Here is a 55,671-nt window from a genome sequence, read left to right on the forward strand (position 1 = left end):
CGGGCCCCCAGCTCGGCCAAGCCAACGCCAGGCTTTCGGCCGTGGAGACGACCGTCGCCCTTGCCGGACCCGCCTTGTCGGCCGCCCTGCTGCTGCTGCCGGATCTCTCCGGCGGAATTCTGGCCACGGCTGTCCTGTATCTTCTCTGCCTCCTCCCCATTTCGCGGCTGCGGCTAAGCGAGGCCGGCGGCAGCAATTCCGGCGCAGGCTTCAAAGCGGAGCTCGCCGAAAGCTGGCGCTTTTTCTGGGAGCACAAGCCGCTCCGGACGTTTACGCTGTTCATCCTTTTCGCCAATTGCAGCATGACGGTAGCAGGAACCGCAATGATCTACTTCGCCAAGGATGAGCTTCAGCTTTCCTCTTCCTTGCTGGCTCTGATCCTTTCCTTGACAGGCGCCGGAGGATTGGCGGGAAGTTATGCTGCTCCCCGGCTGCGCCGGCTTTTGGGAACGGGCAAATGCTACGGCATCGTCATGCTGCTGTTCATGGCTTCCTATCTGCTCTTCGGCAGCGCCCAAGGCCCGATCTTGTTCGGAATGGCCGCATTCCTTTACGGCGTGGCTGCGGCGCTGAGCACAGTGACCGTCTACACTTACCGCCTGGAGCAGACTCCCGCGGCCTTCATGGGAAGAGTGCTTGGAATTACCGGAACGTTTTTCCGGCTCGGCATGCCGGCCGCCATGCTGCTGAGCGGCTTCGTCATGGACCGTTCCGGCTCGAGAATCATCTTCTGGGGCTGCATGGCCTGGAATTTGCTTCTGTTTCTGGGATGGTCGACGACTTCCTTATGGAAGGACCGGCCGCAACGGCTTGTTCCCGCAACAGTTTCCGTGGATTAGCCGCACCGTTGCCGCTTCCTCGGCCTGGGCTCGGCACGGAGGTGATTCGGAAAGGATGGCTCCGGGACAATTGAAAGAGAGCTGATCGACGATCAGCTCTCTTTGCATTCCATCCCGTCCATGTCAAGCTTCTTCGTTGATCAGCACTTTCCGTCCCTTCAGCTTCAGCACGAGCGGAATGGTCACCCACAGCAGCCCGATGAACAGGAACAGGAGCGATACTGGCTTTTCCAGGAAGATCATGAAATCCCCGTTGGAGATCGTCAGCGCCCGGCGCATGTTGTTCTCCATCATCGGCCCGAGAATCAGGCCGAGCACGAGCGGAGCCAGCGGATAATCGTTCTTGGCGAGGAAATATCCGACCAGGCCGCAGCCCATGACGAGCAGCAGGTCGAAGGTGGAGTATTGCACCGCGTAGACGCCGAATACGGAGAAGACAATGATCAGGGGAATCAGATACTTCGCCGGCGTCTGGATGACCTTGGCGAAGATGCGGACGAGCGGCAGATTGAGGATGAGCAGCATGAGATTGCCGACGAACATGCTCGCGATGACGCCCCAGGCGAGCTGCGGGTGATCCTGGAACAGCAAGGGACCCGGCTGGACATTGTACATGATGAAGGCGCCCATGAGAATCGCCGTCGTGCCGGAGGACGGGATGCCGAGGCTGAGCAGCGGGATCATCGCCCCGCCGGATGCGGCGTTGTTGGCCGATTCCGGCGCCGCGACGCCGGCGATCGCCCCTTTGCCGAACTGCTCGGGATTTTTGCTGATTTTCTTTTCCATGATATAGGCGAAGAAGGAAGCCAGAATCGCTCCCGCTCCCGGAAGCAGCCCGATGAAGAAGCCGAGCACGGAGCCGCGGGCGATCGGAGCGGCGCTGTCCTTCATGTCCTGCTTTGTCGGCAGGATGCGGTTGATCTTCGCCATTTCGCCTTCATTGCTGTCCTTCTCCAGTATCGTCTTGAACACCTCGCCGACAGCGAACAAGCCGACGGCAACGGTCAGGAATTCAAGGCCTTGATACAGCTCCGGCACGCCGAAGGTGAACCGCTCCACTCCCGACACGCTGTCGATGCCGATCGTCGCCAGAAGCAGGCCGAATGCGGTCATGATCAAGGATTTGAGCATCGACTTGCCGGCAAGGCCGCTGATGGCAAGCAAGCCGAGAATCATCAGCGAGAAGTATTCCGCCGGACCGAACTTGATCGCGACGGCAGACAGCGGGCGCGCCAGAAAAATGAGGCCGATCAAAGAGATGATTCCCGCCGCGAAGGATCCGATGGCCGCGATCGCGAGCGCCGCGCCCGCCCTGCCCTGCTTCGCCATCTGATAGCCGTCGAGCGTCGTGACGACCGACGACGATTCTCCCGGCGTGTTCAGCAGGATGGAAGTCGTCGAGCCTCCGTACATCGCGCCGTAGTAGACGCCCGCCAGCAGAATGATGGAGCTCGTCGCCGCCTCTTCGGGAGACAAACCCGATGTCATCGTCGCCGTGATCGGAATGAGCAGCGCCACGCCGCTCATCGGACCGATCCCGGGCAGCACTCCGACGACAGTGCCGATCAGCACGCCGAAGAAGACGAAGAGAAGATTATGCCACTGCATGGCCGTTGCAAGCCCGTGAAGCAAATAATCGATCGTGCTCATGTTGTTGCCGCCCCCTTAGGATAAGCCCAGCCATGCCGGGAAACCCGGAAGGGATCCGTCGAGCACATGGACATAGAGATAGTAGATGCCGAATGAAAAGCAGGCTGCAATCAGGATGGAAGCTGCCAGGCGACCCTTCTGCATCGTCTGGAACCCGGTCAGCAGGAACAGGAAGGTCGTGATGACGAATCCGACGCTTTCCAGCAGCAGGGCGTACAGGACCGCCGCGATGAAAATGATGCCGAACCGCTTGTAATCCAGCGGAGCTTTTGCCGATGAGGCACTCTCCTTGCGGAACGTGTCATAGATCAGCTTGGCGCTGAGCAGGAGGAGGCATCCTCCCAGGAAAAGCGGAAAGATGTTGGCTCCGATGCTGCTGCCGTAAGCGCTGGAAGAGATGGTGCTGCTGCCTGCCATGAAGAAAATGCCGATGGCGCCGAACACGATGCCTGCATATCGGTCAAAGCTGTGGTTCACCGTGATTCCTCCTTTCTCCGGGCGGATAGCCGCGGTTCAAAAAACCTTATTTTTGCATGCCGAGAGCCGCCAGCATATCGTGCAGCTGCTTGTTCTGGTCTTCGAGGAACGTCTTGAAGTCATCCGAGTTCCGGTAGTCCGTCTGCCAGTTGTTCGCCTTCACTTCGGCCGCCCACTCCGGCGAATCCTTCATTTTGGCAAGCGTTTCATCCCAGAAGGCCTTCGCCCCCTCGCTCATTTCCTTCGGCCCGAATATGCCGCGCCAGATCAGGAATTCGGCATCGATGCCCTGCTCCTTCATCGTCGGCACATCCTTCAGATTGTCCAGCCGCTCCGGCGCCGCGACCGCCAGCACTTTGATCTTGCCGGACTTCACATACTGGTCGAGGGAAGAGGCGTCGGTGCCGAGCACGTCCGCATTGCCGCCCAGCAAGGCGGTGAGCGCTTCCCCTCCTCCGTCGTAGGAGACATATTTGATCGTTTTGGGGTCGATTCCATATTTGTAGGCCGGAAGGATCGAGACCAGATGATCCATCGAGCCTGGCGCCGAGCCGCCCGCCACCGTGAATGCGGAAGGATCCTTCTTGATGTCGTCCAGCAGGGTTTTCAGATCGTCGTATTTGGAATCGGCCGCGACGGCGATGGCCCCGTAGTCTTTGGTCAGCTGCGCCAGCGGCGTCGTATCCGCGTATCCATAAGGTGAATTGCCTTCCTTCTTCAAGTTGTTGATCAGAATCGGAGGCGAGTTGACGAACAGCTTGTAATCGTCCTTCTTGTCTTTCGTCGCATATTCAGCCATGAACACGGCTCCGCCGCCGCCGGGCTTGTTCTCGACCGTTATCGCTTTCGTGACGGCCTTGCTCTCGGTCAGCACCTTGGAAATGGCGCGGGCGGTCATGTCCCAGCCTCCGCCGGCTCCCGACGGGGCGACCAGCGTAAGCGACCTGGATGGATAACTGGCGGAGCTTCCGCTCCCTCCATCGCCGCAAGCTGCAAGCCCTAAGCTCAGGACGAGCAGCGGAGTCAGGACAGCCGCTGTCTTCAGCAGTCTTTTATTCATTTCAAAAACCCCTTTGCATGTAGTATAGTTTAGCTGATCGATCCCATTTTCCAATCATATAAAGCGCTTTCATAATACCATCCGCCTGCATGCCCAACCATGTTAAGGACATAAAACGAATTGAATTCGTTTCGGGCGTTTTGTTCATTTTGTTCACGCCGCTCTCTCTTCCGCGGGAATGCCGGCCTGAGCCAACGGAGGCTCCTTCATCATGCGCTTGCAAACCAAATTGATCCTTATCATCTGCTCTCTCCTGACCCTGCTCATTCTGGCGCTTGGGGGAACATTCTATTATGTCGTGACCCGCGTCGTGGAGCAGCAGATCGGCGTGCGGGCACTGACCGTCGCAGAGTCGCTCGCAGTCATGCCCGAAATACGGCAGGCGCTGCTGACACCCGATCCGAGCCGCGTCATCCAGCCGATCGCGGAAAGCGTCCGCCTGAAAACAAAAGCCGAATACGTCGTCATCGGCGACCGCAACGGAATCCGCCTCTCCCATCCTATCGCGGACCGGATCGGCAAGCCGATGGTCGGAGGCGACAACGGACCGGTTCTGGAGGGAAAAGCGATCATTTCCAAAGCGACCGGCTCCATGGGGCTGTCGCTCCGCGGCAAGGCCCCTATCCTCGATAAGGACGGACAAGTCACCGGAATCGTCAGCGTCGGATTCCTCGCCTCGGAGATCGACCGGATCGACGATCCCTACCAGCATAAGGTTTATGCCGTATGCGCCATCGTGCTTATGCTCGGGGCAGCCGGCGCCGTCTTCATCGCGCGCAGCGTGCGCCGCTCCATCCATGGACTGGAGCCCAAGGAAATCGCCGCGCTTTACATGGAGAAAAAGGCGATTCTGGAATCGATCCGGGAAGGCGTCATCGCCGTCAACCGGGAAGGCCGGATTACGATGGCCAACCGCATCGCCATGGATATTCTTCAGGTGCCCGAGAACGAGGATCTGACCGGCAGGGCGATAGAGGAGGTTCTTCCGAATACGGGCCTGCTTGAAGTCGTGCGCAGCGGAGAAATCCAGCTGGACCGGGAAATGCAGATGCGCGGCAAGGATGTCGTCGCCAACCGCGTGCCGCTGCTGGACGGCAAGGGAGAAGTAGCCGGAGCGGTATCCAGCTTCAGGGACAAGTCGGAGCTGTACCGCCTTGCCCAGGAGCTGTCGAGGGTCAAGCTGTTCGCGGACTCCCTGCGCGCTCAGACGCATGAATTCTCCAACCGGCTGTATGTCATCTCCGGACTTATCCAGCTGGGCTCGTACCAGGAAGCGGTAGAGATGATCCACAGCGAAGCCGGCATGCAGCAGAATCTGGTGCAGTTCATCATGCGCGAGATTCCGGATCCGATCATCGGCGGATTCCTGATCGGCAAGTTCAATCATGCGAGAGAGCTCAAGGTCAGCTTCACTCTCGATGCCGAGAGCAGCTTCAGGGATGTGCCCGAGCCGCTGGACCGCAGCCTGCTCGTGACGATCATCGGCAACCTTGTGGACAACGCGATGGAGGCCGTGCTGGCACGCAGCGGCCTTTCGCCGCAAGAGCGGCGAATCAGCCTGCTGCTGACGGATCTCGGCAAGGATCTCATCATCGAATGCGAGGATAATGGCGCAGGCGTGGCGGAAGGGCTTGGCGAGACGATCTTTCATAAAGGCATCTCGACCAAAGAAGGCGAGGATCGGGGGATCGGCCTCTATCTTGTGCATCAGGCCGTTGCGAGGCTCGGGGGCATGGTGACTTACAGCCGCAAGCCTACCGGAGGAACGATCTTTATCGCGGCGGTGCCGAAGCATCCGGACTAACGGGAGGATGAAGTCATGGAACAGCAAAATAAGCTCCACATGCCTATCGAAGTGCTGATCATCGAAGACGATCTTCGCATCGCCGAGATCAACAGGCGGTTTCTGGAGCAGATTCCCGGCTTCCGGGTATGCGGAATCGCCACCGATGAAGCCCAGGCCAAGATCCAGCTTGAAATTCTGGAGCCGCAGCTCGTGCTGCTCGATATTTACTTGCCGCCGGCAAGCGGCCTGGACCTACTGCGGCATATTCGGCAGCTGCACCGAAGTACCGATGTCGTCATGATAACGGCCGCCCGCGAGATCGGACCGGTGCAGGAGGCGATCCGCTGCGGAGCCTTCGACTATTTGATGAAGCCGGTCGTATTCGACAGGCTCAAGGAAACGATGGAAAGATACGCCCATTACCATCGCGAGCTCTCGCGCCTGCACGAAGCCGACAGCATCGGGCAGCATGACGTGGACCGCCTGCTCACCCGGGCGGGAGAGCTCCCTGGAACGGCCGACTTGTCGTCGCTGCCCAAGGGGATCGACAAGCTGACGCTCGACAAGGTGTCCCAAGCGATCGCCGGCGACAAGAATGGCATGTCGGCCGAAAAAGTCGCCAAGCTGATCGGATTCAGCCGCTCTACCAGCCGCAGGTATTTGGAGTATCTGGTCGGGCTAGGCACGATCGACGCGGACCTGGCCTACGGAGTCGGGCGGCCGGAACGGGTATACCGCTGCCGCAAGGGACGCTCGTAGACCGTTCGGCAGCCCCTCATCCGTCCGATAACGTCCTTCGGTACACGATGTTCATGAAAAATGTTCCCGCCTCATGCATGCGGGTTACTCATCATTTCGGAGTTTTATAAAGAAATAGAAGCCGCCTTCGCAGGCGGCTTCTATTTCTTGCAGGCGCTCCGTCAACCGATCCGCTATCCGATCAGCGGCGCGTCCGCTCCGAGCCTGCCCTCGATCTCGAAGCCTTCGCGGCGCCAGTACTCGATGCCGCCGATCATTTCCTTCACTTGGAATCCAAGCGCGGCGAGCTTGGCGGCGGCCTTCGTTCCGGCGTTGCAGGCCGGGCTCCAGCAGTAGGCGACGATCGGCGTCTGCGGGTCCAGTCCCTGTACCGATTCGGCGTTGATCAGCCTGTGGTGAAGGCTGACCGCTCCGGGAATATGGCTGTCTTCATACGCTTCCGGCGAGCGGGCATCCAGCAGCACGAACGAGCCGACTCCATGCATCAGATCGTAGTGCACGTCGGATGGATCCGTCTCTACCGCCAGCTTGGCGGCAAAATGGCGGCCGGCCTCAAGCGGCGCTGCGAAGGGGGTTTCTTCAACGAGAGATGATGAGATAGAACGGGTCATGATCCTTTGAGCCTCCTGTCGGTCCTCGGGGAACCTTTGCTGAGGCCAGCTTACCATGATCCTGGCCAGTGCCGTTATCGGCCGTTTTCGATTCCAAGCATCATTGATTTCGATGGATAGCTGTCTCTTCCCCGAAAGAACCGCTCATGACATCGACAAAGGCTTCGAACGCCTGCGTGACCTTTCTCCGCTTGGCGTACAGGAGCTGGATGCAGAAGCGGAACCCAGGATGATCCACCCTCGCGGCATGGAGCTTGCCGCTTGCGATCTCCTCCTCGACGGCGATTCTCGGCAGAAGCGCGATGCCCAGCCCGCAGCCGACGCCCTGCTTGATCGCCTGCAGGCTGCCGAATTCATACGAGAGCCTGCATGGCACCGCTTCCTTGCGGAGCGATTGCAGCAGCAAGGCTCGGTACGTGCAGCCTTCCTCGGTGAGGATGACGGATTCGCCCTCCAGATCCCGCAGGGACAGCGTGTTCCGAGTGCCGAAGCGATGCTCCGGAGAAGTCACGATGAGCAGATCCTGCTCCTGGACCAAGCGCACATGAAGCTCGGGATCGGCATAGGGCGGATCGAGAATGAAGCCGGCGTCCAGACTGCCCTCCTTGACCATTTTGATGATCTGCGGTTCATTGCCCGGCACGAGAGCCACATTCATATCCGGATGGCCTTGGCCAAAGATCTTCAGCCGCTTGGGCAAGTAATAAGAGGCGACCGTCTCGATCGTCCCGATCGCGAGCGTGCCTTTGCCGCCGGAAGCGACAGCATCCCTCGATTCCGCATGCAGGCTGAGAATCTGCCGGGCGTAGCCCAGCAGCGTTTCCCCGGATTCAGTCATAGCCATCTTCCTCCCCCGGCGCTCCAGCAGGACGGCTCCGTAAGCCTCCTCGAGCTTCTGGATCTGGGCCGTTACGCTCGACTGGGCATAACCGAGCCGTTCGGCGGCTTCCGTGTAGCTGCCTCTGTCCGCGACCTCGACAAACGTGCGAAGATACGTAAGCTCCATATTCGTCTCCTCCTTCCCTGCTTCCAGGATGCAGCCTTCAAGATACGCTCTGGAAATGACGTGCGTGCAAATCCTGATACAGCCCTTGGACGGAAGAGAGCTGGTCATGATTGCCCTGCTGTACGATCCGGCCTCCATCAACGACCAGTATCGTGTCCGCGGCCCGGATCGTGCTGAGCCGATGGGCGATCACGAAGCTCGTCCTTCCTTCCATGAGAACCCCCATCGCCTGCTGGATGCGCAGCTCGGCCAGCGTATCGACGCTGCTCGTCGCTTCGTCCAGGATGAGGATATCGGGATCGGCCAGCAGCGTGCGGGCGATGGAGAGCAGCTGCCGCTGCCCTTGGCTGAGGCTGCCGCCGTCAGCCGACAGCTCCGTGTCGTAGCCGTCCGGCATTCGGATGATGAAATCGTGGGCGGATGCAGCCTTGGCCGCGCGTTCAATCTCCACGTCCGAAGCGTCGAGCCGCCCGTACCGGATATTGTCGCGGATGGTCCCCTTGAACAGGACGCTGTCCTGCAGGACGATGCCGATGCGGGAACGAAGCGTTCTCTTGTCCATCTTCCCTATTTCTTCGCCGCCGATCGATATGACGCCTGAGGTCGGCTCGTAGAAGCGTGCCAGCAGCGACATGATCGTCGTCTTGCCGGCTCCGGTCGGTCCTACGAGAGCGGTCATGCTGCCCGGCTCCGAGCGGAAGCTGATCTCCTCGAGGATGGAAGCCTCCGGCGAATAGGCGAATCCGACCCGGTCGAAGGCCACCGCGGAATTCCGCAGGGAAAGGCCGGAGCCCGGCAATGGCTCGGACGGCTCCGGCCCGTCATGCTCCGACGGGACATCCATCGTCTCGAACACCCTCTCCGCCCCGGCGATTCCGGCCTGGATGAGATTGTACTGGTTGGCCAGCTCGTTGATCGGGGAGCTGAACTGCTTGGAATAGGCCAGGAAGCTGACGATGACGCCGGCCGATGCATGGCCGCCGGCGGCCAGCCAGCCTCCGGCAGCGGCGATGAGCAGGTAGTTCAGATGGCCGAGCACATTCATGGACGGTCCCATGAGGCCCGAGATGATTTGGGCTTTGACGCCCGCCGTTCTCAGCCTGCCGTTCATCTCGCCGAACTCCTGCTCCGCACGCTCTTCCTGATTGAACAGCGTGACGATCCGCCTTCCGGAGACGGTCTCCTCCGTGTAGCCGTTGATGGCCCCCAGCTCCAGCTGCTGCAGCCGGAACTGCTTCTTCGTAGCGGCGGCTATGCGCCTGGATGCGAGGAATATCAGAGGAACAGTCGATATGGCGACTATAGTCAGCAGCGGCTGCAGCCAGATCATGACCGCGAAGCTGCCGACGATCGAGAGCACGCTCGACAGCAGCTGCACCAGGCTTTGGTTCAGCGTATTGGATACGTTCTCGATGTCGTTGGTCGCCCGGCTCATGAGGTCGCCTTGCTTTTTGCCGATAAAATAGCGCAGGGGCAGATTCTGGATATGGCCGAACAGGTCGCCTCTCATCCTCCAGACCGTTCTCTGTGACACCGAGGCGAGCAGGCGCGCCTGAATCCAGGCGACAAACGCGGATGCCGCATAGACGGAGGCCAACAGCAGGCAGGCTCGCGCAAGGCCCGCCCTTTCCTTCGGAATAATGAAGCCGTCGATGGCTCGCCCGAGCAGATAAGGACCGGCAAGCGTCAAGGCGGAAGCGGCGATCGTGAAAACGGCAATGAAGAACAGGGAACGATGTTGTCCCTTCAGATAGGAACCGACCCTCTTGAGAGGGGATTGGGGCTTGGACATGACGTCACGCTCCTTGCTGGGAGTCGGCCAGCTGCCGGTACAGGACGCTGCTGGCGAGAAGCTCCTCATGGCTGCCGACTGCGGTCAATTTTCCATTTTCGAGAACCGCGATGCGGTCCATTCCCGCCAGCGCCGAGATGCGCTGCGAGATGACGATCAGGGTCGTATCGTCCCTTCGTTCCAGCTTCTCTCTCAGCCTGGCGTCCGTCGAGGCGTCCAGCGCGCTCGAGCTGTCATCCAGAATGAGAATATCCGGCTGCAGGAGCAGCGTACGGGCGATAGCCACCCGCTGCTTCTGTCCGCCGCTCAGGTTCACGCCGCGCTGGCCGAGCATCGCCTCGTAGCGTTCAGGAATCGCATCGATGAAAGCCTTGGCCTGCGCATCGCCGGCAGCCGCTTCGATGGCATCCGCCGCTGCGCCTGGACGGCCGTAGGCGATATTGTCGCGGATGGAGCCGCTGAACAGATGAGCTTGCTGCAGGACGATTCCAACCCGCTTCCGAAGCTCTCCGCGATCCCACTGCTTCAATGGAAGTCCATCCAGCAGCACTTCGCCCTCGGTGGGCTCCAGCAAGCCGGCCATCAGCCCTGCAAGCGTGGACTTGCCCGCTCCGTTGATGCCGGCAATGCCGATCCGTTCTCCTTCGCGGACGGACAGATCGATTCCTGCCAGCGCAGCCGGCTGCGGACGTCCATCCCTATCCGGATACCGATACCCGGCGCCCCGAAGCTCCAAACATGACGCTCCTCTTCCGAGACTCGCCGGCATCACGGTCTCCTGGGCGGATGCCGGCTTGTTCGTTTCCGCCTCCAGCACCTCCCGGATTCTCCGCGCGGATGCCTGAGCCCGGCCGATCGTCATAAGATGATTGCCGAGGTTCATCGTGGCGAACAGAAGCTGGCTGATATAGGTCAGAAATGCGGCCATCTCCCCGGGCTGCAGGCCGCCGCTGCGGGTCAGCGCCCCGCCGTACCAGAGCGCCGCGACCGTGCTGAAATTCAGCACGATGGCGAGCAGCGGACCGTTGAGCGCGGCAAGCCGTGCGGCCCGCAGGCTGGCGTCCAGGAAGCGGTTGTTGGCGGCGCCGAACCGCTCCTGCTCGTGAGCGGCGCGCACGAACGCCTTGACGACCCGGATGCCGGATAGATTCTCTTCCAGAATCGTGTTGACCCGATCCATCGCTCTCTGCACCGATCCGAACAACGGAACCGAGCGGCGGGTCGTGAATGCCAGGAGCAGCGCGAGCAGCGGAATCATGACGATCAGCACGAGGGACAGCCTCGGGCTGATGACGATGCACATGACGATGCTGCCGGCAACGATGAACACGCTGCGGGCAAGCATCCGGAGCGCCACGAGGATGACCTGCTGCAGCTGGGCGATGTCTCCGGTGAGCCGGGTCATCAGGCTGCCCGTTCCGAAGCGATCGACGGTGTCCAATCCAAGCCGCTGCACCTTGCCGTACAAGCTGGCGCGAAGGTCATGCCCGGCATTCTGCGAAGCGAGCGTAGAATAGACCGTGCACAGCACTCCGCCTGCCAGGCCGACAAGGGCTGCGCCGAGCATGTAAGGAGCTGTCCGCAGCACCTGCGACGGATCCGACTTCATGATGCCCTGGTCGACGATCGCGGCCATGAATCTCGGCTGCAGCAAATCCATCGCGACCTCGAGCAGCATGAACAGCGGCGCTGCGACGGCCGCCCACCGATAAGGCGAGAGCTTCGCTGACAGGAGCTTGATCATTTGCCGGGAGCCTCGGCCTCGCCCGGCTGAACGTCATCTTCCTCGCCTTGCTCCAGTCCATCCAGCCAGGCTTTCAGAGCTGCATATGCGTCTGCCAGAGGCGAAGTCTTTCCTTTCTCCGTCTCCTCCGGCGCGGCAGATGCCGCAGCCATCAATTCAATCCCGTATTGGACCATGCTGTTCCAATCCAGCATGCTGAGATCGGGTCCCTTTTCGCCGCCGTATTCCTCCGCAGCTGCGAGGGAGCGCCGGTAAATCTCCTTCATCCGCTGCGCGTGGGACTTTCTCCAATCCTGCCAGGAAGGCTTGCCTGCATCCGCATCTTCTCCCAGTCTGCGGCGGTGCTCGGTTAGATCCTTCAGCCCTTCCTCCGTGATCCGGTAGGAACGGCGGCTGTCCGTGGCGGCTTCGGAAGAAATCAGCCCTTTATGCTCAAGCTTCTGAAGCACGGGATAGACGGAGCCCGCGCTTGGGATATAGCTGCCGCCGCTCTCCTCCTCCATCGTCTTCATGAGTTGATAGCCATGCATCGGCTCCCGGCTCAGCAGCTGCAGCACGGCATACTTCAAGTGCCCCCGATGGAACATCCGGCCTCCGCCATCGCCTCCGCCTCCCCGTCCTCCTCGGCCGCGTCCGCCTCCAGGATGGCGGCCGGGGCCGTTTCCGCGGCTTGGATGATGGCCATGTCCATGCTTATGCCGGATATCCGCATCTCCGCCTGCCATCCCATGCCGCTGGGCGCTCCGGAACCTCTGTCCGTCCCGGCTTCGGTTCATATCTCTCATCGCCGTTTAGCCTCCATTACGATATATCGTCAACTATCTTATTTCGAGATTACGATATATCGCATTGAGCGTCAAATCATTCTTTTCGATACATCGCGCCAAGCAGCAGTCAATTCCAATCTTCTCGCAAAAAAACCGTCAAGCTCCCAGGCGGGGAGCCGACGGTCTTTTTTTGCGATTCTATTCCTCATACTCCACGTTATGATACACCTGCTGCACGTCCTCGAGATCCTCCAGCGTATCGATGATCTTCTCGAACGGAGCCTCCGCCTCTTCCGGCAACGTCACGTAGTTCTGGGCGAGCATCGTCAGCTCGGCAACGGTGAATTCAGAGATGCCGGCTGCCTTGAGCGCTTCCTGCACGGCATGGAACTGATCCGGCTCGGCGTAGACGAGAATGTTCTCGTCTTCCTCGACGATATCGCGCACGTCCACGTCGGCTTCGAGCATGATCTCCATGATTTCGTCCAGGGATTTGTCCGCCACCCCGATGACGGCAGTCGCGTCGAACATGTAGGCGACGGAGCCGTTGACGCCCATGTTGCCGCCGTTTTTGCTGAATGCCGCGCGCACGGCCGAAGCCGTCCGGTTGACGTTGTTCGTCAGCGCGTCGACGATGACCATGGAGCCGTTCGGGCCGAAGCCCTCATAGCGGAGCTCCTCGTACACTTCGTCCGAGCTTCCCTTCGCCTTGTCGATGGCGCGGTCGATGATCGCCTTCGGCACATTGTACGTTTTGGCGCGCTCCAGCACGACGCGCAGGGCGCGGTTCGACTCTGGATCCGGCTCTCCCTTGCGGGCGGCTACATAGATTTCAAGGCCGAATTTGGCATAGATCCGACTGGTATTGGCGTCTTTCGAGGCTTTTTTTTCCTTGATATTATTCCATTTGCGACCCATTGTACTCCCGCTTTCCTGTGGATTGTCCCAATCATTATAACCGATTCAGGCCGTCAATGGACAGATGCCCGCATAGAGATGATCTCTATCTCTCGAAGCCACGGGCAGAAACAGGGACTTCGCTATTCTTTTCCGTATATAATTTTCGATGGGATTGGTATAATGTGGACCGAACAGGAGGGATTCCCATATCGGAACGAGGACATCGCTATTATGATGACGAGGACTTTCTGAAGGCTTACCAGAACCGCAGAAGTCTAGTGGACAATGCCAACGATACGCTCGAAAAACCTGTCATGCTGGAGCTGATCGGCGACCCGGAAGGCTTGCGCATTCTGGATCTGGGCTGCGGCGAAGCCTGCTTCGGCGCGGAGCTGCTGGAGCGCAACTGCGCCTCCTATACCGGCGTCGAAGGCAGCATGGCGATGTCGGAGCTGGCCCGGAGGACGCTTGCCGGTACAGCCGGCACGGTCATCCACTGCTCGATGGAAGACTGGAGCTATCCGCAAGCAAGCTACGATCTTGTGCTGTCGAGGCTGGCCCTCCACTATGTGTACGATCTGGAACCCGTGCTGGCACGGATTGTCCAATCGCTGAAGCCCGACGGCCGGCTGGTTTTCTCCGTCGAGCACCCGGTCATCACCTCCACTCTTCAGCCTTCGGGTACCCGGACCGACTGGACCGTCGACCGGTATTTCGACGAAGGTCTCAGGGAGCAGCAATGGTTGGGCTCGGCGGTAAGGAAGATGCATCGCACTCTCGAGCATTACTTTTCCGCCCTTCAAGCTGCCGGCTTGCTGATCGGGAGCCTGCGCGAGTCGAATCCCGTCCGGGAACGGTTCCATTCCGCGGATACCTACGAGAGGCGCCGGAGAATCCCGCTCTTCTTGTTCTTCTCCGCTTCTCGGCCACCTTTCTAAGCCGGTTGCTCTCCGGCATCGCCAGCGGCCTTCACCTTGCCGTATGTAATCCTCATATTGGAAGCATAGATCAGATAGCTGTCCTTGTTCAATGCTTGGGATAGGCGAAGCTCGTTCTCATACTGCGTCTCGGCTTCCTCCAGGCTGGCTCCCCGGTTGACAAGCCCGGCGATCCAGGCTGCCCTATCGGCGTCGGGGGCATCCGCGTAGCGTCCAGGAACAATCGAAAGAGACGCTCCCGGCTATCCTCAGCCAATCCGGGATGAAGGACATTGACCTTGTCCGTAACCCTGCACCCGACGTCTCGCAGTCCGGCACGGCTGAAATAAGCCGGCAATTGAATGCCGATGTTGCCGTCCTTGCCGCTGCTCGCGGCGTCCCTTTCGTACAGCTTCTGGAGCAATCCATGCTGAACGACGCTTGATTGCGGATACCCGTCCAGATGGAAGTTGGCCGAGTTCGCGATCCAATGAGGTTCGAATGCGATGACCATGCCGTTGTCCACGACGCTGTCGATCATCTTGCCGAGAATCTTCTCTGTATTCGGCATATGCAGAAGAAAGGCATGGCAAAGGGCTATATCGTATTTCCGCTCCGGCTCATATTCTTGAATGTCTCCGTACAGGAATTCGGCCTCATAAGGCAGAGAAGCGAATATTCTCTTTCCTTCTTCCAGCAGCTTGGAACCGAGATCCAAGCCGGTATAGGTCGAGCCTTCCGGAAGGAGCGGCAGCAGCTTGAGTCCGAGGTATCCGAAGCCGCAGCCGAAAAACAAAGATCCAAGATATGTCTTCCAATTCATCCCTGCCGATGATATGCTGGGAAGAAATTTTTTTGGAAGGCGGATTGTCATGAAGATCAATGACCGCGATGCCTTGCTGCTGCCGGTGCCCGAAAGCTTTGAAAGCGATCGCCTGCTGATCCGCGCCGCTCAATGGGGGGACGGGCTCCCTCTAAATGAAGCTATTGTGGATAGCATCGATGACCTCCGTCAATGGATGCCTTGGGCAAAGGAAATTCCATCCGCAGACGACTCGGAGGCCTATGTCCGGAGGTCGAGATTGAACTATCTGGAGCGCAAGGATTTGGCCTATCTGCTCTTCCACAAGCAAACCGGCCAGCTCGTCGGCTGCAGCGGTCTCCACCGGCTCGATTGGCAGGCGCGCAGCTTCGAGATCGGTTACTGGCTGCGTACTTCCTGCACCGGGCAAGGCTATATGACCGAAGCTGTTCACGCGATCACGGAGTTTGCCGTCCGCGAGCTTCAGGCAAGCCGGATTGAAATCCGCTGCGATTCCCGGAACGGGCGGAGCGCTGCCGTCGCTTCGCGCTGCGGCTTCATGCTGGAGGGAATTCTTCGCCGTCAAATGCTCGATACGAGCGGAAGCCCAAGGGATACGATGGTTTATTCCAAAGTGAAAGGGATCGAATTCTAACACCGGCTCCGGCTGATGTTCAACAAAACCGCGCAGAACCTCATGGTCCTGCGCGGTTTATTTTCCGAGGGGATTCCTATGAGAATAGCTCCGGATATTTCATTCGGGTTCACCATCGAGCATGCGGGATCAGTCCGCCCAAATTCTCGTCATCTGGACACGATGCAGTCAATCGCATGTCCAGACAAAAATTCCGCAAGCCTATCCGCTTGCCGGAGCCCCTCCGGCGTCAATGAGGCTCCAGGCGCCTGCCCGTCGGCCTTGCAATGCCTGACGATAAAAATAGAGTTCATCCTCATCTCTCCTTGGATGCATCGGCTCAATCCGAGAGCGCCCGCTGAATGGTTTCTATTGCAGCTGCGGTAATTCTCGCATCCTTCTCGTCGACAGCCTGCTGCATGAGGAGCATCGGGATGTATACCGCGATCAATCGAGCCAGCTCTTTCGTTTCCTCATCGACTACGCCGTATTCAGCAAAGAATCGCTGCCTGGCCTGGGATGGCAAATAGCTGTAAGCGACGTTGAGATCGCAAGCCGGATGGCCGACATTCATATCGCCCCAATCCATGATTCCCGATACGAGGCCGTCCTCGTCGACCAGCATGTTCTTGAAGTGAAGATCTCCGTGCAAAAACACCCTTTTATCCGCTGCTTGATCCACGCCTCCAGCAAGCAAGTACTGGCGAAGAGCGCAATAAGCCTCTTCACCCATATGTCCTTCAAGACTGGGCAGCCACTCCAGCATCCTGAGTCTTCGGGTTTCCATGTCGAGCAGATTCCGATGATCAAGCGGCGCTCCGCATTCCATGGCGGTTCCAACCGGGAATGCATGCAGCTGCCGCAAAAATACAGCCAGAGACGTTGTCGACAGGATGCGCTGCTCATCGTTCAGCCCGATAGGATAGCGGCCATGCAAATAATTGTATCCTAGAAACGAAACGGGGAATTCGACACTCGCTTCACCCAAATACAGCGGCCTGGAATAAGGAATAGATAAATGAGCAGCAAGCTGAGGCAAAATCCTCCATTCTCGCTCAAGCAGGTCTATGGCGGCTTTTCTTCTCGGAAAGCGGAACACCGTATCCGATCCTATCCGGAAGACGATATTATCCCATCCATAACCGATTGTTACGATAGGTTCTCCGGATAAATCCGGAAATTGGCTGTCGATCAAACGTCGAGCCAGACTCTCCGTCACATCCCATTCGGCATCCCATTGATTGGCGCTGATCTTCGCTCTCTCCCTTCCATGATCCTTGCGAATGCCGGCTCCTTCAAGGAAGGTGCACGCGCCGATTAATTTTCCGGATAAGTCTCCTTCAAAAATGCAACCGATCGGGTGATCAATGCCTTTAAAACTTTCGTATCGATGTCTTCCACCTTATTGATATAGACGCATGCTTTTCCTGCCGTGTATTTCCCGAAATCCTGCAGCATGGCTTCCCGCTCGGCATCGCCCGTCGCGAAATACAGGCTGATCTTGGCTTTGCGAGGCGAGAATCCGACCCATGGCGCATCGCCTTCATGACCCGACTTATATTTATAATGGTAGCTGCCGAAGCCAATGATGCTCGGTCCCCACATTTTCGGCTGACAACCGGTCGCGTCTGCAAAGAGCTCCAGCAGCTTGAATGCATCTTCGCGTTTCTTGACCGAATCGATGTTTTCAATGAACTCCAGGACGCTGTCGTCGGTTTCTTTCGTTTTCTGTTCAGGCATGAGCAGAATCCTCCTTTGGGATCAAGCTTTCATAAGAAAAAACCGTTCAGCATTCATTCTGCTAAACGGCTCTGCTTTCCTGCTGAATAAGCAGTAGGACTCAGGCATTCCGCCAAGGAATCAGCTCTTCTTTTCCGGAGCAGTCCGAAACGGACTCAAGAAGGACTTGGGCATGTCAGCCTCAAAGCGCATCAGGCTCTCCGTCACCGGATGAATGAAAGCAAGCACGCTGGCATGCAAGCCGAGCCTGCCGATGGCCTTCGATTTGGATCCGTATTTCTTGTCGCCCACGACGGGATGCCCCAGTTCTTCCATATGAGCGCGGATCTGGTTTTTGCGTCCGGTCTCCAGGTTGACCTCCAGCAGCGAGAAGCCGGCGCTGGACTGGATCGTTTTGTAATGGGTCACAGCATGCTGCCCGCCGTTGGGATGCGGGCTGGAATACATTTTCAGGGTACTGCTTTCCTTCAGCCAGGAAGAGATCGTCCCTTCCGCCTTGGATACTCTGCCTTCTACCAACGCGATGTACGTTCTTTCCTTCACCGCATCCTGCCAGTTGTTCTGGAGCTTCTGCTGGACATCCTCGCTTTTGGCGAACATCATTACGCCGGAAGTATCCCGATCAAGGCGATGCACGACGAAGATTCGGCCGGCCGGATCCTTGGCGCGGACATGGGCCATAAGCTGGCGGTAAGCGGTCATTTCCGCTTCCTTCGGCGATGCGATGGACAGCAGTCCCGCGTCTTTGCGGATGACGATGACATGATCGTCTTCGTGGAGAATCGACAGCCCTGCTAGGGGCGGGGCCTCCACCGTTTTTTCGGTTTGGACGGTCACGGTTTGACCGGGGGCCAGAGGCAGGTTGTATACGGTCGAAGGGCGGCCATCCACGGAAACTTGTCCGCGCGCGAGCATGGATTTCACCGAGTTGCGGCCGGCACCGGACAGCTTGATCAATAAAAAAGCGAGCAATTCCGCCGGCTCTTGGACGGCATACTGCCTGGATGCCGGCGGCTTGGCTTTTGGGGCGTTGGATTTCTTTCTGTTCATCTCTAGGTAAACCTCCGGTATGGGCCTATATAGGAATAAAGTCGATTATGTTCACAATCAGCCCTACAACTATACCATACAGGCAGTCTTGTTAAAAACAGCCTTCACAAGTCTGCAAGCCATCCTGCGCACCCACCTTTTAAGGAGAGATGCGCCCGTCGGCAAGCTGCCGATGACAAGCTGGGAGGTCTGGAGCTACATGAACGAACCGGGGAACATCGGGATGATTCCGGAGATCGGCATCGACCACAAGCTGTGGAAGGAGGATCGAAGCCGCAAATCGATGTTCATGATCAATGGAGCTTATTTCTTCAAAGACGATGCCATGACGGCCCGAATGAGCATGGATGATCTCAAGGGCATCCGCTGGCGGAATGCCAAGCTGGACTTGACTCCGGTCAAGATCCCTTATCGAGGCAAAGCGACCGGCGTCCTCATGCTCTCCCACTCTAAATTCGTCATGAAAATCGCCGAGGTCGGCGGGGAGCCTCTCAAAGTCCCCTCGCAGTAGCAAAAAAACACCCTCCAAAGGGTGTTTTTTTGCTATCCAGATCATCGTCCCGGGTTCATGCGGACGGAGGCTTGTCTTCGGCTCCATGATTATCCCCTGCGTATCGTCCATGGCTTGGTACGGCGATCTCATCGAATCTGTCCGCAAGCCTCGATAAGCCTTTCCTGAGCGCTTCCCCTCCCATTGGGACTCCATGGCCGGTTAGTGCGAGGGCCGGGTCCAGCTCGCGCAGGCGGCGCACCGAGACTTTGGAGGCATGCCAGTCCGGCGTGAAATAGACAGGAGGTCCATGCACCTCTTGTTCCTGCGTCAGGACCGCCCAGGCAGACTCCTGCTTGACGGTGATGAAAGCATCGCCCGCGATGACGGTCCGATCCCGATCCCGGAACAAGGAAATGTGGCCGGGTGTATGGCCCGGAGTATGAATCCACCGCCATTCCGGCAAATGCGGGACATGTCCATCGGAAGGAAGCGGCTGGACGCGACCGCCAAGTCCGAGTCCATGACGAGGATATAGAGGCGAGACGGCCGTCATGAGCCCGCCTCCCGCCGCCGTATCCGGCTCGGGATAATCCTCCGTGCCTTGAACGTAGGGGAGCTCCAGCTCATGGGCGTAGACGGGAACATCCCATCCCTCCAATAGCTTTTCCAGCGAGCCAACATGGTCGAAATGACCATGAGTCAGTACGATCGCCTTCGGGGGAGCCGAGCCGAACCTCTCCTCGGCCGCATCCTGAATCGACCGGGAAAATCCCGCGATTCCGCAATCGACGAGCACCCAATCTCCAGAACCAGGCTTGCCGATCATGACAACATTCGCAATCATCGTTCTCTTCAGATCCAAGTCTTCCGGCAGCGCGGTCATATGCACAGCTCCTTTTACCTCAGCATGCCCCCTAGCCGCCCGCTGCATTCTCTTTCACTCCGCCTTGACGACGGCATGGCCGCCGAATTCGTTGCGCAGCGCCGCGACCACCTTGCCGGTGAACGTATCGGATTCAAGCGAACGATACCGCATCATGAGCGACATGGCGATGACCGGAATCGCCGCCTGGAGATCGAGAGCCGTCTCGACCGTCCACTTCCCTTCTCCGGAGGAATTCATGACGCCTCGCAGCTCCTCGAGGTCCGCATCCTTGGCGAAAGCCCGTTCGGACAGCTCCATCAGCCATGAGCGGATGACCGAGCCGTTGTTCCACACCCGCGCCACTTTCTCGTAATCGAAGTCGAAGCCGCTCTTCTCCAGCACCTCGAAGCCTTCGCCGATCGAAGCCATCATGCCGTATTCAATTCCGTTATGGACCATCTTGAGAAAATGCCCGCTGCCTGACTTGCCGGCATACAGATAGCCGTCCGGAACCGCCGTGTCCCTGAAGATCGGCTCCACCACCTCCCATGCTTCCGGATCGCCGCCGACCATGTAGCACGCGCCGCTCCGGGCACCCTCCATGCCGCCGGAAGTACCCGCATCCACATAGTGGATTCCGGCTTCCTTCATCCGCTCGTATCTGCGGATCGTCTCCTTGTAATGCGAATTCCCGGCTTCGATGACGATGTCTCCCCGTGACAACAGGCTCCCGAGCTCCTCCAGCACGCCGTCGACGACTTGATGCGGAACGAGGATGAGCGCGATCCTCGGCAGCGGCAGCGAGTCTGCCAGCTCCTTCAAGGTGGAGGCTCCTTTCGCTCCTTCCTTCCGGAGCTCCTCCACGGCCTTCGGATTCACGTCGAATGCCGTTACCTGATACCTGTGATCCATCAAATTCATTCCCAAATTCATGCCCATCTTGCCAAGACCGATCAAGCCGATATGCATCTTCCGCTTCCTCCTCTATCCTTGTCTTCCTTTCCTTACCCGGAGAGAAGGAATGGGAAGCTTAGTCTTCCCGGAACGAATTGATGCATGCAAAAAAAGGAGATTCCGCCATCATGGCGGGATCTCCTTCTCCTATCCTTCCAGCAGCGCCTGGCCGATGTACTGCCCCTCCCGGATTCCTCCGGGACAGGCATACATCGCGCTTGCGATATGCTGGGTATATTCGTTGAGCTTGTCCCTGCTCTGCATCATACGCAGCATGGGGATGAACTGTTTCGACGGATTGCGCTGATAGCTGAGGAACAGCAGCCCCGCGTCAAGCTGGCCGGTTCTGGAATCGATCGCTCCCGTATAAGAGTATGCGCGCCGATGAATGCTCTGTCCGGAATCCTTCGCGAGCCGGACATGGGAATCGGCAGGCAGCTCGGCTTTTACGACCGGGTCGAATTCGGCTTTCGTCCCGTACGCGGCTCCGCTGTCCTTGGATCGGCCGAACGTATCCTCCTGGGCTTGAAGCGATGAACGGTCCCATACCTCCAGCAGCATGCGGATTTTCCTGTAGGCGAGATACGATCCGCCCTTCATCCAATCCGGCTCATCCGTTCCCGCCCACAGAACCTCGCCATAACCCTGCGGAGTCTGATGCAGGATGTTGGCGGTGCCGTCCTTGAAGCCGAACAGGTTGCGCGGCGTCTTGCCTTCCGGCGCGCTGATGAAGCCCTCTTCCGTCCAGTTGACCACGGCGGAGCCGGTCGCGAGCCGGATCAGGTTGCGAAGCGCGTGGAACGCGACCTGCTGGTCGTTCGCGCAGATCTGGACGACGATGTCCCCGCCCTTGAAGCCTTCCTCGATATGGTCCTTGGGCATCCGGGGGATCTCCTCCAGATACAGCGGTTTGCGCGAGGCGATGCCGAAACGGTCCGAGCCTTTGTCGAGGAAAAAGGAAGTGCCGAATCCGTATGTGATCGTCAAGCCGGCAGCTCCAAGATCCATCGCTTCGCCGGTGTCTGCCGGCGGGAGCAGCCCGTTGCCGCTGCTCTGCCTGTATCCGCCCGAAGCGCTGAGGTCGCTGAAGCGCGTCCACTCCTTGAGCATGGCGATCAGCTCGGCTCGGCCGATATCGAGGATGCGGAAGCTTGCCAGATACATATAGGTCTGCTGTGGCGTTGCGATTCCTGCCTGGTTCGGCCCGTAAAAAGGCGTCTCCCGAGACGTTTCCGCCGAAGCCTTCTTCTGGCCGAGAGCGGACAGCACGGCTCCCGCCCCTCCTCCACCGAGAGCGAGCGCCGCGCCGGCAACTGCAGACAGCTTCAGAAAGTCTCTTCGCGATACTTTCGACGGGTTCTCGTCCATTGTGTTCACTTTCCTTTCGCTGCGGTTCGGATTACAAAATAGCCGCGGTCTGGGTCATCAGCTCCGACAGCTGGCTCAGCTTGTCGCTGATTTCCCGGATCTGGTCGGTCGTCAGTTTGTCATAGGCGACATAATCGCCGCTCTTGCGGTACGTGAGCAGCATCGCTTCCATGTCCTGGAACTGCTTGTCGAGCTTGTCCGCAAGCTCCGTATTGTGCTCGTTGAGGGCAGGGATGATCGCCAGATAGACCGTCTTGGAGCCGTCGACGTTGGCGGCGAGGTCGACGAGATCGCTTTTGGAATAAATCTCTTCTTCCCCGGTAATCTTGGATGTCGCCGCCTCGTTGATCAGCTCGATCGCTCCGGCAACCATCGTCTTGGCATCAAGCTTGATATCCTGCACCTTCGCAGCCAGCTCCTCGGTGTCCTTCACCAGCTGATCGGCATAGACATCCATGCCGGCCAGCGATTTGTCCGCCCACAGAGCTTTCTCGATCCGGTGGTAGCCCGTCCATTCGCTTTCATTCTCGACGTCTGCCAAGCGGGCGTCGATCCGGGGATCCAGATCGCCGAAGCTTTCCGCCACAGGCTCGATCGTTTCAAAATAAACGCGCGCTTTCGTATACTCCGCCTTGGCCGCTTCCATATCGCCGGATTTGACGGCGTTCGCGAACACCTTGGTGGAATCCGCCAGCGCGTTTGCCTGCTCCTTGACGAAAGCCTCGTAATTGACGACAGCCTTGTCCAGCAGCTCGGAAGAGCTGCTGCTCGACGGCTTGGCCTGCTGCAGCGCATCAAGAGCCTGCATCAGCTTTTGAGCGGTTGCCGCGAGAGCATCGTAATCCACTTTGTCGTAAGCCGATGCCGAGAAGATCGGAATTTCATGCTTTTCAACTTCCGTGTACTCAAGCGGGAAAGCCGTTCTGACCGTATTTTCATAGGACAGCCAGATGTCGTTGATGGCTTTGCCCTGCTTCTTGACTTCGTCCAGGTCCTTCTTGGACAGAGCATCCTGAAGCTTGCTCGTCTGCTCCTTCATTTTGGATGTGCCGTCCAGCACAGCCTGGTTGTCGCCTGCTGCAGCCGACGAATTGGAGGCTCCGGAATCGGCCGCGGATCCACCTGTTCCTGTATTTGCCGAAGAACAGGCGGAGAGCAGCAGAATGCCGCCAAGAGACAATGCCGTCAGAGCTTGAGCGCGTTTCTTCATAGAATTCAGATCTCCTATCGATGATCAATCGTTTTTATTAGGTCGCGGTTTTCGTCCGGCCTGCACGGCCTCCGAGCCGCTTGAACCACCCAGGCGCGGAGCCTGCCAGGGCGAGCAGCACGAAGACAAGCTGTGGAAGCGTGCTGTACCAGGAAGGAAAAAGGCTGATCGAAGCCCACTGAGGCAAGTAATCCTTCACGTCGGAAGGGATAACCCCTGCCATTTGCAGGCTGTGGATGCCGGATCCAAGAAATTTGAAGCAGAGGTAGAAGACAACGAGGCTGGACGCCAGAAACAGCGGCCGCACCGGAAGCTTCTGTCCTGCCTTCAGAATGGCGAATGCAAGGACGAACAGCAGTCCGAACCCTGCCCCGATGCCGGCGGCGAGCGTCCCCGGACTCATCTTGCCTGCCAGTCCGATCAGGAAGATGACCGTCTCCAGTCCTTCACGCAGGATGGCGAAGAAGGCGAGAAGGCCAAAGCTGACCATGCGGCCGCTCGAGGCGGCTTTGTCGCTCTGGCGGTTCAGGAACTTGTTCCAGCGGCCGATATCCGCGTTGCGGTGGAGCCAGTAGCTCACATAGAGCAGGAGCAGGCTGGAAAGGATGCCGGTCCATCCGTTGATCAGCGAGTTGCTCCCTCCGAATGCCTCCGAAGAGAACAGGATCGCGATGGCAAAACCGGCCGCGAGGCAGACAAGCATGCCCAGCGTCGATCCTCCGATTACCCACCGCTTCGCCGCTGCCGAATTGGATCGGCCAGCGGTCACGAGCAGCGCGCCGACGACAAGAACCGCCTCGAGACCTTCTCTCAGAGGGATCAAAGCGGCGTCCCACCAGTTGTATCCAGCCTCCGCAAGAGGCGCAAGACTGTCGGCCATTCTCTTCAAGACCCCGGATGCCTGCGATCGTTGGCCTTCGTTAGCCAGATAGGCATCCGCAAGGACGAGATCGCGTTCCGTGTCGTTGTATGCTTTCTGCGAGCGGCTGACGACATCGCCCTCCACGGCCAGCCACTGGCTCTGGAGCTGCTTGACCAGGCTCGACGCTGCCGGCCAATCCTGATGGTCGGCTTTGTTCCGGGCTTCGACCAGCTTGGAGATGTAGACGGCCAGCGTCATCTTCGTCTTGCCGTCATTTCCGGCGTAAGCGCCGTCTTCGTAGTTATGAAGGGAAAATCTCAGCGCGCCGGAAGTATCGAGAGCTCCGGACATATCCTTGGTCAATAAGGACAGGGATAGATCGGCGATCTGCTTATCGATCTCAAGGGCGAGGTCAAGCGACTCTCCCTTGACCTCCGCTTTATGAAGAGTCCACCATTTCTTGACGGCTTTGAATGTTTCTGCGGCTGCCTGGCTGTCCTTCGCTTCAAGGCTCGCATAAACTTGATCCGCTTGTCCCGATATGGCGGGCACATTCCCTTTTGCATTGCTGTCGCCGGCTCCGCTCGCCCATGCTGTCCGGCCCGCCATCAGCATGGCTGCCAGCATCCCGAGCAGCATCAGCCTGACGATGCGCATACTTGCCGCTGCTTCCAAATTCAAGTCCATCGGCCTCCGAATTGCAAATCATATTGATAATCATTATCAGTTGATCAGTAAATAATAAAGGAATTCTTGTTTGAGTGTCAATGTATTTTTCTTGACGGTTTCACTTGGTTTTACAAATTCAAATCTATGGTTTACATAATTATTCTTACTATGATGTCAAGTATAAATAGAGCCTGCATCGATTGCAGGCCCTTCTCGCTTCTACCTCTTATCTTTTTTGAAAAACCATCAGCACGGAACGAGCTGTGAACTCTGTTTTTTCCTCATATTTCTCTTCTTCAACGGCAACATCGTCCCGTTCTTCCCGGAGCAGATTCCAATCGGCGTATGCGTCACGCAGCAAGCGGTCCGCTTCCTCTTCCGGAAGATTGAGCTCGATCTTCTCGTCAAGCTTCTCCCCTGTTGCCGCCACTCTCTCGGAAATTCCGGTATTCATGGCCAAGCAGTGGATGCCGCCGTTCCGGGTTGCTTGCTGCAGTTTCCCGATAACGGCTCTAAGGGCATCCTCCGAGGAAACATGCTCCAGACAGCCGCAAGCGACGACATAATCATAGGTATCCGGTTCGTAATCCGCTTTTTCGGCATCACACCGTACCGCCTCTACTTGCTTCTCGACTCCATACTTCCGAGCATTTTCCACCAGCTTGCTTACCGCTTCCTGCAGCAGATCCGTTCCGGTCAACCGGCCTTTTCCGGCCTCTTGCAGCCTCTTGGCGATCGGAATGGCATTGCGGCCTGATCCGCAGCCAAGGTCCAGCACAGCTGGATTCGGATTGCCGGCGATGACGAGCTCCAGGTATTCCATGACAGCCGGGATCGGTTCCGACAGCCAGCTGCCCGGCTCCAGAATCTCCTCGGTCTCATACAGATGGGCATGATAAGTTTTCTCCGATTCCCTCGCTTCTTCAAAATCATTCTTGGGCATGGGGATCCTCCCTTGCATTCAAAGTGTATGATCCCTTCATACCCTGCTTCAGGCCTGTTGAAAATGGCACTCTCTCAAGCTTCGGCCTCCTCTGCCGGCTTGAAGCGGTCCTTGGAGAAGAGATACCAGAAAATGACGGCGATGAGCGTATAGATGACTGCCGTCACCGAAAAAGCCCACGCATACCCTTGGTAAGGCCCGTATTTGGCGACTAGGCCCGTACTGATCGGCGCTGCGATGAACCACCCTAGATTGAACATCGCTTCGCCTGAGCTCGCTGCCAGTCCCCGGAGCGAGCGATGCACATACTTCATCTTGATCGTATTGTAGAACGGATTCGCGGCATTCATCAGCGCCTGACGGAACAAGTACCCTGCGCCGGCAAGCCAGAATTGATGCGTATAAGCGGTCAGGACTAGAAACGGGATGGAGCTGAGCTGAAGCCATACGACCGCCTTGACCTCCCCCATCCGCCGGGCGATGGCCGGACCGAGCAGATAGGCGACAGCCGTCGCGCCTTGGCCAAGCGCAACGACGAGGCCGATGACCGACTTGGACGCCTCGAAGCGATCCTCGAAATAAACGTTGAGATAAGGAACGACCATTCCTCCCGCCATCGAAGATAGCAGGCTGAGCAGCGTGAAGGCGCCGATGGCGTAGAGCGAGGAGCGATGCTCCTTCATCACGGCTTTGAGCCGAACTCCCTTCACGGGGCTCGGCGACTGTGGAGCTCCTTCCTTCGAAATGGATGCCCCTGCCTCTTCCTTTCCGAACAGGAGGACGGGAATCAGCCCCGCCCCGGTTATGGCGGTGCCGATCAGCAGCGTTAGCCGCAGGCTGAGCACTTCGCCCAGACCCGCATGCTGCAGCAGGTCGGTGATGAAGCCGCCGGCCAAATTCCCCACCACGTTGGCTGCCATTACGAGCGCCATGTTGAAGCTGAACAGATGGATCCTTTGGCGGGCGGTCGAGTTGTTCGCCATGAACGGCAGTATCGTCGCCGATACGATCGCCTGTGCGATGCCCCCTGCGAACGCGGATCCGGTCAAGCCGCCCGCTCCCGGAAGCCAGGCGCGGAGGACGAGCGCCGCGACGACTGCGGCAGCCCCGATGCTGATCATCCGCTTCGGTCCGAAGCGGTCATTGGCCAAGCCGGCGGGAATCAGGATGAGCGCGGAGGCGAGCGCGGTCATGCCGACGATCTGGCCGACCATCGTCGGCTCGTAGCCAAGCGCTTTCACATATAAGTTGTAGACGAGGCTGTACATGCCGAGCCCCACGTTCCAGAGCAGGTTGAACACAAAAAACAACCGGATATTCCGGCTGTAGCTCTGGATTTGCATCTGCCATTCTCTCATGAAGTTGGACATGTTACCCATACTACCTCATGCGGCAGATTCCGACAATACTTCCAACAAGTCTATCCGGGTGCACAAAAAAAGAGCTTGTTCGACAACCGAACAAGCTCTGGGAAGCCAGGATCAGACAATCTCCGCTCCCAAGCAGGTGCGGAAATGCCGCAATGCCCATTCATGTCCGGCCTGGTCGAAGCTCGCGACCGCATGCTCATGGATGAAGAGGGAGTAATGGAGATTATAGGCGTCCACAGCCGTGTGCAGGATGCAAATATCCGTGCAGTCGCCGACCAGATGCAGGTCGGTGATTCCTCTCTCCCGCAGCCGCAGATCCAAGTCGGTTCCGGCAAAAGCCGAATAACGGGTCTTGTCCATGTAAATGACGTTGGGCATCTCCTTGATGCTCTCGTACGTTTCGGCCAGCGAGCCGTACAGCTCTCTTCCCCTCGTCCCTCTCTGATTGTGAGGAGGGAACAGCTTCGTTTCGGGATGCCACGGATTTCCTGCCTCATGGACGTCGACCGCGAAAACGACCAAGTCTCCGGCTTCCGCGAATTCCCGGGTAAGCCGGACGACCTCCTCCTCGATGGCCTGTCCTGGCTTGCCGCATGTCAACGCGCCGTTATCCGCTATGAAATCATACGTGTAATCGATATTGATCAGTGCTCTCATGCCGTTCATCCTCTCTTCCGGATCTTCTTGCCGGCTATCGCCGGCCGCTCTCCCGTTTCGTTGACGGATTGATCCTGATCCGCTACGATTCGTGATGAAGGAGGCGTATACGAAATGAATGCATTCATAGGTTTGGGAGCCGCCGTCATGTTCATCGGGGTCGCCCTCGGCGCTTTCGGCGCCCATGCGCTCAAGCGCAGGCTGAGCGAAGACAAGCTGGCCGCATACCAGACAGGAGTTCTGTACCAGCTTGTCCATGGAATCGGCCTTCTCGGCATCGGGCTTGCCGGATTCTTTTCCGACTCCGCCCTGCTGGCCGCCGCCGGCTGGCTGCTCGCGGCAGGCATCCTGTTGTTCTCGGGAAGCCTTTATGCCTTGAGCCTGTCCGGAATCCGCAAGCTGGGAATCATCACGCCGATCGGCGGCCTTGCTTTTCTGGCTGGCTGGGCGCTGATGGCCGCCGCTTTTTGGCTGTAGTCCGCTACTTATGCAGGGATGCTGATTTCCGCCCCGGCGGAAATCAGGCCATCGGCACAAGACGCCTCCTTAAGATTGGACAAGACCGGGCATCGGCGACAGCTCCAGCGGCAAGGTCCGTTGGGAAAGCACCAGATCGCCTGCCGAATCCAATCCATATACCGACATCGCCATTTCCGAGAGATCGTCCACATTGTTCAGCTGCATCTCGTAGACCGTCAATCCGGAAACGCCGAACGAACAGGTAACCGCCGAGTTCGAAGGCACCATGAACCCTGCCACAATAGATAGTCGACAAGGCAACGAAGAGCAACTGCCTGCCCGGCTGGCGCCTTACAGACGGTCCAGCTGCCTGCGTTCCGCGCTTGGCTTGCATTCCCGGCACAAGCCGACCACGCGGCCGTTCTCGTCGGAATAAAAGCTCAGCCGCGCAGCCGGCTTGCGGCATGAGGAGCATAACTGAGATCCCGGCTTCGCGGCTGCGCTGTCGCTTCTGCCTTTCCGGGACCGGTATGCGTTCATCTTGACGATCTTGCTCTTGCCTTGCCGGCCGGCAGCCCGGTAACGGCGCCAAGCCCATGCTGCGGCTGCCGCAATCGCCGCCACGGCTATCCAATATCCGGTCATAGCCTTCTCCTCCCAAGCAAGTGGATAATTTCAACCTGTCAGAAACATCAAGGTTCTATCTCCATTTTTTCAAATGTCTCCCAAAAGCATACATGACGAGCAAATGAACTTGCGCTTGAGAGTACTTATACAGCAACCAAGGCAGCGACGGGATGAAATCGTGGATGGCCGCGAGGCATTCCCTTGATCCTGGCAGCAGCAGGAAATCAAGCCTCCCTCGGCTCCCTTTCCCCGTGTGGGCCAGCAGCCCTCCGCTGATCTCGAAGGTGAAGCAACGGGAAGCGCCCGCTGTTCTGCGCTCAGTCAGCTGCAGGAGAGGCTGCGGAATCCCTGCCGCATACATTCGGCATTCCCCTGGTATATTCCTGTCGATCCGCAGCAGCGGGCGGCCGACGCGGGACAGCCAGTCCAGATAATAGAAGGCCGCCTGCTCCGCGTCCATGCCCCCAGGCAGGCTGAACCTTTGGACGGATCGGACATCCGGCCTCCTGTCCGTCTCTTTCCTGAATTCCGCTCGCCCGGCAGCCTCGCGGACGGTCTCGCCTGTCCCGATCCACACCGTATCCGCGCCATAGCCCAAGGCTGCGCAAATGGCCGTCGCTGCATGAAGCGGCTCTGCGCCGCCCGCTGCGATGACGGTCAGCGGCACTCCGTGAGCAGCGAGAATGCCCTCCACTTCCCGCTGCCCTTGGAAGCTACTGGCTCTCCCCCGCTTCGACGGGCCAGGCGGGATGTTCCCGTCCAGGCAGATGATCCGCTCTACGCCGTTCGCCGCGGCGGCATATGCGAAATGCTCCGCCAGCAGGGCATCCAGGTCCCGCGATGTCCCTTGGGTCAGCCTTGCAGAAGGCTTCCCTGCATGGATGAGGTATACGGCAATATCGACATCAGCCAGAGCCTGCACGGCTTCTTCCTGCGAAAAGAAATCGCATGTCCGCCACGTCAGTCCTTCATCATGATCTCTGGCCGCAGGATGCCTGCCGATGCCGACGAGAACGGTCTCGGGCGGCAGCATGGCGGCAAGCCTGCTCCCTACCGATCCGCCAGCGCCGGCGATCGCGATGACCGGGCGGCGGCTTCCCTCTCCTGCTTTGCCGGCAGCGATAAGCCAATCCGGCCTGATGGCCTTCTTCAAAGCCCCGCCCCCTTTCATTCCTATACAAATTCATACCCTGTGGACGCGATGGTCAAAAGAAGAATGACTTGAAAGCATTCTATTGCGCACAGTAGGCACCTTGTGAGAATATAGCGGTATCCAAATTCTACAAGGAGCGATGAACCGATGCGCAAAAATCTGGAAAGATTCAAGCAAGCGCTGCAGAACGAGAACAAGCTCGCCGGGCATGAAGGCGTCCTGATCGCTTTCGACCATCTTCTCGACCTCCTTGAAGAACATGAGCAGTATCACCGCGTCGAGATCGGAGCCCGCAGCATCAACAGCGAGAAATCCAACGGCGAGGTCGAAGCCGCTATTCGGCAAGAGACCGAGTTTTTCCGCAATGCCGTTCATACGGTCATCGACCGGACTGTCGCCGACTTGGTCCACAAGGGCCAGAAAGACTGGAAGAAATTTTACGACCGGGTCGATTGACGGCCTGAACTTGCCTGCCCCAAGCCGGGGCAGGCTTTTTTTTTCATTGTCTGTTGGGAAGGCCGTCCGCCCTTACTCCTTGTCCACTCTATGAATAGAGTGAACCATAACCGAGAGGGGTGACAGATTATGGCCAAAACAACTATCATGGTCACCCAGTCCGTATCGGCCGATGCGATGATCCGCTATGTGGCGGGCGTGAACCTTTAGCTCAGCGGAGAAATCGCAAGGCAGTTCTTGGCCGTGCCGCCTGCTACGGCTTGCGCGGAGACATCGCTCTGTGCCAATCGATCCATGAGACGAACTGGTTCCGCTTCGGCGGAGATGTCCAGCCTTCGCAGAACAACTTCCCGGAATAGGCGGTACGGGAGGCGGCAATCCGGGCGCGGAAGCTCTCGTCCTTCAACGGCTGCACAGCCAGTTGCAGGCCTGATGCTGCAAGCGCCGCGACAGCGGCGCCTACATAATGATGCCGTCCTCGCATAGCGGTTCATACTGCCTTCAGAGCTGCCTGGATTCCATGAATCGCTTGATATAGTCCAGGAAACGGCGGGCTGCCGGAGACAGCAGCTTGAACGAGGAAGCGGCGATCGCCAGCGTCCGGTAGCGCCCGTCCTCCAGCTCGACCATCGCGGCGTGATGATCTCTGCCCTGCAGCACGAGCTCCGGAAGGATGCTGATGCCGAGGCCGTGCTCGACCATGGCGATGATGGCATAATCATCCGCCGTCTCGTACTTGATGCGGGGCCTCTGGATGACCTCCTCGAGAATGCGCCGGACGTCATAGTCGGAGCCTTCCTTGGGGATGATGAAGTCCTCGCCTTGAAGCTGCTGGAGAGACAGGAACGGCTGGCCGGCGAGCGGATGGTCGGCCGGCAGCACGCAGAGCATGCGATCCTTCTTCAACGCCAGCGTGTCGAGGCCCTCCCGGGCCGGAAGGCTCAAGAAGCCCATATCCATGCTGCCGTCGGTGATCCCTTCCTCGATATCCCGGTAATCCCCCTCGATCAGCTTGATCTCGATTCCGGGATAGTCTCGGTCGAACTCCTTGATCATTTGCGGCAGCCAGTGGACCGACACGCTCGTGAACGTGCCGAGCCGCACCGTGCCTGCCTGCAGCCCTTTGATCGCCGCGATTTCCTGCTGAAGCTGCTCTTGCCAGGACAGCATCTCGCGCATCGGCTTCAGCACCCTCTCCCCGTTGACGGTGAGCTGGATGCCGGAACGGCTGCGGGTGAGCAGCTGGATGCCGAATTCCTTCTCCAGGCTGCCGATCGCATGGCTCACTCCCGATTGGGTCAAGCCCAGCGTTTCCGCTGCTTTTGTCAAGCTTCCGAGCTCGACGACAACGCTGAATATTTCGTATTTGACCAGACTCATGAACGGCTGCTCCATTCCTTCACAATCATGAATTTCCATCATGCAAAACATGAATAACATTCAATTCACTTATGTTATGGTTCCTAGTATACTTTACCATCGGAAGATACGACAAGAAGAGGACGGGAACACGAACATGAAGAAGTCGGAATGGCTGCTCGTAATGGTAACGATATGCTGGGGATCCTCCTACCTGCTGATGAAGCTGGCGTTGGATTCAGTCGGGGAAATGACGTTGATCGGACTGAGGTTCGGCATAGCCTTCGCGCTTACGGCCGTGCTCTTCCATCGGAAGCTGAAAGGCTTGTCCTTGCATACGACCGGTTATGCAGCTTTGCAGGGAGCGCTGCTGCTCGGCGTCTTCGTCACCATCACGTACGGCCTCAAGACGACGAGCACGTCGAATGCCGGCTTTCTGGTCAGCCTGACGGTCATCTTCGTGCCGATCCTGTCCGCCGTGTTCATGCGCCAGAAGATGAAGCCGCAGCTGACGGCCGGCATCAGCCTCGCGATCGCGGGCATCGGCCTGCTCACGTTGAAGATGCCTCTCAGCATGCAGCCGGGAGACATTCTATGCATCGCAGCGGCATTCTTGTATGCCGTATATGTGCTCGTCACCTCGCGGGCTGTCAGGAAAAAGGTCGACATGTTCCAGCTCGGCATCCTGCAGCTGGCGTTCACAGGCGGTTACGGCTTCGTCCTTGCCTTTCTCCTGGAGAAGCCTTCCCTGCCGCATTCGCTGGACGGATGGCTCTCCGTCGGCGCTCTGGCCGTCGTCTGCAGCGCATTCTGCTATATCGCGCAGCCGCTCGCCCAGCGGTATACATCCCCGGCCCGGGCAGGCCTTATCTTCGCGCTCGAACCCGTCTTCGCCGCCCTGTTCGGCTATCTGTTCGCAGACGAGGTGTTGAAAGTGCAAGGGTATATCGGAGCCCTGCTCGTCATGTCTGGCGTCCTCGTATCGGAGTACGGAGGGCGCTGGCTGTCGGGGCTGCGCAAAAAAAAATCAGGCCAGCCGGCCGTTCCGGCCGAAACCTGATTCACGCCATGGCGCATGCCTGGCTTGCCGCGCGGGCTTTGCCCGCTGCCGCGAGCGCGTGCTCCATGGCCGTTTTTTTGATCTCATCCGGATGAAGGCTGTCGCGGCTGAACATCTCGCACAGCGCATCCTGCGCCGCCTGCACCGCGAGCGTCTCGTTCTGCAGCAGATACATGCATACGCTGTAACAGTCCCGCTCGGCCGCGCGCAGCCGGCGAATCCTGTCGGCTTGATCCCTCTTGCTCATGATCCAATCTCTCCCCCGTGGCATTGCTCTATCTATAAGACGAATGATACCGCCATTATGTAGCACCTACATACGCACAAAACCAGTATAAGGGAATTCTACCAGACAAAAAGCAACAAAGTATTTACGAATTCTGAGTTTTTTCTTAAGATTGCTGGAAAAAGGAGCGCTTCGCCGCGATATCGACGAAGCGCTCCTTCCTTCATTAGATGTCGGCAGAACGCAAAGGTTCCGTCGGCGATGAGATCAATGCCCCGCGCGCGGGTCCGATGTTGAACAGGAACGCCGCCGCCAGCAGCAGGCCCAGCACGCCGGACAGCAGCGGCCATGGAAACGCGACGTCTACCGGCGCTTCCCCCGGCCTGAGATCGCTCTGCAGAATCCGGATGAAGGCATGGGCGCCCGTCGCTCCGGCAGCCGTGCCGGCGAGCAGGCCGCAACCGCCGAGCAGCGTGCCCTCCAGCAGGAACGACCGGAACAGCTTGCGCGGCGGAATGCCTGCGCAGCGCAGCATCGCGATCTCCCGCGACCTCTCTCCTATAGATCGCTTCTGCAGCACCGCAAGCCCCAGCAGCCCGATGACGGCGGACAGAACCGTGAAGCCGATGAAGCCGTTCACGAGCTGCTTGTTCTCCGCATACTTCTCGCTGCTCGTCAAATAGGGTATGCCCGCCGACGGCGCCCCGCCCGACACGAGGCGGCTGCTGATCTCGCGGTCCAGCTCCAGGTCGCGGTAATCGAACTGAAGGAGCAGCAGCCCTTGATGGGACTGGTTCGGCCAGATATGGTGGTAGGGCTTGAGCTTGGCCAGCAGCCCGGGACCGACATAGGTCGTCGCATATACATATTCGGTGCGGACGCTGGATTCCGTATTTTCAGCCGCAAAGCCGGCAATCTTCAGCTCGACGGTGAGGTCAGGCTTGTCCGAGGGTCCGACGAGATTTTTTTTGTAAAAGCCCATTCGGATGGGATCTCCCGCAGCATAAGATGTTTCCGGTCCGGAAAATGAAGAGGGCGGCTTATCGTCTGCCGTCTTCCTGTATTGAAGAGGCAGGACGACATAACCGTCGTCCGATTTCACTTTGTTCCAGGCTTCTGCATCGCTGCCGAATTCCGGCGAGCGTTCGGCGAGCTTCCAGCCGCCTCCGGCGAGCAGCTCCTGCGAGACCGGCACGAACGCCTGGCTGAATCGGGAACCCGTCCCCTCCAGCTGAACGCCGCCCATGACAGGCTCGACAGCAGCGTGCCCCGTGACCGTCCGGCTCAGCTCCTCGTCCGTCCTCAGCAGCTCGAGCACGCGATCCTTTTCCTTTTCCGACTGGTAGGGAACGTAGCCTCCGTATCCGAGCATCGTCTGGACCGTATGTTCCGTATTCATGTTTTTGAGAATGAGGCTGCTCAGCCCTGCGGTGAAGGTCACCGTCATCATCGCGATGCCGAACAGCAGCATGACGGTGAACGTCCTTCCCGGCCGGCGCCCGGCATACCGGACGGCGAGCAGCGGGGACAGGCCGAGGTGTCCCGCCAGACGGCGCCCGGCGCCAAGCAGCAGGCCGAATACCGCGTACACCGCTGATGCCGAGGCGCCGAGCCAGACGACCAGCAGCGTCAGCATGGTTGCTCCGGAAACCGCTGCCGGCTCCCACATGAACGCCTGATAGAGATGAGCCGCCAGAAAAGCGGCCGCCATGACCGGAAGCGCCGCGGCTCCGGCCGCCTTTTTCCACCCCCTGCTCTCCTTGCCGCCTTCTGTCGCCTCTCCCCTCAATGCGGACACGATCGTTCCGGTACCGGCTTTGCGGCTGGCGAGCAGGACAAGCAGGCATTGATACAAGAGCACGGCTGCCGCTGCGGCGATAGCCAAGCCAGGGGAAATGCGGGCCGAGATCGGGATGCCGGAGGAGCTGACCGCATGGCCATATCCGCCGCCGTAGAGCAGCTTCACCATTCCCCATCCGGCCGCCGCCCCCGACAGCAGCCCGATCAGGCCGGAGAGCAGCCCGAGCAGCAGCGCCTCCGCCGCAAACAATCCCCTCACCTGCCGCCGGTTCATTCCGATCGCCCGCAGCACGCCGTACAGCTCGCTTCTGGATTCGGCCATCATGTGGACGATCTGACGAAGCAGGAAGGCGCTGGAGAAGATCGCTGTCAGACTGATCGCCATAATAAGCATGACCAAATCTCCGCCGGCCCTGGATAACGCCTCGTATTTGACGAGCCGGGTTTCCGTCATGTCATTCATCTTGTTGCTGTAGTTCATTCCCAGCACGCTGTCGGCCGGATCCGACCTCCCGACCAGCACGAAGCTGTAGCTGCCTTCAGGGCTGCCGGCAAGCGCTGCCGCGTCGCCCTCGTTCACCAGGATCGTTCCGTTCAGGCTACCTCTGTCGCCTCTGTACCCGGTCACTCCGGTCGCCTCGACGACGTCCCGGACGATCAGAGGCTTGCGCACCCCGTCGGCATCCGCCGCCCACACCGCGTCACCGGCTTCAAGCCCGAGTCTGCCTGCGGTATCCCGATCCAGAATCGCTTGACCCGCAGGCAGCCCCGTCCTCCACAATGCGGCCTGTCCTTCATCAAAGAGCTTCGCCTGCTGCGGATCCAGCCCGAGCAGCTGGACCTGCTGCAGAGACTTGACTCCTGCATCCTGCCGGGCGGAAGCGAACAGCGTCATCGCGCCGGCAACGACCGGCAAGCTGCGATAGCGGACGCCGGGCATCGATTCCAGCTCGGACCGGAGTGCTCCGGCCTGCTCGCCGCTGAACGGCTTGCCCTGCTTCGGCATCAACACCCAGTCGATCGGGCCGAAATGGGCGCGCACCCATGCGTCACCGCTGCTCTTGACGGCAATGTAATGAAAGCAGGACATCGAGATGAGCATCGCCCCGATCGCCCCGGCCAGCAGGCTGAACAGCGTCTGCCGCTTCTGCCTTCTCAGATACAGGAGGCCTATCCGCCAGCTCAATCCCTTCGCCAGCATCAGCGCGACCCTCCGTCATGCACGATCCGCCCGTTGAACATGCGGATCTGCCTCTTCATGCGGGCTGCGAAGCCCGCATCATGGGTCACGAGCACGATCGTCGTGCCGTAGCGGGCATTCAGCATTTCCAGCAAGCCCAATATCTGCTCCGCCGTATCGGAATCGAGCGCGCCCGTAGGCTCGTCCGCGAACAGGATGTCCGGCCGCCCGGCTACCGCCCTGGCGATCGCCACGCGCTGGTTCTGGCCTCCGGACAGCTGCGCCGGAAACGCAGCCGACTTGTTCTCCAGCCCGACGAGCTTCAGCGTGTCCCTTGCTGCGGATTGCGCCTCTTTCCTCGACAGGCCTCTAGCCATGAGCGGCAGCATGACGTTCTCGGCCGCGCTCAGGACGGGAACCAGATGATAGGATTGAAATACGAAGCCCATCCGCAGAAGCCTCGCCTCCGCCAGCTCCTTCTCGCCGAGGTTGTGGAGGGCGCTCTCTCCCAGCCAGACTTCGCCGCTCCCGGGCGGCTCCAGGCCGGCCAGCACATGCAGCAGAGTCGTCTTGCCGCAGCCCGACGGTCCGGTGACCGCCACCGTCTCTCCTTTCTCCACTAGCAGGTTGATCTCCTTGAGCGCCCGGGCGGCCTCGCTGCCTGTCCCGAACGTTTTGCTCACTTGCTTCGCCTTCAGCATTCCGGCGCCAGCCCCTTTCTCCCGCGCAGCGGGTACGCCAGTAGACTAACAGGCTTATGTGCAGCAGCCGTCGACACAATGTGCAGACATTGTGCAGAAGGCGGCTATTCGCGATAGGCAGGAAGCTCGGCATAAAAAAGAGCTCCCGCTCCGAAGCGGCTGCTGACGCCGACGGTGCCTCCATGGGCTTCGGCAATGCCCTTGACGACGGCCAGCCCCAATCCGAGCCCGCGCGGCGCGGGACTTCCGTCCGCGTAAGTCCGCCTGCGGACATAGCGCTGGAACAGCTGATCCAGCTCTTCCTCCTCCATTCCCCAGCCGTCGTCCTCGACTTCGATCCGCACACCGCTGCCTGCCGCCGCGACTCGGACGGTCATCGTCGTGCGCGAATGCCGAAGAGCGTTGTCCGCCAAATTGAGCAGGAGCTGACGGATCCGCTTCTCGTCGCCGAATACCGTCGCCTCCCCGTCGAGCTCCGTCCGGACCCGGATTCCTTTCTCCCCGGCCTCCGCTTCCAGCAACTCCGCGATCGAGGCGGCGGTATCGGCCGGAGCGAACCAGCGCTTGTCCAGCGCCAGCCGTCCGCTCTCGGCGAGCGACAGATCCTGCAGATCCTGGACGAGACGCGCCATCCCTCTCGCCTGCTCCGACAGCAGGGCGAGCTGGGAGGCATCCAGCCCGCGCTCCTCGTACAAGGCGTTGTCCAGAGATGTCAGCAAGACGGCGAGCGGCGTCCGCAGCTCATGGGCGACTTCGCCCACCATCGATTTGCGCACCGTCTGCAGATGCTGGATATAATCGGCCGCTTCGGACAGATGCCCGGACAGCTCCGCTTCGGCCGGATTCTCGGCGATTGGCAACGCGTGATGCATGCGGAGTTTATGCCCTGCCGCAGCGGCAGGCGCGTGATTCATGCGGAGTTCATGCCCTGCCGCAGCGGCGGGCGCGTGATTCATGCGGACTTCATGCCCTGCCGCAGCGGCGGGCGCGTGATTCATGCGGATCTCATGCCCTGCCGCAGCAGCGGGCGCGCTGCCGCCCAGCCGAAGAAGCTTCGCCCGGGCAGCCCACAGCCTCAGCCGGCGCTGGCCGCGAGCGGCCTCCAGCCTCATCAGGCCCCAGACGCAGGCGAACGCGGCCATGCCTGCTGCGGCAGCCCATCCCGCCGCATGCCCGCCAGCAGAGGAGGCGACGGAGGCTTCGACCGTTCCCGCCATGCGTCCGTCAAGCATGAAAGGCTTCACCGACGTCAGACGGCTGCCGCGAGGACTTCCATCCTCTCCGGCGACAGCGATCGTCCCGCCAGCGGCCGTCCGGACCACCAGGCGAAAGTCGCCGCCGGCCGGATAAGCAGCCGCATCCCGCCGGAGAGCCTCTTCCATTCCGGCCGCCGAACCGTGCATGCCCGCATAGGCAGCCGCATACCCGCTCCAGTACAGTGCGAGCCGCTTCGCTTCGTCAGGCTCCTTGGACATTTGCGGCGTCGCCAGCAGCACCGCAGCAGCCGCCATCGCCGCAGCGGCCGAGCCGCAGGCTATCCGCAGCCAGGCAGCCCGGAATACGGAGCGCGCCTTCATTCCTGCCTCTCTTCCTGGAGGAAGCGATAACCGACGCCGTATACCGTCCCGATATAACGAGGTTCAGCCGAATCGTCGCCCAGCTTGCGCCGCAAATTCCGGATATGGCTGTCTATCGTCCGCTCATACCCTGCATACGCTTCGCCGAGAGCCTCCTCCAGCAGATGCGTCCTAGTGAATACCCTTCCCGGATGGGAGGCCAGCTTCAGCAGCAGCGCGAACTCGGTTCGGGTCAGTTCCACCGGAGCCCCTCCGATGCTGGCTTCGAACCGTTCCGGAGAGATGGAGAGGCCGCCGCGAACGAGCCCTTCCGTCCTTGCCGGCGGCGAGCCCTCGCCTTCCTTCAGCCTGCCGGCTCGGCGAAGCACCGCCTTGATCCGGGCATGCAGCTCCCTGAGGCTGAACGGCTTCTGGATATAATCGTCCGCTCCGATCTCAAGCGCCAGGATGCGGTCGAACTCGTCGCTTCGCGCCGTCACCATCAGGATCGGCAGCTGCCACAGCCTTTCATTGCGGCGGCATAAGTCGAGGCCCGTTCCTTCGCCCTTCAGCAGCCAATCCACAAGCAGCAGCTGCGGCTTCTCCTTCTCGATCAGGCAGATCGCCGCTTCGGCCGAATCAGCCGTAAACACCTCGCAGCCTTCTCTGCGCAAATACGCCGCCCCTTGCTCCGCCAGCTCCCGCTCGTCCTCAACCCATACGATCCGTGTCATCTAAAGATCCTCCCCTCCGCCCGATTTCTCCTATGGCCTTCCTTCCCGGACAGCCGCTCCAGCGCAGCGGCTGCCCGCCGGATTCCCTCGGCAATCATGTCCTCTTCGGCCGCCGCGACGCTGATGCGCATCCACCCGGGACGCTCCCCGTACAGCTCCCCGGGACTGACGGCGACGCCTTGCTCCAGGCATCCCTGCAGCACTTCCAGTCCGGAGCGCGCCAGGCCATGCTTCAGCCAGATATAAAAGCCGCCGTCCGGAATCGGCGCGTGGATGGCCGCATGCGGAGCAAGGCTGGCCGCCGCGGCTTCCGCTGCCGCCTTTCTTCTGCGTTCGAGCGCGGCGCGCACGGCTTCCAGCCTGGCATCGAACCGGCCGCTGACCAGCAGCGCTGCTCCCAGACGTTCTCCCGGATGGCTGGTCGTAAGGCCCGAGGCATGGCGTGCGGCCCTCAGCGCCGCCATCATAGCCCTTGGCGCTGCGATCCAGCCTGTCCGCATGCCGGGAGTGGCGATCTTGGAGAACGTGCCGCAGGATATGACCCGCTCCCTGCCGCCGGGCAGCGAGCGCAGCGAAGGAAGCGCCGTCCAGCCCGGCTTGCCGAGCAAGGAGTAGGGATCGTCCTCGATGATCGGCAGCCTGAGCTCGGTGCAGATCGCGAGGAGCTGCAGCCGTCTCGCCATCGACAGCGTCGAACCGGTTGGATTCTGGAACGTCGGATTCGTGACGACAAGCCGGATCCGGTGGCGGCGGTGCAGCTCCGGGAGCGATTCCGGCATGAGGCCGTCCTTGTCGACCGGCAGCCGGACCATCGAGATGCCGGCTTCCGCGAATACGCCCATCGCGTACAAATAAGACGGGCCTTCGACCGCTACGGCGTCCCCCGGCTCCAGCATCGCCCTAGCGACAAGGCCGAGCGAATGCTTGACGCCGAATGTCAGGAGCAGCTCATCCGGCTTCGCTGCCAGCGAAGGACCGATCGACGGATGGGAGGCGAGTGCTTCTCTCAAGCCGCGATCACCCAGCGGATCATCCCTGTAGCTGAACGGCAGGCTCCAATCAATCTCTCCCGACAGCCGCTCCAGCAGCTCCAGCGGCATCAGGCTGCGATGCAGCTCTCCTTGGGTGAGGTCGATCACGCCTTCTCCCGGCGCCTCGTTGACGGCCTCCTGCAGCCGGCCGGAAGGATTGTATCTCCGGCGCAGATAGCGGATCCAATCCGGCTGCCGCTCCCCCTGCTCCCACATCGAGTCGCTGACGCTCGTCCCGCTGCCCGGGCGCGACTGGACGAGGCCGAGCGCCCTCAGCTCTCCATATGCCGCCTGGACCGTGCTGCGATTGACCGCCAGCCTGAGGGCAAGATCCCGTTCGGCCGGAAGCTTCGAGCCCGGAGGCAGCAGCCCGCTGCGAATCTGCTCCTCATAGTGCCGGCATATCTGGATATAGACGGCGTCTGAGCCGGTTGGATCCGGTTTCCAGAACATGGGCGTCCCCCCTTTTGTTTCATTATAGCGCCTCCATGAATTGGATGGGCAAAATTTCCTCCAATTGGCTGATGCGCCAAGCCAGCCGAACCGCTATGATGGCAACAAAACAGAGGGGGATCCGCCATGTTGTTCAAGGAACCGAAATTCGCCTGGCTGCTTCTGGCCGTCTTATGGTGCTTTACCTTCGCAGGCTCGCTGGGCCGCATCGTCATCGCCTTTTTCCAGCCGGAAATTACCGCCGACCTCGGCGTCGGGCGGGACTTTCTCGGCTTTTCGTGGTCGACCGCCATCGTGCTGACCGCCGTATGCGCGCCGCTCGGCGGCCTTCTCGCCGACCGCAAAGGCTATGCAGCGGCGATGGGAATCTCCGCCGCGATGAACGCCCTCGGCGCCGCCTCGGTGCTGTTCATTCCCGGCACGCTCGGATATTGGCTCGGGAACGGATTGCTTGCCGGATTGAGCGGGCTCGGAGCCACCTCGGCCTATATGCTCGTGCAGGACTGGTTCCGCCATCACCGAGCCAAAGCGCTCGCTCTGCTCGGCAGCGCCGGGTCGCTTGGCCTGGCCGTGCTGACGCCGCTGCTGACGCAAGGCCACAAGTACGAGTGGAGACAGCTCTATGTTGTGCTGCTCGTCGTCCACCTGCTGTTCCTGCCTTTGGCGGCGCTAGTCTTCCGGCGCCGGGCGGCAAGCCGGCATGGCGATACGGAGAACGTTCCTCTCCGCGAGAAAAAAGGGCTCTCCGCAGCTCCTGAAACGGCCCTTCCACCGGAGGACGGCCAAAAGCCGCATTCCGCAGCTCCGTCCGGAAGTTCCGGCGCCTCTTCAGCGGACTCACCCCGGAGCTGGCGGGAGAAATCCGCCGCGCTGCTGGACATGGCCCGAAACCGCGTATTCCTCGCCGTCTCCTTCTCTCTCCTTGCCTGCGGCTTCAGCATGGGCACCGTGGAAATGAACCTGGCCGCCATCCATCAGCACTCGCATGTGCCGACAGCGACAATCGCCGCTTCCCTCAGCCTGCTCGGCGTGCTCGAAGTTTGCGGCGGGCTCCTGTTCTCCTATTTCCTGGACCGCTCCTCCCGCTCGTCAGCGCTGGCTTTGCTGTTTGGAGTCCGCGTCCTCGCCTTTTCCTTGCTGCTTCCCCATCTGCAGCTGTCGCCTGTATTTTTCTCGCTGCTCTTCGGCGCAAGCTATGTTGGCGCCGTATCGGGCGGCATTCTGCTCGCGGAGGAGAGCGCCGGCGGACCGGGCGGCCTGCGCACCGGATTTCTGCTGCTCGTCCATCAGCTCGGAGGAGCGGCTGCCGCGCTCGGAGGAGGCATCCTTTACCGGCTTCAGCATTCGTACCAGACCGTCATTGCCGTCAATCTGGTTTTGAGCGCGCTCGCTTTCCTCTTCTTCCTCCTGCTCTCCCGGCATCTTGCTGCAAGACGCCGCCCATCGAGCGGCAGCTCATCGGAGCTTGAGGCTTCAGGCTGATGCCGATGCCAAGCGGAGCTTGAGGCTTCAGGCTGATGCCGATGCCAAGCGGATCCGCAGCCCGCTTCGCATGCGATTCCATGGACAGCAGACTGCGCAAATGTGACGGGCGGCGTGTACAATCCGGGAACGCATACGCCACGGGCATGCCGATCCGCGATAGCCAGGGATGGACATGTCTGTCCAGCGCCTCAAGCGGGAATGCAAAAAGGGCCGTCCCCCGATGGGGACAGCCCTTGGCCGGCTTCCGGATCAAGCGACGTCGAACGTGCTGCGCTTGATGATATGGAGATCGTCTCCGGAATAGATATGGATGTAGATGACGTATTTGCCCGGCTTATCGAACGTATGCGTGACCTCATACTGTCCCTGGGCCTTCTTCTTGGATGTGATCAAAATAGGGAGCTCCTGCTCCGTTTCTTCCCGGATGTCGAAGTCGATCTTCAGGTTCTCTTCCGTGACCAGTCCCTCGATGGCCGCTGTCAGCTGCAGCGGCGTTCCGGCCACGGCTGCCGGGTCGCTCGTAATCGCGACCTTGACCGCCGATTCGTCCTGATATGGCGCGTTGCCGGAAGATCCGCAGCCCGCCGCGACCAGAAGCACGAGAACCGCGATCGCCGCAAATGTCCATTTCTTCATGACCTGTATTCCCCTTTCCCTGTTGCGCTTGTCTCCTTATTATACCTGGGGAGATGCTCTGCTGCTCCTTGCAACCATGAACTTTTCTTGTCGAGTGCTGTCACCTTGTGATATAATTCACGCAACTGAATATGAACCTTCGGGGCAGGGTGCGATTCCCTACCGGCGGTGACGGCGCGAACGCGCGCCGAAGCCCGCGACTCCCGGAACTGCATATGCGGATCCGGGACTGACTTGGTGCGAGTCCAAGGCCGACGGTGACAGTCCGGATGAGAGAAGGTTTAATGCGCTTCGTGCCACGATCATGGCGAGGCGTATTATTTCGTGCCCCCGCCATTTGTCACTGGCGGGGGTTATGAGCTTCTACGAGGTTCAATTCAAAAACCCGCCACTGGAGGTTGTTGAATTGAAAGACACAGCTACGCTTGACCGTCCGCTCAGCGCGGACAAAAGCCTGTTCACCCGCAGCCGCGGCATCTGGTACGTCGTTCTCGGCGCGACACTCTGGGGAGTCGATCCCCTCTTCCGCATCCTGCTTCTGAAAACCTTCACGTCTCCGCAGATCGTTTTCCTGGAGCATCTTCTGCTCGCTCTCTATGCCGTACCGGTCCTTATCCATTACCGTCATCAGCTCACCGGCAAGCTCACCCTCGGCGTCGTCGGAGCCCTGTTCTTCGTTTCCTGGGGCGGCTCCGCCATCGCCACGGTGCTGTTCACGTCCGCGTTCACGATGGGCAACTTCAATGCCGTCCTGCTGCTGCAGAAGCTGCAGCCGCTGCTGGCCATCATTCTTGCCCGCTTCATGCTCAAGGAATCCTTCCCAGCCCGCTTTTCCTGGTATCTGCTCGTCGCACTCGCCGGAACGTACTTGCTTACATTCGGCTTCCATGCTCCGCAGCTCGGCCTGCATGATCTCGGCTCCCAGGCAGCCCTGTATTCGATCGCGGCCGCTTTCCTGTGGGGCGGATCGACCGTCATGGGCAAATACCTGCTGAAGAAGAAGCTCGGCTTCCCTATCGTCACTTCGCTCCGCTTCCTGCTCGCCATACCGCTGCTCGGCATTCTGCTGCTGGCCGCCGGAGATGCCTGGAAGCCGCTCGGCAGCTCGGGCACGGCTGCGATTCTCATCGTCAACCTGCTCTTCCAGGCTTTCATTCCCGGGCTGCTGAGCATGCTGCTTTATTATAAAGGGCTCTCCTCGACCAAGGCTTCCATCGCCACGCTGGCCGAGCTTGCCTTCCCTGCCGTCGGCGTCCTCATCAACTGGATCGTATTCGGATCCGTGCTCAAGGTTCATGAGCTGATCGGCTTCCTGCTCATCTGGGGCGTGCTCGTCATGCTCAGCCGCAGCACGGCCAGAGCTGCAGCGGAGCAGCCCGCCGCCTAATATCCGTCTTCGCCGCCGGACTGCTCACCATCCGGATCATGCCGATGCCGCTCAAGATCGATTGCCTCTTTATCCGCATCATGCCGATGCCGCTCGAGATCGATCGACTCTACATCCGCATCATGCCGATGCCGCTCGAGATCGATCGCTCCGCGCAAGCCTTCTTCGATGCCTTCCGCGGCCAGCAATGCCCTTTGAAGCTCGCCGGCATCTCCCGGCAGCGACACGGAGCCTGCCGCGTTGACGACGCGATGCCAGGGCAGCCCGTACTTCTCCCCCATGGAATGGAGGATGCGGACGACCTGGCGGGCGGCGCGCGGGCTTCCGGCCGCTGCCGCGACCGAGCCGTAGGTCATGACCTTGCCTTCCGGGATGGCGCCGACGACCCGGATCACTTTTTCCGTAAAAGGCTGCATATGTCTCTCCCCCATAAGTAGAACTAGAGCCCGCGCTGACCAGCAGCCGCGGGCTCTTGCCTGTTTATCCGTTTGCTTCCGAATCGGCGATATGTTCCATGCAGAACGTCTCCAGTTCGGCGAGCTCTTCATCCTCAAGGCCGAAGTCCAGCAGCCGGTCGCTGCCCCGCTCGCGGATCTCGTGGCGGATGATGGAGCCTCCCGCTCCTTCTTGCTTGTACACCGCGCGCACGTACAGGCCGCTCGGCGAATACAGCTCGTCCTCTTCGTCAACCTCGATCTGAAGCAGGTATTCATACCGCTGTCCGTCCAGAATGCCGAACGGATCCTTGATTTTCTCCACGCTGTATTCCGTAATTTCCATATCAATTCTCCTCCTGTAACGTTCCTTCGGGCAGCACCGACACGACGGCTTCCCGAACTTGACGGTCAAGCAGCTGCGAGGACAGGATGACGACTTCCCCGCTGTCACCGCGCGACCGGATCAGTCTCCCGACCCCTTGCCTCAGCCTCAGCTGCATGAACGGAACCTCGATTTCCTCGAAGGCGCTCTCCGCCGCTTGGCGCCGGGCGTTGAAGACCGGATCACGCGGCGGCCAAGGCAGATCCCAGACGACGACGAGCGACAGCGACGGACCCGGCACATCGAGTCCTTCCCATAGGGTATGGGCGCACAGGACGCTTTCCTCGTCTTGCTGGAAAGCCGTGATCAGGCTGCTTATTTCCGCCGTGCCTTCAAAGTGCATCCGGTATTCCTTCATCTCCGGCGCTCCGGCAGCCCAGTCGCGGAACGACTCCAGCTGCTTGCGGGACGGGAAGAGGAGGAGAGCCCTTCCTCCGCTGTGGCGGAGCGCCTCGACCGTGCGCCGCCTCTTGTCCTCCGCTGCCGCGGCAGGATCGAGATGGATCTCCATCTGGGAAGCATAATCGTACGGAGACGGAGTGCTGAAGCTCAAGTAATCCTCGATTCCGAGCGTATCGGCCGCATAATGGAAGGAGCCTCCAGCCGACAGCGTAGCCGAAGAGAAGATGATCGGCATCGATTTGGCGAATACCCGCTCCCGGAGCACTTCCTTGACCAGCCTCGGCATCATGACCAGCGTCAAGCCGTCAGGATCCGGCAGCAGCCAGGTGATGAGCCCTTCCGGCTTTTCGAACAGCGCCAGGGCCGTGCCGATCATATCGAGATGCTCTTCCACGATCGTCAGGTGATAACCGTCCAGGGTGAACAAGCCGCTCTCGAATACGAGCTGCTCCTCGATCTCTTCCAGCAAGGAGCGGAATGCGCGGATTTCCCGGAGCAGGCCCGGCGTCAGCTCGAACTCCAGACGTTCCGATCCTTCGACGGGACGGCTGGCCTGCTGCAGGCGCCGGAACAGCTCCTCGCTGCGAGTGATGGCGTCCTCGATCGCATACGCCAGCGTTTCGCGGATGTCGTTCTGCAGCAGACGGCTGATGATGGATTCAAATACCGAGTGCTGGAGCTTGTAGGTCAATGCGTTCTGGGCCGCCGTCTCCAGCAGATGGCCTTCATCGAATACGACCGAGCTATGCTCGGGCAGCAGCGGCAGCTGGCCTTCCCGCTTGCGCGCTTCGGCCGTCCACACATGCTCCATGTAAAAATCATGGGAGCAAATAATAAGATCGGGCGACTTCCGGTAATGGTCGCGCGACAGCGTCATGCCGCAGCGATGGCGCTGCGGGCAGACGAAGCAGTCCTGGAACACGTCCCAGCCGATCTTCGACCAGCTGGCGTCGTCGAGCCCGGCATAATCCTTGCGGCTGCCGTACGGATGGAAGGACTGCAGCGTGTCGGGCTTGCGCACGAATTCGGGAAGCGTCTCGTAGATCGCCTCGTAGCCTTCGTCTCCCCGCACGTCGTCGAGCTTGTTGAGGCACAGATACTGGCTTTGCGACTTCGCCATCCGGGCATCCACCTGCAGGTCCAGGTAAGCCGCCAGCTTGGCGATGTCTCCCTCCGCCTTCGTCAGCTGCTCGATCAGCGATTCGTCGGCGCAAGCGATGACAGCAGGCCGGCGGGTATACCGGGCATATGCGACGGCATAGAGCAGGTAGACGAGTGTTTTACCCGTGCCGACGCCGGCCTCGGCGAACAGCGTTTTCTTTTCCTTATAGGCCCGTTCCAGCTGGAAGGCCATGTAAATCTGCTCATCGCGGACTTCAAAGCCGGCTTCAGGCAGAATATCGTAGAAAACATCCGAGATCCAGTCGCTGGCTTGCTCGATGAAGGGACGGGTCGGATCAAATTCGAAAGGATATGGGGTCAAATGCGCTGCAGCCTCCGCTTGGTTCTAGATTTCTGCGGGGCAGCGTCATGCCCCGTCATGGACTCATGTATCTTCCGCCGCCGATGCCGAGATCGGCCAGCTTGCCGGAATCGGCTTGCAGCAAAAAGGAATTGCTGCCCTCGGCGGCATTCCATTCCATGCCCAGAACCATGCCTTCGCCGGTACGCGCGGCAAAGCGCAAGGAAAAGGATTCCGGGCTCATGCTGCCGCCATCATCCACGGTCCACGTAGAATTTTCATCATAATCCGCCGGGAAGTCCTTGTAAAGGGGTTTCGATTCCTCCGGTACGAGAACGAGGCTCGCCAGCATGCTTTTTTGATCCCGCACGAACTGGATCAGCAGCAGATCCACAGAATTTCCGTTCCTGTCGATCCGGCCGATCGTCCAAGCCTGGTCGACCTTGCGCTTCTTTTCTTGGGCAATGGCCTTCAACAGAGAGGCGTCCGGCTTGGCATCCTTCCTTTCCTCCACCGGGAAGAATGCATCTGGAGCGGCTTGGCCGCGAAGCATATAATAGGTGGCGTTCAGCTTTGCAGTCCCTTTTTCAACCTGGAACACATAACCCTTCATATGGACAAAGTTGGATGCCGTCTGCCTCCCGTTATCCTTCTCGTCTCCTTGCTGCACTCCCGCGTAAGACACCGGCAGCGTCCTGCCGCCTGCTCCCGCTGCGGTCTTGATCGAAGAGAGAGCCTGCGGATCGATCTCTCCCCGGATATCCGGCACGATCATCAGCTTCGTTCCCGTCTCGTCGGCAAAGCTGAAGTAGGGGGACAAGGATTTCTCTCCAAGAGCAGAGACTGCTGACGCGGAGCTCACGAGATCCGGCGACGGCGACGCGGACGGTTTTCCGGACGCAGCCGGCTTCGGCACGCTCTCTGACGGTGAATGCGATTCTGCCGGCTTCGGCACGCTCGCTGACGGTGACGGCGATTTTGCCGCATTTGGCGCGCTCGTTGACGGTGACAGCGATTCTGCCGCATTTGGCGCGTTCGTTGACGGTGAAGGCGATTCTGCCGCATTTGGAGCGCTCGTTGACGGAGAAGGCGATTCAGGCGTCATTGGCGCGCTCGCTTTTTGTGACGGCGATGCAGGCGGCTCCTGTCCGCCATTGCTCGGATCAGGCGAGGAGGATGGGATGGTCGCAGTTCCATCCATGTCCGTGCTTCCTCCTGACGAGCCGGCTTTGTTGTCTCCGCCGCTGCAGGCGGATAGAGACGCCGCGAGCATGATCGCAGCTGCGCAGAATGCAGCCTTGCTGAATGATGTCATTCATCCGCCCCCCATCCGTACGAGCCGATGGCGGCAATCTGCTGTGACTCCAGCACCGTCACTCCAGCGGGAGCGCTCTTCGCCGCCTCCAGCATGGCGGACGCAACCGTCGCCGCATGAACGGGCCGGTAGCGGGCCAGCTTGCCGACCATCAGCCCCGACAGCGGCTGCGCAAGCGCTGCTGCCCATTTCTCTCCCGGCCGCCGCTCCTGGCGCTCCCCGAGCAGCTGGGACGGCCTGAGCAGGATCAGACGCCGGAGGCTTAGCTTTTCCAGCTGCCGCTCCAGCTCGCCCTTGACCCGAAGATAGAAATACCGGGAGCCCGGCGAAGCGCCGATCGACGAAACGATCACAAGCGCGCCGGCTCCCTGCGAAGCCGCCATTTCGGCAAGCCGCAGCGGAAGCTCGTAATCCACCCGTCGAAACGCTTCCTGCGTACCCGCTTTCTTGATCGTCGTGCCCGTGGCGATGAACAGGTCGTAGCCTCCCGTAATGCCTTCGAGGCATTGCTCCGGCTGGCCGGATTCCATCGTCCTCTCCTCAAGCCTCGGATCCGACAGCCCCGTTGGACGGCGTCCGATCGCAATGACGTTGGCGTAGCGGCCTCCGGCAAGCAGCAGCTTGAGCAGCTCGCGGCCGACTAGGCCGGTTCCTCCTGCAACAACCGCAGTTTCTCCCATAATTCGATCTCCTTTCCAGCCCAATGATCTCCATCTATTTTTTCATTTCGCCGCTTAGAAAGCAATTTGCGCCTCTACTTGAAAACAGACGTGCAGGAGAATCAAAAGGGTTCGGATGCAGGCTCGCCGAGCAGCAAAAGGCTTGAAAACCAAGTTAGACGGGTTTTCCCGCTTGTTTGGCTGCTTCTGCCGCAGAAGCTCCGAGTTAGACGGTTATCCCCTCTTATTGGGCTGCTTCTGCCACAGTAGCTCCGAGTTAGACGGTTTTCCCAAGTAAGACGGTTTTTTCCGCTTATTTGGCTTCTTCTGCTCCAGAAGCTCTGAGTTAGACGATTTTTTCGGCTTATTTGGCTGCTTCTGCCTCAGAAGCTCCGAGTTAGACGGTTTTTTCCGCTTATTTGGCTGCTTCTAACCCAGTAGCTCTGAGTTAGACGGTTTTTTCAGCTTAATTCACTCCTTCTGCTACAGAGGCTCCGAGTTAGACGGTTTTTTCGGCTTATTTGCCCATTTCTACTGCAGAGGCTCCGAGTTAGACGTTTTTTTCTGCTTATTTCGCTGCTTCATCCTCAGATGCTCCGAGTAAGACGGTTTTATCCGCTTATTTGGCTTCTTCTGCCCCAGAAGCTCTGAATTAGACGATTTATTCGGCTTATTTGGCTGCTTCTGCCTCAGAAGCTCCGAGTTAGACGGTTTTTTCGGCTTATTCGCTGCTTCATCCACAGATGCTCCGAGTAAGACGGTTTTTCCGCTTATTTCTTGCTTTCGACTGCTTCTGCCGCATGAGCAGCGAGTAAGACGGTTTTCCCAGCTTTTTTCGCTGCTTCTGCCGCAGAAGCTCCAGACCGGTCAAGCTCGGTAGCTTCATGGCTACCTTCAATAAGCTCAAGCGAACGCAAAAACCGCTTCTGCGGCGGCAGAAGCGGTGAAATCAGAGCGATGCGGGCAGCCTAATTGCCGAGCACGCGGAACGTTCCGGTGCCGAAGGCGCATAAGTCCCCTTGCTCCGTGCGAGCGTATGCTTGCGTGCTGATCATCTTGCGGGATTGATGGACGATCTCGGCCGAGACGACCAGCCGCCCTTCCCTGATCGGCGAGACATAATTAAGGTTCAGGTTCGTCGTCACGACAGCCGTCTCCGGATGGGCCGCCATCGCGGCCATCCCCATCGCGGAATCGATCAGCGTCGCATATACCCCGCCATGCAGAATGCCGATCAGGTTCATATGATGCGGCTGGACATCGAGGTGGACGACGCATTTGCCGTTTTCCAGCTGCTGCATCTCGGCGCCCAGAAAACCCCAGAATGACTCTTTCGCCGCTTCCTCCCAGATCGCCATTTGTTTGGCCAGGATCGTTGAATCCGCTTCCAAGTTTTTGTCCATCCGGCGTTCTCCTTTCAGACGGCGCTTCAATCCTTTGCCGTTTTCTCGTTCTCCTGCTCTTCCTCGATCAGCTTGCGCCGAAGCACCTTGCCGACGAGCGTCTTGGGCAGCGCCGCGCGGAACTCGTACACCTTGGGCACTTTGTAGGCGGCAAGCCTTTCCTTGCAAAACGCCTTCAACGCCTGAGGATCCTCCTGCGCGCCGCTTCTGAGAACGATATAAGCCTTCACCGTCTCTCCCCGGTAAGGGTCATTGATGCCGGCGACGATCGCCTCCTCGACGTCGGGATGCTCGAACAGCACTTCCTCCACCTCGCGGGGATATATATTATACCCTCCCGCGATGATGAGATCCTTGCGCCGGTCCAAGATGAAGAAATAGCCGTCCGCATCCATCCGGCCGAGATCGCCAGTATAGAGCCAGCCGTTCTTGATCGTGCCTGCCGTATCCTCGGGACGGTTCCAATAGCCGGACATAACCTGCGGCCCGCGGACGATCAGCTCTCCGATCTCGCCGGCCTCGACGTCCTCCCCGGTATCGGGATGGACGATCTTGGCTTCCGTATCAGGGAAAGGAATGCCGATGGATCCCGGCTTGCGCTTCTCCCAGATATTGTTCGCATGCGTGACCGGCGACGCCTCCGTAAGGCCGTACCCTTCAATCAGCTTGCCTCCCGTGAGCTGCTCGAATCTCTCCTGCACCTCGAGCGGCAGCGAGGCTGCCCCGCTGATGCAGGCTTTGATCGACGAAAGATCATAATTCCTGATATCGGGATAATTGATGACGGCAATGTACATCGTCGGCGCGCCAGGAAAGACAGTAGCTTTGTTTTTGGCGATCGCACGGAGCACCTGCTTGATCTCGAACCTTGGGAGCAGGTCAAGCGTCGAGCCGTTCAGGATGCCCTGGTTGAGCAGCACGGTCATGCCGAAGACGTGGAAAAAGGGCAGCGCGGCGAGATAGCGCTCTTCCGGGCCTCCGGCCCTATAGTTCCACAGCTTGGACTGGATCGTATTGGCGATCAGATTGCGATGGGTAAGCATGACGCCCTTGGCGAAGCCCGTCGTGCCGCCCGTATACTGGATCAGAGCCAAATCGTTGCGGGCGTCGATCGGCACTCCGGGCGGCTTGGGCTCCGATTGCTTCAGCAGCTTGCGGAAGGAGATCAGCTCCTCGCCGTCATAGTCGATGGAAGGAATCGGCGTGCCGTCCTTTTTGGCCTTGATCGGATAGAGCAGGTTTTTCGGAAAGGACAGATAATCCGCTACGGAAGTGACGATGATCCGCTCTATCGGCTGTTTGGCCGTCGATTGCTTCACGCGGCCGACGAGCTGATCCAAGGTGACGATGATTTTCGCACCGCTGTCCGTCATCTGATGCTCCAGCTCCCGAGGCATATACAGCGGATTCGTCATGACGACGATGCCTCCTGCGAGCAGGACGCCATAATAGGCGATGACGGCCTGTGGGCAGTTGGGAAGCATGACTGCGACCCGGTCTCCCTTGCGGAGACCGAGCCCGTTCATGGCGTTCGCGAAGCGGTACGTTTGATTCAATAAACTCTCGTAGGAGATGCGGGCTCCCATGAATTCCAGCGCGGTGCGCTTTGGATGCTTGCGGGCGGTCTGGACCAGGAATTCCGCCAGGTTCTGATCCGGATAGTCGTAGGTCGGCGGTACTTCGGCGGGATAATGGCTGAGCCATGGCCGGTTTGACATGCCGTTCACCCCATTTCCTGCCCGATTAAGGAACGTAGCGCTCGGCTTCGATGACGCGTGAAGCAATGCGGCGCTTCAGCTGCACCGTATTGGCCGGATTCGACTTCGTCAGCTTTTTCAGCACGGACAGCTGCGTGCGGAGCGTATCCCCGGATTCCATGGCGGCGAGCGTTTCCTTCGCAAGCTCCGCGATGCGGGCGAACTCCTCCTGCACGAATACGGTCGTCATGTCGACGCCGAGCTGAGCCTTCGCTCCGCCTTGGAGCGAAATGCGCTTTTGGGTGCGGAGAACGGCGCTTTCCATCGCGAAGATCGAGATCATGATGTCGGCCAGGTTGCTCAGTATTTCCTGCTCCTGATCCAGCTTCATCTGGTATTTCTGGACGGCTCCTGCGCCGGCCATCAGGAAGATTTTCTTGGCGTTGGAGAGCAGATGAGCTTCCAGCTCCAGCGTGCCCTCGAACTTCTCGCCGAGCGAGGAGCGCATTTCCAGCAGCTCGCCCTGCAGCTTCATCGCTTTCTGCATGAGAGGCAGCTCGCCCTTCATCGCGCGCTTGATGAGCGTGCCGGGAATGAGCAGCCGGTTGATTTCATTCGTGCCCTCGAAGATGCGGTTGATGCGGGAATCGCGGTAGATGCGCTCGACGCGGTATTCCTGGGTGAAGCCGTAGCCGCCGTGAATCTGCACCCCTTCGTCGGCGACGAAGTCGAGGCCTTCGGAGGCGAACACCTTGTTGATGGAGCATTCCAACTGGTATTCCGCGATCGCCTTGGCGGACTGATAGCCGACGTCGGCAGCGGAATAGTCCACGTCGGCGAGCCCGACGTCGAACAGGCCGGCTGTGCGGTAGACCATCGACTCCATGACGTACGTGCGGATGTTCATGTCGGCCAGCTTTTTCGCCACGAGCGGGAAGCTGCTGATCGGACGGCCGAACTGGGTGCGTTCATTCGCGTATTTGGCCGAGTATTCGATAGCGTCCTTGGAGGAGCCTACGCAGCCGACGGCCAGCTTGTAGCGGCCGATGTTGAGGATGTTGAAGGCGATCAGATGGCCCTTGCCGACTTCCCACAGCAGGTTTTCGATCGGCACCTTGACGTCTTCCAGAATGAGCGGACAGGTCGAGGAGCCTTTGATGCCCATTTTCTTCTCTTCCGGACCGATGCTCACGCCTTCCATGGAGCGCTCGACGATGAACGTGCTGAAGTCCTTGCCGTCCACCTTGGCGTACACGATGAACACGTCGGCGAAGCCGGCGTTCGTAATGAACTGTTTCGTGCCGTTCAGCACGTAATGCTTGCCGTCCTCGCTCAGGACGGCCGTCGCTTTGGCGCCGAGAGCGTCGGATCCGGAGGACGGCTCCGTCAGGCAGTAAGCCGCGACCAGCTCGCCGGTCGAGAGCTTGGGCAGATACTTCTGCTTCTGGTCTTCATTGCCGAAATAGACGATCGGCAGCGTGCCGATGCCGACATGCGCGCCGGCAGACAGGGCGAACGCTGATGCCTTCGTCATTTTCTCGCTGATCAGCGTCGAGCTGACCTTGTCGAGCCCGAGGCCGCCGTAGGCTTCCGGCACATCTGCTCCCAGCAGGCCGAGCTCTCCGGCTTTGCGCAGCTTTTCGACCGTCAACTCATAATTGAGCTTCTCGATCGCCTCGTCGAAAGGCGCGATCTCGCCCGCGACGAAATCCTCCGTCGTCTCGGCGATCATGCGCTGCTCTTCGGTTATTTCCTCCGGGATGACAATGCTGCTCGCGTCGATATCCTCGATGATGAAGCTTCCGCCCAGCACTTTGCTTTTGGTCGTCATGATAATCGCTCCTTGGAATGGGTTGGATTGGTGAGCCATGCTGCCTTCGGATTTCCTCATCGCAGTGCGTCCGGCAGCGGAATGCTTCTTTCGCCTCAGCCGGCTGGAAGCCCCGATGCGGCATCCCTTGCCTGCTGTCTGCCTGCTCAAGCGGGATGGACTTCGAAGACGCCTGCCGCGCCCATGCCGCCGCCGATGCACATCGATACGACGCCGTAGCCTCCGCCTCTGCGGCGCAGCTCGTTGATCAGCGAGACGCTGATCTTCGTGCCGGTGCAGCCGAGCGGATGGCCGAGCGCGATCGCGCCGCCGTTGACGTTGACCTTCTCCTCGTCGATGCCGAGCTCGCGGATGATATGAAGGCACTGGGAGGCGAACGCTTCATTGATTTCATAGAGATCGACCTGCTCCTGGGAAATGCCGGCGCGCTTCAGCGCCTTTGGAATCGCCTCGACCGGGCCTACGCCCATGATTTCCGGCTCGACGCCCGCAAGGGCGAACGAACGGAACGTCGCCAGAGGTTTCAGACCGAGCTCGTCGGCTTTCTCGCGGCTCATGATGACGACCGCAGCCGCTCCGTCGCTGATCTGCGAGGAGTTGCCCGCTGTCACCGAGCCGTTCAGCTTGAACGCGGGGCGCAGCTTGCCGAGCGTATCCGGCGTCGTATCGACGCGGACGCCTTCATCGGTGTTGAAGACGAATTTCTCGATTTTCACTTTGCCGCTGTCTTCCATGGACTTGAGCTCCGCTTCGACCGGGACGATCTCATCGGAGAACTTGCCTGCGGCGATGGCTGCAGCCGCCTTCTCATGGGAGCGGGCGGCGAAGCGGTCCTGGTCCTCGCGGCTGACGCCGAACTTCTCGGCGACGCGCTCGGCCGTATGCCCCATCCCGATATAGACTTCCGGGTATTCGTCGACGATTTTCGGATTCGGGGAAATTTTGAAGCCGGTCATCGGAACGTGGCTCATGCTCTCCACCCCGCCGGCGATCATCACATCCGCGTTGCCGGTCATGATGCGCTCCGCCGCGAAGGCGATCGATTGCAGGCCGGAGGAGCAGAACCGGTTGACGGTCAGCGCCGGCACCGTCACCGGGAAGCCTGCATACAGCGACATGATGCGGGCGAAGTTGAGCCCCTGCTCCCCTTCGGGCATCGCGCAGCCGATGATGATATCCTCCACATCTTCTTTCTTGAGCCCCGGCGCCCGCTCGACAACTTCCTGCAGCACGATTTTGCCGAGGTCGTCCGCGCGGGTTTGGCGAAGGCTGCCTTTCTTGCCTTTGCCGATCGCCGTCCGGGCCATGGATACGATTACCGCTTCTCTCATGACTTCACGCTCCTTAGTGGTCAGGCATGCTTGCACGTTCAAGCTTGCTGTGCATCCGACTCCGGAAATGAAAGGCCCTTCCGATCGCTCTTGCCCCAGGATTTCTTTGATTCCACATGAATGTGGAAATCCGGCTGCAAATGCGAACGCTCCGCTTCTCCAAGGCACTTTCATTCCTGCGCTCTCTGCACAGCCGTCCCAAATGCCTCCGGAATCCTGAGCGATCACATCGCTCTTGAACCCGGATTTCTTTGATTCCATACGAATGTGTCGTTCCTGTGCCGAGCGATATCTCAGTTCCGCAAAGCCTTGCCTTTGGAGAGCATATGCTGCATGCGGGCCTGGGTCTTCGGCTCGCCCGTCAGGCTGAGGAAGGCTTCGCGCTCCAGATCGAGCAGATACTGCTCCGATACGAGCGTGCCGGCCGGCAAGTCGCCGCCGCTCAGCACATGCGCCAGCTTCTTGGCGATGAGGAGGTCGTGGTCGCTGATGTAGCCGCCTTCCTTCATGCCGATCGCCGCGAG

The 55,671-nt window shown here is 59.6% G+C and carries 56 protein-coding genes and 1 riboswitch (2 of these 57 only partly in view); of the genes, 12 read left to right on the forward strand and 44 right to left on the reverse strand.

Translation table 11 applies throughout. The annotated features are described in order from the left end of the window. Positions 1–839, forward strand: the 3' portion of a protein-coding gene (locus ACLBWT_RS15865; protein WP_447664097.1) for an MFS transporter. The gene continues 421 nt to the left of window position 1, outside the view; 839 of the gene's 1,260 nt are visible here — the last part of the coding sequence; its start codon lies beyond the left edge, outside the window; its stop codon occupies positions 837–839. A gap of 123 nt (positions 840–962) precedes the next feature. Here ACLBWT_RS15865 and ACLBWT_RS15870 read toward each other — a convergent pair whose 3' ends face one another. From ACLBWT_RS15870 to ACLBWT_RS15880, 3 genes are read right to left on the reverse strand one after another with little or no spacing between them, the layout of a single operon-like run. Then, the gene (locus ACLBWT_RS15870) at positions 963–2,489 is read right to left on the reverse strand and encodes a tripartite tricarboxylate transporter permease (RefSeq protein ID WP_447664098.1); all 1,527 of its coding nucleotides are present in this window, start codon (positions 2,487–2,489) and stop codon (positions 963–965) included. Positions 2,490–2,504: 15 nt separating this feature from the next. Then, complete coding sequence (locus tag ACLBWT_RS15875; protein WP_447664099.1) at positions 2,505–2,966, reverse strand: tripartite tricarboxylate transporter TctB family protein; 462 nt, start codon at positions 2,964–2,966, stop codon at positions 2,505–2,507. 46 nt (positions 2,967–3,012) lie between these two features. After that, positions 3,013–4,026, reverse strand: coding sequence for a Bug family tripartite tricarboxylate transporter substrate binding protein (locus ACLBWT_RS15880; RefSeq protein ID WP_447664100.1), 1,014 nt, complete (start codon positions 4,024–4,026; stop codon positions 3,013–3,015). 211 nt (positions 4,027–4,237) lie between these two features. Between ACLBWT_RS15880 and ACLBWT_RS15885 the strand changes: the two genes are divergently transcribed. Together ACLBWT_RS15885 and ACLBWT_RS15890 are read left to right on the forward strand one after the other, a co-directional pair. Beyond that, the gene (locus tag ACLBWT_RS15885; RefSeq protein ID WP_447664101.1) at positions 4,238–5,830 is read left to right on the forward strand and encodes an ATP-binding protein; all 1,593 of its coding nucleotides are present in this window, start codon (positions 4,238–4,240) and stop codon (positions 5,828–5,830) included. Between the two features lie 15 nt (positions 5,831–5,845). Then, positions 5,846–6,571 (forward strand): response regulator, encoded by a 726-nt coding sequence (locus ACLBWT_RS15890; RefSeq protein WP_447664102.1) that lies wholly within the window; start codon positions 5,846–5,848, stop codon positions 6,569–6,571. A gap of 173 nt (positions 6,572–6,744) precedes the next feature. Here the strand turns inward: ACLBWT_RS15890 and ACLBWT_RS15895 are convergent, their stop codons facing one another. The 7 genes from ACLBWT_RS15895 to ACLBWT_RS15925 all read right to left on the reverse strand — a co-directional run bounded on the left by ACLBWT_RS15895 (position 6,745) and on the right by ACLBWT_RS15925 (position 13,409). Beyond that, positions 6,745–7,182 (reverse strand): rhodanese-like domain-containing protein, encoded by a 438-nt coding sequence (locus ACLBWT_RS15895; RefSeq protein ID WP_447664103.1) that lies wholly within the window; start codon positions 7,180–7,182, stop codon positions 6,745–6,747. Positions 7,183–7,282: 100 nt separating this feature from the next. Further along, positions 7,283–8,188 (reverse strand): LysR family transcriptional regulator, encoded by a 906-nt coding sequence (locus ACLBWT_RS15900; RefSeq protein WP_447664104.1) that lies wholly within the window; start codon positions 8,186–8,188, stop codon positions 7,283–7,285. Between the two features lie 37 nt (positions 8,189–8,225). Then, positions 8,226–9,980, reverse strand: a complete 1,755-nt coding sequence (locus ACLBWT_RS15905; RefSeq protein ID WP_447664105.1) for an ABC transporter ATP-binding protein — start codon at positions 9,978–9,980, stop codon at positions 8,226–8,228. A gap of 4 nt (positions 9,981–9,984) precedes the next feature. Beyond that, positions 9,985–11,724: an ABC transporter ATP-binding protein gene (locus ACLBWT_RS15910; RefSeq protein WP_447664106.1), complete on the reverse strand. Its 1,740-nt coding sequence runs from the start codon at positions 11,722–11,724 to the stop codon at positions 9,985–9,987. Further along, positions 11,721–12,311, reverse strand: a complete 591-nt coding sequence (locus ACLBWT_RS15915) for a PadR family transcriptional regulator (protein ID WP_447664107.1) — start codon at positions 12,309–12,311, stop codon at positions 11,721–11,723. The genes ACLBWT_RS15910 and ACLBWT_RS15915 overlap by 4 nt, the downstream gene beginning before the upstream one ends. Continuing rightward, complete coding sequence (locus ACLBWT_RS15920; RefSeq protein WP_447664108.1) at positions 12,290–12,454, reverse strand: hypothetical protein; 165 nt, start codon at positions 12,452–12,454, stop codon at positions 12,290–12,292. The genes ACLBWT_RS15915 and ACLBWT_RS15920 overlap by 22 nt, the downstream gene beginning before the upstream one ends. A gap of 235 nt (positions 12,455–12,689) precedes the next feature. Next, positions 12,690–13,409: a YebC/PmpR family DNA-binding transcriptional regulator gene (locus ACLBWT_RS15925; RefSeq protein WP_076355726.1), complete on the reverse strand. Its 720-nt coding sequence runs from the start codon at positions 13,407–13,409 to the stop codon at positions 12,690–12,692. Positions 13,410–13,573: 164 nt separating this feature from the next. On the opposite strand from ACLBWT_RS15925, the gene ACLBWT_RS15930 reads away from it, so the two are divergent. Beyond that, positions 13,574–14,329 carry a class I SAM-dependent methyltransferase gene (locus ACLBWT_RS15930; protein ID WP_447664109.1) on the forward strand — a complete coding sequence of 252 codons (756 nt, stop codon included), beginning with the start codon at positions 13,574–13,576 and terminating at the stop codon, positions 14,327–14,329. Between the two features lie 88 nt (positions 14,330–14,417). Here the strand turns inward: ACLBWT_RS15930 and ACLBWT_RS15935 are convergent, their stop codons facing one another. Beyond that, on the reverse strand, positions 14,418–15,131 hold the full coding sequence (locus ACLBWT_RS15935) for a methyltransferase (RefSeq protein ID WP_447664110.1): 714 nt from the start codon (positions 15,129–15,131) through the stop codon (positions 14,418–14,420). 49 nt (positions 15,132–15,180) lie between these two features. On the opposite strand from ACLBWT_RS15935, the gene ACLBWT_RS15940 reads away from it, so the two are divergent. After that, complete coding sequence (locus ACLBWT_RS15940; protein WP_447664111.1) at positions 15,181–15,765, forward strand: GNAT family N-acetyltransferase; 585 nt, start codon at positions 15,181–15,183, stop codon at positions 15,763–15,765. A gap of 319 nt (positions 15,766–16,084) precedes the next feature. Here the strand turns inward: ACLBWT_RS15940 and ACLBWT_RS15945 are convergent, their stop codons facing one another. From ACLBWT_RS15945 to ACLBWT_RS15955, 3 genes are all read right to left on the reverse strand, one after another. Next, on the reverse strand, positions 16,085–16,963 hold the full coding sequence (locus ACLBWT_RS15945; protein WP_447664112.1) for a phosphotransferase: 879 nt from the start codon (positions 16,961–16,963) through the stop codon (positions 16,085–16,087). Positions 16,964–17,061: 98 nt separating this feature from the next. Then, on the reverse strand, positions 17,062–17,484 hold the full coding sequence (locus ACLBWT_RS15950) for a DUF1801 domain-containing protein (RefSeq protein WP_447664113.1): 423 nt from the start codon (positions 17,482–17,484) through the stop codon (positions 17,062–17,064). Positions 17,485–17,604: 120 nt separating this feature from the next. Then, positions 17,605–18,534, reverse strand: coding sequence for an RluA family pseudouridine synthase (locus tag ACLBWT_RS15955; protein ID WP_447664114.1), 930 nt, complete (start codon positions 18,532–18,534; stop codon positions 17,605–17,607). Between the two features lie 199 nt (positions 18,535–18,733). Between ACLBWT_RS15955 and ACLBWT_RS15960 the strand changes: the two genes are divergently transcribed. Continuing rightward, positions 18,734–19,045 carry a hypothetical protein gene (locus ACLBWT_RS15960; protein ID WP_447664115.1) on the forward strand — a complete coding sequence of 104 codons (312 nt, stop codon included), beginning with the start codon at positions 18,734–18,736 and terminating at the stop codon, positions 19,043–19,045. 55 nt (positions 19,046–19,100) lie between these two features. On the opposite strand, the gene ACLBWT_RS15965 is transcribed toward ACLBWT_RS15960, so the two are convergent. The 8 genes from ACLBWT_RS15965 to ACLBWT_RS16000 all read right to left on the reverse strand — a co-directional run bounded on the left by ACLBWT_RS15965 (position 19,101) and on the right by ACLBWT_RS16000 (position 27,925). Beyond that, positions 19,101–19,910: an MBL fold metallo-hydrolase gene (locus ACLBWT_RS15965; protein WP_447664116.1), complete on the reverse strand. Its 810-nt coding sequence runs from the start codon at positions 19,908–19,910 to the stop codon at positions 19,101–19,103. A gap of 54 nt (positions 19,911–19,964) precedes the next feature. Then, positions 19,965–20,861, reverse strand: a complete 897-nt coding sequence (gnd, locus tag ACLBWT_RS15970) for a phosphogluconate dehydrogenase (NAD(+)-dependent, decarboxylating) (RefSeq protein ID WP_447664117.1) — start codon at positions 20,859–20,861, stop codon at positions 19,965–19,967. A gap of 132 nt (positions 20,862–20,993) precedes the next feature. Then, the gene (efeB, locus tag ACLBWT_RS15975; RefSeq protein ID WP_447664118.1) at positions 20,994–22,214 is read right to left on the reverse strand and encodes an iron uptake transporter deferrochelatase/peroxidase subunit; all 1,221 of its coding nucleotides are present in this window, start codon (positions 22,212–22,214) and stop codon (positions 20,994–20,996) included. Positions 22,215–22,245: 31 nt separating this feature from the next. Then, positions 22,246–23,424, reverse strand: a complete 1,179-nt coding sequence (efeO, locus tag ACLBWT_RS15980; protein ID WP_447664119.1) for an iron uptake system protein EfeO — start codon at positions 23,422–23,424, stop codon at positions 22,246–22,248. A gap of 37 nt (positions 23,425–23,461) precedes the next feature. Continuing rightward, positions 23,462–24,967, reverse strand: a complete 1,506-nt coding sequence (locus ACLBWT_RS15985; protein ID WP_447664120.1) for an FTR1 family iron permease — start codon at positions 24,965–24,967, stop codon at positions 23,462–23,464. A gap of 214 nt (positions 24,968–25,181) precedes the next feature. Next, positions 25,182–25,898 (reverse strand): class I SAM-dependent methyltransferase, encoded by a 717-nt coding sequence (locus ACLBWT_RS15990; RefSeq protein WP_447664121.1) that lies wholly within the window; start codon positions 25,896–25,898, stop codon positions 25,182–25,184. Positions 25,899–25,972: 74 nt separating this feature from the next. Further along, positions 25,973–27,268 (reverse strand): MFS transporter, encoded by a 1,296-nt coding sequence (locus tag ACLBWT_RS15995; RefSeq protein WP_447664122.1) that lies wholly within the window; start codon positions 27,266–27,268, stop codon positions 25,973–25,975. Positions 27,269–27,379: 111 nt separating this feature from the next. Then, the gene (locus tag ACLBWT_RS16000; RefSeq protein WP_447664123.1) at positions 27,380–27,925 is read right to left on the reverse strand and encodes a cysteine hydrolase family protein; all 546 of its coding nucleotides are present in this window, start codon (positions 27,923–27,925) and stop codon (positions 27,380–27,382) included. Between the two features lie 114 nt (positions 27,926–28,039). On the opposite strand from ACLBWT_RS16000, the gene ACLBWT_RS16005 reads away from it, so the two are divergent. After that, the gene (locus ACLBWT_RS16005) at positions 28,040–28,402 is read left to right on the forward strand and encodes a DUF423 domain-containing protein (protein WP_447664124.1); all 363 of its coding nucleotides are present in this window, start codon (positions 28,040–28,042) and stop codon (positions 28,400–28,402) included. A gap of 69 nt (positions 28,403–28,471) precedes the next feature. Here the strand turns inward: ACLBWT_RS16005 and ACLBWT_RS16010 are convergent, their stop codons facing one another. The 3 genes from ACLBWT_RS16010 to ACLBWT_RS16020 form a co-directional block, all read right to left on the reverse strand. Next, positions 28,472–28,672 (reverse strand): hypothetical protein, encoded by a 201-nt coding sequence (locus ACLBWT_RS16010; protein ID WP_447664125.1) that lies wholly within the window; start codon positions 28,670–28,672, stop codon positions 28,472–28,474. Positions 28,673–28,735: 63 nt separating this feature from the next. Beyond that, positions 28,736–29,029, reverse strand: a complete 294-nt coding sequence (locus ACLBWT_RS16015; RefSeq protein WP_447664126.1) for a hypothetical protein — start codon at positions 29,027–29,029, stop codon at positions 28,736–28,738. A gap of 55 nt (positions 29,030–29,084) precedes the next feature. Continuing rightward, on the reverse strand, positions 29,085–30,164 hold the full coding sequence (locus tag ACLBWT_RS16020; RefSeq protein WP_447664127.1) for an NAD(P)H-binding protein: 1,080 nt from the start codon (positions 30,162–30,164) through the stop codon (positions 29,085–29,087). A 147-nt stretch (positions 30,165–30,311) separates the two neighbouring features. Here ACLBWT_RS16020 and ACLBWT_RS16025 point away from each other — a divergent pair, with 147 nt between their 5' ends. After that, positions 30,312–30,620, forward strand: a complete 309-nt coding sequence (locus ACLBWT_RS16025) for a hypothetical protein (protein WP_447664128.1) — start codon at positions 30,312–30,314, stop codon at positions 30,618–30,620. A 253-nt stretch (positions 30,621–30,873) separates the two neighbouring features. Here ACLBWT_RS16025 and ACLBWT_RS16030 read toward each other — a convergent pair whose 3' ends face one another. Next, on the reverse strand, positions 30,874–31,104 hold the full coding sequence (locus tag ACLBWT_RS16030) for a hypothetical protein (RefSeq protein WP_447664129.1): 231 nt from the start codon (positions 31,102–31,104) through the stop codon (positions 30,874–30,876). Positions 31,105–31,121: 17 nt separating this feature from the next. Next, on the reverse strand, positions 31,122–32,000 hold the full coding sequence (locus ACLBWT_RS16035; RefSeq protein WP_447664130.1) for a LysR family transcriptional regulator: 879 nt from the start codon (positions 31,998–32,000) through the stop codon (positions 31,122–31,124). Positions 32,001–32,136: 136 nt separating this feature from the next. Between ACLBWT_RS16035 and ACLBWT_RS16040 the strand changes: the two genes are divergently transcribed. Next, complete coding sequence (locus ACLBWT_RS16040) at positions 32,137–33,039, forward strand: DMT family transporter (protein ID WP_447664131.1); 903 nt, start codon at positions 32,137–32,139, stop codon at positions 33,037–33,039. A gap of 1 nt (position 33,040) precedes the next feature. Here ACLBWT_RS16040 and ACLBWT_RS16045 read toward each other — a convergent pair whose 3' ends face one another. The 6 genes from ACLBWT_RS16045 to ACLBWT_RS16070 form a co-directional block, all read right to left on the reverse strand. Beyond that, positions 33,041–33,286 (reverse strand): hypothetical protein, encoded by a 246-nt coding sequence (locus tag ACLBWT_RS16045; protein WP_447664132.1) that lies wholly within the window; start codon positions 33,284–33,286, stop codon positions 33,041–33,043. Between the two features lie 205 nt (positions 33,287–33,491). After that, the gene (locus ACLBWT_RS16050) at positions 33,492–36,266 is read right to left on the reverse strand and encodes an FtsX-like permease family protein (RefSeq protein WP_447664133.1); all 2,775 of its coding nucleotides are present in this window, start codon (positions 36,264–36,266) and stop codon (positions 33,492–33,494) included. Then, positions 36,266–36,946 carry an ABC transporter ATP-binding protein gene (locus ACLBWT_RS16055; protein ID WP_447664134.1) on the reverse strand — a complete coding sequence of 227 codons (681 nt, stop codon included), beginning with the start codon at positions 36,944–36,946 and terminating at the stop codon, positions 36,266–36,268. The genes ACLBWT_RS16050 and ACLBWT_RS16055 overlap by 1 nt, the downstream gene beginning before the upstream one ends. 104 nt (positions 36,947–37,050) lie before the next feature. Beyond that, positions 37,051–38,523 carry a sensor histidine kinase gene (locus tag ACLBWT_RS16060; RefSeq protein WP_447664135.1) on the reverse strand — a complete coding sequence of 491 codons (1,473 nt, stop codon included), beginning with the start codon at positions 38,521–38,523 and terminating at the stop codon, positions 37,051–37,053. Beyond that, complete coding sequence (locus ACLBWT_RS16065; RefSeq protein WP_447664136.1) at positions 38,520–39,236, reverse strand: response regulator transcription factor; 717 nt, start codon at positions 39,234–39,236, stop codon at positions 38,520–38,522. Before ACLBWT_RS16065 ends, ACLBWT_RS16060 begins: the two co-directional genes overlap by 4 nt. Then, on the reverse strand, positions 39,233–40,720 hold the full coding sequence (locus ACLBWT_RS16070) for an aminotransferase-like domain-containing protein (RefSeq protein ID WP_447664137.1): 1,488 nt from the start codon (positions 40,718–40,720) through the stop codon (positions 39,233–39,235). The genes ACLBWT_RS16065 and ACLBWT_RS16070 overlap by 4 nt, the downstream gene beginning before the upstream one ends. A 126-nt stretch (positions 40,721–40,846) precedes the next feature. On the opposite strand from ACLBWT_RS16070, the gene ACLBWT_RS16075 reads away from it, so the two are divergent. Further along, the gene (locus ACLBWT_RS16075) at positions 40,847–42,202 is read left to right on the forward strand and encodes an MFS transporter (RefSeq protein WP_447664138.1); all 1,356 of its coding nucleotides are present in this window, start codon (positions 40,847–40,849) and stop codon (positions 42,200–42,202) included. A gap of 252 nt (positions 42,203–42,454) precedes the next feature. Here the strand turns inward: ACLBWT_RS16075 and ACLBWT_RS16080 are convergent, their stop codons facing one another. Beyond that, entirely contained in the window at positions 42,455–42,841 is a 387-nt protein-coding gene (locus ACLBWT_RS16080; protein ID WP_447664139.1) for a FixH family protein, read from the reverse strand. Between the two features lie 131 nt (positions 42,842–42,972). Beyond that, positions 42,973–43,126: riboswitch (FMN riboswitch) on the forward strand. A 121-nt stretch (positions 43,127–43,247) separates the two neighbouring features. Here ACLBWT_RS16080 and ACLBWT_RS16085 point away from each other — a divergent pair. After that, positions 43,248–44,228, forward strand: a complete 981-nt coding sequence (locus ACLBWT_RS16085) for a DMT family transporter (protein ID WP_447664140.1) — start codon at positions 43,248–43,250, stop codon at positions 44,226–44,228. Here the strand turns inward: ACLBWT_RS16085 and ACLBWT_RS16090 are convergent. From ACLBWT_RS16090 to ACLBWT_RS16105, 4 genes are all read right to left on the reverse strand, one after another. Continuing rightward, on the reverse strand, positions 44,225–44,644 hold the full coding sequence (locus ACLBWT_RS16090) for an MGMT family protein (protein ID WP_447664141.1): 420 nt from the start codon (positions 44,642–44,644) through the stop codon (positions 44,225–44,227). The two genes, ACLBWT_RS16085 and ACLBWT_RS16090, sit on opposite strands and share 4 nt — an antisense overlap. Positions 44,645–44,708: 64 nt before the next feature. Then, positions 44,709–45,008 carry a DUF6509 family protein gene (locus ACLBWT_RS16095; RefSeq protein WP_447664142.1) on the reverse strand — a complete coding sequence of 100 codons (300 nt, stop codon included), beginning with the start codon at positions 45,006–45,008 and terminating at the stop codon, positions 44,709–44,711. A gap of 1 nt (position 45,009) precedes the next feature. After that, on the reverse strand, positions 45,010–46,932 hold the full coding sequence (locus tag ACLBWT_RS16100; RefSeq protein ID WP_447664143.1) for an ATP-dependent DNA helicase: 1,923 nt from the start codon (positions 46,930–46,932) through the stop codon (positions 45,010–45,012). Between the two features lie 55 nt (positions 46,933–46,987). Continuing rightward, a complete protein-coding gene (locus ACLBWT_RS16105; protein WP_447664144.1) occupies positions 46,988–47,731 on the reverse strand; it encodes a hypothetical protein in 744 nt (247 codons plus the stop codon). 107 nt (positions 47,732–47,838) lie between these two features. On the opposite strand from ACLBWT_RS16105, the gene ACLBWT_RS16110 reads away from it, so the two are divergent. Then, positions 47,839–48,186 (forward strand): hypothetical protein, encoded by a 348-nt coding sequence (locus ACLBWT_RS16110; protein WP_447664145.1) that lies wholly within the window; start codon positions 47,839–47,841, stop codon positions 48,184–48,186. Between the two features lie 36 nt (positions 48,187–48,222). Here ACLBWT_RS16110 and ACLBWT_RS16115 read toward each other — a convergent pair whose 3' ends face one another. From ACLBWT_RS16115 to ACLBWT_RS16140, 6 genes are all read right to left on the reverse strand, one after another. Continuing rightward, the gene (locus ACLBWT_RS16115; protein ID WP_447664146.1) at positions 48,223–48,906 is read right to left on the reverse strand and encodes an NAD-dependent epimerase/dehydratase family protein; all 684 of its coding nucleotides are present in this window, start codon (positions 48,904–48,906) and stop codon (positions 48,223–48,225) included. Positions 48,907–49,853: 947 nt separating this feature from the next. After that, a complete protein-coding gene (locus tag ACLBWT_RS16120; RefSeq protein ID WP_447664147.1) occupies positions 49,854–50,288 on the reverse strand; it encodes a PaaI family thioesterase in 435 nt (144 codons plus the stop codon). 26 nt (positions 50,289–50,314) lie between these two features. Beyond that, positions 50,315–52,006 (reverse strand): AMP-binding protein, encoded by a 1,692-nt coding sequence (locus ACLBWT_RS16125; RefSeq protein ID WP_447664246.1) that lies wholly within the window; start codon positions 52,004–52,006, stop codon positions 50,315–50,317. Positions 52,007–52,031: 25 nt separating this feature from the next. Next, positions 52,032–53,816 carry an acyl-CoA dehydrogenase family protein gene (locus ACLBWT_RS16130; protein WP_447664148.1) on the reverse strand — a complete coding sequence of 595 codons (1,785 nt, stop codon included), beginning with the start codon at positions 53,814–53,816 and terminating at the stop codon, positions 52,032–52,034. A gap of 146 nt (positions 53,817–53,962) precedes the next feature. Continuing rightward, on the reverse strand, positions 53,963–55,147 hold the full coding sequence (locus ACLBWT_RS16135) for an acetyl-CoA C-acetyltransferase (protein ID WP_447664149.1): 1,185 nt from the start codon (positions 55,145–55,147) through the stop codon (positions 53,963–53,965). A 293-nt stretch (positions 55,148–55,440) separates the two neighbouring features. Beyond that, positions 55,441–55,671: the 3' portion of a 3-hydroxyacyl-CoA dehydrogenase NAD-binding domain-containing protein gene (locus ACLBWT_RS16140; RefSeq protein ID WP_447664150.1), read on the reverse strand. It continues 2,169 nt past the right edge of the window; only the last 231 of its 2,400 coding nucleotides appear in the window; the start codon falls outside the window, past its right edge — the gene reads right to left on this strand; it ends in the stop codon at positions 55,441–55,443.

This window comes from Paenibacillus sp. D51F, assembly GCF_053345695.1.

Excerpts from the sequence above, each read along its gene's own strand:
- ACLBWT_RS15870 (WP_447664098.1), bottom strand. The coding sequence starts at position 2,489 with ATGAGCACGATCGATTATTTGCTTCACGGGCTTGCAACGGCCATGCAG.
- ACLBWT_RS15880 (WP_447664100.1), bottom strand. The coding sequence starts at position 4,026 with ATGAATAAAAGACTGCTGAAGACAGCGGCTGTCCTGACTCCGCTGCTC.
- ACLBWT_RS15885 (WP_447664101.1), top strand. The coding sequence starts at position 4,238 with ATGCGCTTGCAAACCAAATTGATCCTTATCATCTGCTCTCTCCTGACC.
- ACLBWT_RS15890 (WP_447664102.1), top strand. The coding sequence starts at position 5,846 with ATGGAACAGCAAAATAAGCTCCACATGCCTATCGAAGTGCTGATCATC.
- ACLBWT_RS15895 (WP_447664103.1), bottom strand. The coding sequence starts at position 7,182 with ATGACCCGTTCTATCTCATCATCTCTCGTTGAAGAAACCCCCTTCGCA.
- ACLBWT_RS15900 (WP_447664104.1), bottom strand. The coding sequence starts at position 8,188 with ATGGAGCTTACGTATCTTCGCACGTTTGTCGAGGTCGCGGACAGAGGC.
- ACLBWT_RS15905 (WP_447664105.1), bottom strand. The coding sequence starts at position 9,980 with ATGTCCAAGCCCCAATCCCCTCTCAAGAGGGTCGGTTCCTATCTGAAG.
- ACLBWT_RS15910 (WP_447664106.1), bottom strand. The coding sequence starts at position 11,724 with ATGATCAAGCTCCTGTCAGCGAAGCTCTCGCCTTATCGGTGGGCGGCC.
- ACLBWT_RS15915 (WP_447664107.1), bottom strand. The coding sequence starts at position 12,311 with ATGTTCCATCGGGGGCACTTGAAGTATGCCGTGCTGCAGCTGCTGAGC.
- ACLBWT_RS15920 (WP_447664108.1), bottom strand. The coding sequence starts at position 12,454 with ATGGGATGGCAGGCGGAGATGCGGATATCCGGCATAAGCATGGACATG.
- ACLBWT_RS15925 (WP_076355726.1), bottom strand. The coding sequence starts at position 13,409 with ATGGGTCGCAAATGGAATAATATCAAGGAAAAAAAAGCCTCGAAAGAC.
- ACLBWT_RS15935 (WP_447664110.1), bottom strand. The coding sequence starts at position 15,131 with ATGAATTGGAAGACATATCTTGGATCTTTGTTTTTCGGCTGCGGCTTC.
- ACLBWT_RS15940 (WP_447664111.1), top strand. The coding sequence starts at position 15,181 with ATGAAGATCAATGACCGCGATGCCTTGCTGCTGCCGGTGCCCGAAAGC.
- ACLBWT_RS15950 (WP_447664113.1), bottom strand. The coding sequence starts at position 17,484 with ATGCCTGAACAGAAAACGAAAGAAACCGACGACAGCGTCCTGGAGTTC.
- ACLBWT_RS15955 (WP_447664114.1), bottom strand. The coding sequence starts at position 18,534 with ATGAACAGAAAGAAATCCAACGCCCCAAAAGCCAAGCCGCCGGCATCC.
- ACLBWT_RS15960 (WP_447664115.1), top strand. The coding sequence starts at position 18,734 with ATGAACGAACCGGGGAACATCGGGATGATTCCGGAGATCGGCATCGAC.
- ACLBWT_RS15965 (WP_447664116.1), bottom strand. The coding sequence starts at position 19,910 with ATGACCGCGCTGCCGGAAGACTTGGATCTGAAGAGAACGATGATTGCG.
- gnd (WP_447664117.1), bottom strand. The coding sequence starts at position 20,861 with ATGCATATCGGCTTGATCGGTCTTGGCAAGATGGGCATGAATTTGGGA.
- efeB (WP_447664118.1), bottom strand. The coding sequence starts at position 22,214 with ATGGACGAGAACCCGTCGAAAGTATCGCGAAGAGACTTTCTGAAGCTG.
- efeO (WP_447664119.1), bottom strand. The coding sequence starts at position 23,424 with ATGAAGAAACGCGCTCAAGCTCTGACGGCATTGTCTCTTGGCGGCATT.
- ACLBWT_RS15990 (WP_447664121.1), bottom strand. The coding sequence starts at position 25,898 with ATGCCCAAGAATGATTTTGAAGAAGCGAGGGAATCGGAGAAAACTTAT.
- ACLBWT_RS15995 (WP_447664122.1), bottom strand. The coding sequence starts at position 27,268 with ATGTCCAACTTCATGAGAGAATGGCAGATGCAAATCCAGAGCTACAGC.
- ACLBWT_RS16000 (WP_447664123.1), bottom strand. The coding sequence starts at position 27,925 with ATGAGAGCACTGATCAATATCGATTACACGTATGATTTCATAGCGGAT.
- ACLBWT_RS16005 (WP_447664124.1), top strand. The coding sequence starts at position 28,040 with ATGAATGCATTCATAGGTTTGGGAGCCGCCGTCATGTTCATCGGGGTC.
- ACLBWT_RS16010 (WP_447664125.1), bottom strand. The coding sequence starts at position 28,672 with ATGGTGCCTTCGAACTCGGCGGTTACCTGTTCGTTCGGCGTTTCCGGA.
- ACLBWT_RS16015 (WP_447664126.1), bottom strand. The coding sequence starts at position 29,029 with ATGACCGGATATTGGATAGCCGTGGCGGCGATTGCGGCAGCCGCAGCA.
- ACLBWT_RS16025 (WP_447664128.1), top strand. The coding sequence starts at position 30,312 with ATGCGCAAAAATCTGGAAAGATTCAAGCAAGCGCTGCAGAACGAGAAC.
- ACLBWT_RS16030 (WP_447664129.1), bottom strand. The coding sequence starts at position 31,104 with ATGCGAGGACGGCATCATTATGTAGGCGCCGCTGTCGCGGCGCTTGCA.
- ACLBWT_RS16035 (WP_447664130.1), bottom strand. The coding sequence starts at position 32,000 with ATGAGTCTGGTCAAATACGAAATATTCAGCGTTGTCGTCGAGCTCGGA.
- ACLBWT_RS16040 (WP_447664131.1), top strand. The coding sequence starts at position 32,137 with ATGAAGAAGTCGGAATGGCTGCTCGTAATGGTAACGATATGCTGGGGA.
- ACLBWT_RS16045 (WP_447664132.1), bottom strand. The coding sequence starts at position 33,286 with ATGAGCAAGAGGGATCAAGCCGACAGGATTCGCCGGCTGCGCGCGGCC.
- ACLBWT_RS16050 (WP_447664133.1), bottom strand. The coding sequence starts at position 36,266 with ATGCTGGCGAAGGGATTGAGCTGGCGGATAGGCCTCCTGTATCTGAGA.
- ACLBWT_RS16055 (WP_447664134.1), bottom strand. The coding sequence starts at position 36,946 with ATGCTGAAGGCGAAGCAAGTGAGCAAAACGTTCGGGACAGGCAGCGAG.
- ACLBWT_RS16060 (WP_447664135.1), bottom strand. The coding sequence starts at position 38,523 with ATGAAGGCGCGCTCCGTATTCCGGGCTGCCTGGCTGCGGATAGCCTGC.
- ACLBWT_RS16065 (WP_447664136.1), bottom strand. The coding sequence starts at position 39,236 with ATGACACGGATCGTATGGGTTGAGGACGAGCGGGAGCTGGCGGAGCAA.
- ACLBWT_RS16070 (WP_447664137.1), bottom strand. The coding sequence starts at position 40,720 with ATGTTCTGGAAACCGGATCCAACCGGCTCAGACGCCGTCTATATCCAG.
- ACLBWT_RS16075 (WP_447664138.1), top strand. The coding sequence starts at position 40,847 with ATGTTGTTCAAGGAACCGAAATTCGCCTGGCTGCTTCTGGCCGTCTTA.
- ACLBWT_RS16080 (WP_447664139.1), bottom strand. The coding sequence starts at position 42,841 with ATGAAGAAATGGACATTTGCGGCGATCGCGGTTCTCGTGCTTCTGGTC.
- ACLBWT_RS16090 (WP_447664141.1), bottom strand. The coding sequence starts at position 44,644 with ATGCAGCCTTTTACGGAAAAAGTGATCCGGGTCGTCGGCGCCATCCCG.
- ACLBWT_RS16095 (WP_447664142.1), bottom strand. The coding sequence starts at position 45,008 with ATGGAAATTACGGAATACAGCGTGGAGAAAATCAAGGATCCGTTCGGC.
- ACLBWT_RS16115 (WP_447664146.1), bottom strand. The coding sequence starts at position 48,906 with ATGGGAGAAACTGCGGTTGTTGCAGGAGGAACCGGCCTAGTCGGCCGC.
- ACLBWT_RS16120 (WP_447664147.1), bottom strand. The coding sequence starts at position 50,288 with ATGGACAAAAACTTGGAAGCGGATTCAACGATCCTGGCCAAACAAATG.
- ACLBWT_RS16125 (WP_447664246.1), bottom strand. The coding sequence starts at position 52,006 with ATGTCAAACCGGCCATGGCTCAGCCATTATCCCGCCGAAGTACCGCCG.
- ACLBWT_RS16130 (WP_447664148.1), bottom strand. The coding sequence starts at position 53,816 with ATGACGACCAAAAGCAAAGTGCTGGGCGGAAGCTTCATCATCGAGGAT.
- ACLBWT_RS16135 (WP_447664149.1), bottom strand. The coding sequence starts at position 55,147 with ATGAGAGAAGCGGTAATCGTATCCATGGCCCGGACGGCGATCGGCAAA.